Origin of the sequence: Pantoea nemavictus (genome assembly GCF_037479095.1) — a bacterium.
GTDB classification, from domain to species: domain Bacteria; phylum Pseudomonadota; class Gammaproteobacteria; order Enterobacterales; family Enterobacteriaceae; genus Pantoea; species Pantoea nemavictus.
On record NZ_JBBGZW010000001.1, the window covers coordinates 3,569,806 to 3,627,476 of the forward strand.

Here is a 57,671-nt window from a genome sequence, read left to right on the forward strand (position 1 = left end):
CCTACGCTGGAAGGACACAGCATCAGTGAATATTGCGGTGTGGTTGCGGGCGAAGCGATTCTGGGCGCCAACATCTTCCGCGACTTCTTCGCCGGTATCCGCGATATCGTTGGTGGCCGTTCTGGTGCGTACGAAAAAGAGTTACGCAAAGCGCGGCAGATCGCCTTTAAAGAGCTGGAAGAGCAGGCCAAAGCTCTGGGTGCCAATGCGGTGGTGGGGATCGATATCGATTACGAAACCGTGGGCAAAGAGGGCAGCATGTTGATGGTGAGCGTCACCGGCACCGCGGTGATTATTCGCTAATGCGCGTGGTTTTCCTGCTGGCGATGGCGTTGCTGCTGAGCGCCTGTCAGTCATCGATTGAAGCGCGTCACGGCTATTGGGTGGATACCGCGCATCCGGCGCAGGGCGCGCGGCCACGCATCAAAGTGGTGGTGATTCACTATACCGCCGAGGATTTTTCCAGTTCCCTGGCAACGCTGACCGATCGTGAAGTGAGCGCGCATTATTTAATTCCCCGTCATCCGCCGCAGAAAAACGCGCAGAGCATCATTTGGCAGCTGGTGCCGGAAAGCCAGCTAGCGTGGCATGCTGGCCCCAGCTTCTGGCGCGGTGCAACGCGCATCAATGATACCTCGATTGGCATTGAGATGGTTAATAGCGGTTACCGTCGAACATTGACGGGCTTACAGTGGCAGCCCTTTACTCCAGCACAGATCGATGCGCTGAAGGCGCTAGTAGAAGACATTACGCAGCGCTACGGCATTTCGCCGGAAAATGTGGTGGGGCATAGCGATATCGCGCCGCAGCGCAAGCAAGATCCGGGTCCGCTGTTCCCCTGGCAGCAGCTGGCTGCGCAAGGTGTAGGTGCATGGCCTGAGCAGGCTACGGTGCAGCGCTATCTCAACGGACGCGCTGCGGATGAAGCGGTGGATCAAGAGGTGTTGCTGGAGGCGTTGCAGCGCTACGGTTATGACGTTGCCGCAGCAACCACACCACAGATGCAGCGCAAGCTGATTGCGGCGTTTCAGATGCACTTCCGTCCAGCTGATTATCGCGGGATCGCCGATGCGGAAACCCAGGCAATTGCCCGCGCGCTGCTGGCGAAATACGGTGCGGCGCAGTGATGTAGCGCATGAGTCGCCATTATTGGCGACCCGACGAAGCATTGCGCGTACCAGGATTTACTGCTGCAGAAATGCCTGCCAGTGCGCCACCAGCCGTTGCAAATCCTGACGGCTGACATCCAGATGCGTCACGATGCGCGTTACTGGCCCGACGCTGACTAGCACGTCGCCCGATTGCATCCAGCTTTTCAGCGCTTCAACTTTCTCTGGCGCTACTTTCACAAACAACATATTGGTGTGCTGATTCAGCACCTCAACGCCGATGGCGCTCAGCTGCTCGCCTAACCACGCCGCGTTGTCGTGATCCTCTTTAAGGCGTGCCACATTGTGTTGCAATGCATACAAGCCAGCCGCTGCCAGAATGCCCGCCTGACGCATGCCGCCGCCGGTCATTTTGCGCCAGCGCCGCGCCTGCTCGATATACGCCTCATCGCCACACAGCAGCGAACCGACCGGCGTGCCGAGGCCTTTTGACAGGCAGATGGTCAAGGTGTCGCAGTAACGCGCAATCGCTTCCAGCTCTACATTCTGCGCCACCACGGCATTAAATATACGCGCGCCATCAATATGCAGCGCCAGCTTACGTTCACGAGTAAATTTCCACGCTTGTTCGAGGTAGCTCAACGGCAGCACCTTACCGTGATGGGTGTTTTCCAGGCTAAGCAAACGCGTGCGAGCGAAGTGGAAATCATCGGGTTTGATAGCGGCAGCAATGTCGGCCAGCGGCAGAGAACCATCTTCGGCATGCAGAATCGGCTGTGGCTGAATACTGCCCAGCACCGCTGCGCCACCAGCTTCGTATTTGTAGTTGTGCGCCTGTTGACCAACGATATATTCATCACCGCGCTGGCAGTGACACAGCAGCGCCACCAGATTTGCCTGGGTGCCGGTGGGGAAAAACAGCGCAGCGGCTTTGCCACTCAAGCGGGCCGCTTCAACTTCCAGTGCCTGTACGGTTGGGTCATCGCGGTAGACATCATCGCCAGTTTCCGCCGCCATCATGGCATCGAGCATGGCAGCACTGGGGCGGGTTACGGTATCACTGCGTAAATCGATCACGTCGCTCTCCTGAAATAAAAAAGCGGGCAAAGTGCCCGCATTATCATCATGTCTGGCCTGAATTGTTTTACCTCAGCCAGTTGGTTTTCGCCAGTTCCACGATCTCATCACCGCGTCCATTCAGAATGGCGCGCATCATATACAGGCTGAAACCTTTGGCCTGCTCCGCTTTGATCTGCGGCGGCATCGACAACTCTTCTTTGGCGGTAATCGCATCAATCAGTACCGGACCATCGTGCGCGAAGGCTTCCTGCAGCACGCCGTTCAGCTCGGAGGCTTTCTCCACGCGCATACCTTTGATGCCGCAGGCGGCGGCAATCGCGGCGAAATCCGGGTTCTCGAGATCGGTACCATCGGTCAGATAACCGCCGGCTTTCATCTCCATCGCGACGAAGCCCAGCACGCTGTTGTTGAAGATCACCAGTTTCACCGGCAACTTCAGCTGCGCCACCGAAATGAAATCGCCCATCAACATGCTAAAGCCGCCATCACCGCACAGCGCCACCACCTGACGCTGTTTGTCCAGCGACTGTGCGCCCAGCGCCTGTGGCATGGCGTTGGCCATCGACCCGTGATTAAACGAGCCGATGAGTCGACGTTTGCCGTTCATCTTCAGATAGCGTGCCGCCCATACCGTTGGTGTGCCCACGTCGCAGGTGAAAATGGCGTCGTCATCGGCGTATTCACTGATTTGCTGGGCGAGATATTGCGGATGAATCGGCAGCTTGTCGTTAGCCGTTGCCAGTTCATCAAGGCCTTTACGCGCATCGACATAATGTTCCAACGCCTTGTCCAGATGCTGGCGATCGGTTTTACTGGTGAGCTGCGGTTGCAGCGCATGCAAGGTGGTTTTAATATCACCGACCAGCGCCATATCGACATGGCTATGTGAGCCGAGACTGCCGGGATTGATATCGATCTGAATGATTTTGGCATCTGCCGGATAGAAAGCGCGATAGGGGAATTGTGTGCCGAGCAGCACCAGGGTGTCGGCGTTCATCATCGCGTGGAAACCAGATGAGAAACCAATTAACCCGGTCATACCGACGTCGTAAGGATTATCGTATTCGATGTGCTCCTTCCCGCGCATGGCGTGTACCACCGGTGCTTTCAGCGTTTCCGCCAGTTTGACCACTTCCGCATGCGCGCCAGCGCAACCGCTGCCGCAAAGCAGCGTGATATTTTTCGCGCCGTTCAACGTCTCGGCTAACCGAGCCACTTCGCTGGCGGATGGCACCACATGCGGCAGCTGCGGTGGATACCATTCACTACGCGCGCTTTCCGGGGCGGGCTGCAGTGCCACATCGCCGGGAATCACAATCACCGAGACGCCGCGATTAAGAATCGCTTTGCGCATCGCGATGCCCAGCACTTGCGGCAACTGTTCGGGATTGGAAACCAGCTCACAGTAATGGCTGCACTCACGGAACAGCTCCTGCGGATGGGTTTCCTGGAAGTAGCCACTGCCGATTTCGCTGGAAGGAATGTGGGCCGCGATGGCTAATACCGGAACATGGTTCCGGTGACAATCAAACAAGCCATTGATTAAGTGCAAGTTTCCTGGGCCACAGGATCCAGCGCAGACTGCCAGTTCGCCGCTGATTTGTGCTTCGGCTCCAGCCGCGAAGGCCGCGACTTCTTCATGGCGCGTGGGCATCCATTCGATAGTGCCCATACGATTTAGGCTATCGCTCAGCCCGTTGAGTGAGTCGCCGGTGACGCCCCAAATGCGCTTCACACCGGCGTTTTCGAGGGTTTTTGCCAGCAGTGCCGCCACAGTTTGCTTCATCGTTTGCTCCTTTCTGGTGTTGAGCCATCCATGCCGATGGCGAAAACGTGTCAGTCAGAAAGCGTAGACGATGAAGCAGGCGCGCAGCCGTGAAAAAATGCGCTGCGCAGATTACGCCGAGAACAGCGCAATAAGGATCGGCGCCAGCAAGCTCATAATAAAACCGTGCACAATAGCGGCAGGCACGATTTCCATGCCGCCGGTGCGTTGCAGGATCGGCAGGGTGAAATCCATTGAGGTGGCGCCGCTTAAGCCCAGCGTCATACTGCGCTGACGGGTAATTAACAGCGGGATCAGCATGATGGTGATCAGTTCGCGCAGCAGATCGTTGAAGAAGGCGGCGCTGCCAATCACCGGGCCGAACGATTCGCTCATCAGAATGCCGGAAAGTGAATACCAGCCGAAACCGCTGGCTAACGCCAGACCGGTTTTGATCGGCAGACCCAGCAGCAGCGCTGCAATCATGCCGCCGACCAGCGCGCTACACAGAGAGACCAGCGCCACCAGCATGCCGCGCCGATTAATGGTGATCTGACGCAGTGTCATGCCACTGCTGCGCAGCTGAATGCCGACCAGCAATAGCATCAGCATTAAGGCGTATTCGCTAATGGTCGATGCATGGCGTAGCGGCGCCCATTGGCTCAGTCCCAGCAGAAAACCCGCCAGCACCGATCCGCACAGCTTGAGCGACTCCAGCGCCATATGCAGACGTGACGGTAGCGCTTGGGGTTTGTGCTGATGTCGCCACGGCCAACGCCGCTCGAGCAGCCAAAATGCCAGCAGCGAGCAGGCCAGAATGCTCAGCATGCTCACCAACGCAATGTGGAAAATGGCGAGCAGATTACTGCTTAGGTTATCGAGAAATGCCAGGCTGGTGCCCATAAAGAACAGAATGATATAAACCAGCGCGCTCAGCGTGCGGCCAACAGCGTGCAAAAGGGTGGTGTGTCGCAGCGGCAGCAGATAGCCGAGAATCAGCGGCAACAGGATGATGATCAATCCGTACATGTTGGGTTTCTATCCATGTTTGAAGGGCTGCAACGCTAGCGAAAAACGTTTGAAGTGTAAACCTTTTCTCCCGTGGCTGACTTGACCAACGCAGCGTGGCAGACCATGCTCAGGCAAAGTAGCAGATGGATTGTATGATGATTCTGGAACATATCGATATTCATGGTTTTCGCGGCATTAATCGGCTGTCATTGCCGCTGACTGATACCAATCTGTTGATTGGCGAAAATGCCTGGGGTAAATCGAGCCTGCTGGATGCATTGACGCTGTCGCTGGCGCCCGCAGCGGAACCCTATCAATTCACGGAACACGATTTTCACTTTCCTCCCGGCGATCTCGATGCCCGCATGCGTCAGCTGCAACTGGTATTCCGTTTTCGCAGCCAGAAAGACGATGACAACGCGCTGTTCGCGCCTTTTTGGCAGCACGATGAAAAGGGACGCTTTGTCCGTTTCAGCACGCGGGCAAAACGTCAAGAGCAAGGGGTAAAAACCACCTGGCGGTTTATCGATCAACGCGGCGATGTGTTACCGATGGCGGGCACCGACGCGGCACTGGCACATTTGCGCGCTTACTATCCGGTGTTGCGTTTACGCGATGCCCGTTTTGGTCGTCGCGCCCGGCACGTAGACAACGATACGGAACGGCGCGCCACAACCTTGACGGCATTAGCACAGGAAGTGGAAAAGCTGACGCGTGATTTGGTGGTGCGTCCACAAACCTTGAGTGATGATCTGCTACGGCAGGGTTTGCATACCATGCAGCAACTGCTGGAGCACTATTTTTTGGTGCAACAGTCGGGCAGCAGTGCCGCGCGGGTTGCGCCGGAACTGCGTGATGGCAGCCAAGGCTGGCGCTCGCTGGATAAGCTCAACATCTGATAGCCGGAACCGAATCACGCAGTCGTCAGGTGATTCTGTTGCGGATGTTCTCGTTGTTAATTCAGGCACACGGCAATGAAGCGTTGCCCGCAGGCGCACATCCGTTGCTGCTGGTGGAGGATCCGGAAACGCGTTTGCATCCCATTATGCTCTCCGTGGCCTGGAATCTACTGGAGCTGATGCCGCTGCAAAAAATCGCCACCACCAATTCGGGCGAACTGCTGTCGCAGGTACCGCTGGAGAATATTTGTCGTCTGGTGCGTGAACCGGCGCGCGTGGCGGCCTGGCGTATTGGCCCGGAAGGGTTGAGTGCCGAAGAGAGTCGCCGCATCGGTTTTCACATCCGCGTTAATCGACCTTCAGCGTTGTTTGCCCGCTGCTGGCTGTTGGTAGAGGGTGAAACCGAAGTGTGGATTATCAATGAACTGGCGCGACAGCGTGGCTATCACTTTGCGGCGGAGGGGGTAAAAGTGATTGAGTTTGCGCAGTCCGGTCTTAAGCCGCTGCTGAAGTATGCCCAGCGCATGGGGATTGCCTGGCATGTGCTCACTGATGGCGACCAGGCCGGCAGTAAATATGCGGCTACCGCACGCAGCCAACTGCCGTCGCACGGTGTGGAAGCGGACCATCTCACTCAATTTCCTGCGCCAGATATTGAACATTTTCTCTATAAGCAGGGCTTTAGCGATGTTTATCATCATACGGCGCACCTGCCGTTAAACGCGCCGATGAATACGCGGCGTATTATTAGTAAAGCCATACAGCATAGCTCGAAACCTGAGCTGGCGATTGCCATCGCGATGGCTGCGGCTGAACGCGGGCCACAGGCGATTCCGCCGCTGTTAGATCAGCTGTTTGCGCGCGTGATGTGGCTGGCACGCGGTCGGGCGGATTGAGGAAAGAGGAACGTCGCCAAATAAAAATGCCAGCGTCTGCGGCTGGCATTTTTTTTGGGAGTGGTCAGAATGAGTGAAGTAGCCTGCGCGTCACGCGACCGCAGCTTGCGTAGCTTCACAGGGCACGATCAGGCTGGCATGATTGCCTTTTGGTCCCTCATGGACATCAAACTGAACCTGCTGGCCAGCTTTCAGCGTTCTGTATCCCTCCATCTGGATCGTGGAGTAGTGTGCGAAGATATCGTCGCCGCCGCTAATCGGACAGATAAACCCGAAGCCTTTGGCGTTGTTGAACCATTTTACTGTACCCGTCTCCATGCTTTTACTTCCCTCGCAAGACATTTTGATAAGTAGGTGAGGTCATTGAAGCTGTGAGTCGAGCTTGTTTAAAACTCAATCAGCTTGTGTTAGTAGAATGTAGAGAAACGGACCTTATCGTCAAGCAAACGGCCCTGGCGGACGGGGATAAATTCATCAAAATTTGAGGCAGTTAACGCTATTGCAAATTTTGTGATACAGGTCGCGCATGTGCTTTTAGGGCCAGTTTTTATCAAGTGAAAACCGGCTTGACAGGCATGTTAAACTTTAAGAATGGGCGCAGAAATGTGCACAACCGTAACGCAGAATTTCGATGGAAGATTATGGCAAACACAAACGACTGGCTTAATTTTGAACATCTAGCCGAAGATAAAGTACGCGAAGGGTTAAAGCCGCCTTCAATGTATAAAGTCATTCTGAACAATGACGATTATACACCTATGGAATTTGTTATTGACGTTCTGCAAAAGTTCTTTTCTTATGATATTGAACGTGCAACGCAGCTGATGTTGAAAGTCCACTACCATGGCAAAGCAATCTGTGGTGTATTCACTGCAGAAGTCGCGGAAACCAAGGTAGCCCAGGTGAACAATTATGCACGCGATAATGAACATCCGTTGCTGTGTACGCTAGAAAAAGCCTGAAGCCATCTCCATATAGGAGATAGGTTGTCAGAGCGATAATTGGGGGAGGTGCCAAATGCTCAATCAAGAACTGGAACTCAGTTTAAACATGGCTTTCGCCAGAGCGCGCGAGCACCGTCATGAGTTTATGACCGTCGAGCATCTGTTGCTGGCATTGCTCAGTAACCCGTCGGCCAGAGAGGCGCTGGAAGCCTGCTCGGTAGATATCGTGGCTCTGCGTCAGGAACTCGAAGCCTTCATCGAACAAACCACACCGGTGTTGCCGGCCAGTGAAGAGGAGCGTGATACCCAACCTACGCTCAGCTTCCAGCGCGTGTTGCAACGTGCGGTGTTCCACGTCCAGTCATCCGGTCGCAGCGAAGTCGCAGGTGCGAACGTGCTGGTCGCTATCTTCAGCGAGCAGGAGTCGCAAGCGGCTTACCTGTTACGCAAGCATGAAGTGAGCCGTCTCGATGTGGTGAACTTCATCTCCCATGGTACGCGTAAAGACGAACCCGGCCAGCCGCAGAACAATGCGGAGAATCCGGTTAACGAAGAGCAAGCAGGCGGGGAGGATCGTATGGAAAACTTCACCACCAATCTTAATCAGCTTGCTCGCGTCGGCGGAATTGATCCGCTGATCGGCCGCGATAAAGAGCTGGAACGTGCTGTTCAGGTGTTGTGCCGTCGTCGCAAAAACAACCCGCTGTTGGTGGGCGAATCTGGCGTCGGTAAAACTGCGATTGCTGAAGGACTTGCCTGGCGCATTGTGCAGGGCGACGTACCTGAGGTGATGAAAGAGTGCACCATTTACTCTCTCGACATCGGTTCGCTGCTCGCGGGTACCAAGTACCGCGGTGATTTTGAGAAACGTTTCAAAGCGCTGCTGAAACAGCTGGAACAGGACAGCAACAGCATCCTGTTTATTGATGAAATCCACACCATCATTGGTGCCGGTGCGGCATCGGGCGGCCAGGTGGATGCGGCAAACCTAATTAAGCCGCTGCTCTCCAGCGGGAAAATCCGCGTGATGGGTTCAACCACCTATCAGGAGTTCAGCAACATCTTTGAGAAGGATCGTGCGCTGGCGCGTCGTTTCCAGAAGATCGATATTACCGAACCTTCTGTGGAAGAAACCGTGCAAATTCTCAATGGTCTGAAGCCGAAGTACGAAGCGCACCATGACGTGCGTTACACCGCGAAAGCGGTGCGTGCGGCGGTGGAGCTGGCGGTGAAATACATCAACGATCGCCACCTGCCTGACAAGGCAATTGACGTGATTGATGAAGCTGGCGCGCGCGCGCGTCTGGTCCCCGTCAGCAAGCGTAAGAAAACGGTTAATGTGTCCGATATCGAAACGGTGGTTGCACGTATTGCGCGTATTCCAGAGCAGAGCGTGTCACAAACCGATCGCGATACGCTGAAAAATCTCGGCGATCGTCTGAAGATGCTGGTGTTTGGTCAGGACAATGCGATTGAAGCTCTGACTGAAGCGATCAAAATGAGCCGCGCTGGTTTGGGTCAGGATCGCAAACCGGTCGGTTCCTTCCTGTTTGCCGGCCCAACGGGTGTGGGCAAAACGGAAGTGACGGTTCAGTTAGCTAAAGCGCTGGGCATCGAGTTACTGCGTTTTGATATGTCCGAGTATATGGAGCGTCACACGGTCAGCCGTTTGATTGGTGCGCCTCCGGGTTACGTCGGTTTTGATCAGGGCGGTTTGCTGACAGATGCGGTGATCAAGCATCCACATGCTGTGGTGTTGCTGGATGAGATCGAGAAAGCGCACCCGGATGTCTTCAACCTGCTGCTGCAGGTGATGGACAACGGTATGCTGACCGATAACAACGGCCGTAAAGCCGACTTCCGCAACGTGGTGCTGGTAATGACCACCAATGCCGGCGTACGTGAGACTGAACGTAAGTCGATTGGCCTAATTCATCAGGACAACAGTACGGATGCGATGGAAGAGATCAAAAAGATCTTTACTCCAGAGTTCCGTAACCGTCTGGACAACATTATCTGGTTCCGTCACCTGTCTCAGGAGGTGATTCATCAGGTGGTGGATAAATTTATCGTCGAGTTGCAGGCACAGTTAGATGCTAAGGGCGTGTCGCTGGAAGTGAGCGATGATGCGCGCGATTGGCTGGCTGATAAAGGTTATGACAAAGCGATGGGTGCGCGTCCGATGGCACGTGCGGTACAGGAAAACCTGAAGAAACCGTTGGCGAATGAACTGCTGTTTGGTTCGCTGGTTGATGGTGGATCGGTATCAGTAGCGCTGGATAAAGATAAAAACCAGCTTACTTACCACTTCCTGAGCGCGGAAAAACGTAAAACCGAAGGTACTGTGCACTAAGCGTGTTGCAGATATGAAAAAGGCCGGATGCAAATCCGGCCTTTTTTTCGCGCTAAATAAGTGTAACCAACGCGAGGGGTGAACAGTTACTTAGCGACTACGGAAGACAATGCGGCCTTTGCTCAGGTCGTACGGGGTCAACTCGACAGTCACTTTGTCGCCCGTCAGGATGCGGATGTAGTTTTTGCGCATTTTACCGGAGATATGAGCGGTAACCACGTGCCCGTTTTCAAGCTCTACGCGGAACATGGTGTTCGGTAACGTATCCAATACGGTACCTTGCATTTCAATATTGTCTTCTTTGGCCATCGAATCCTCTGGGTGTACTACCAAACTGTTGAACCGGCAAGATAATGCCGAATTCCATGATTTATGTAAAGAACCGTTGATGATTTTGCCAACGCTTCGCCGTGCGTCGCGCCGTTGCGCGTGCAGTACGGATAAATTAGGGTGTTTTTTGACGTCTGCGGGGGATTAGCGGGCTAAGAATCTGTAGCAATCGGCATCAGGTGCACAATCAAAACAGCTTCGGGAAATGTGTGAGATTCCCAACCTGGCAATTCCGGCTCGCCACAGCGAAGCGCGGACGACATACCAAACTCGCTTATTGTATCACTTTTGTCGGGAATTGTGTGCAAAACATCTGAGAGCAATGTCAAAAAAGGGTCTGCGTTTGCCAACAACTCTCTGAAACCGGCTGCCAGGCCAGTGTTTGCACATACTGTAAATAGTCGACGCGAGGAATTTCAACCGCCCCGAGCGAGGCGGTATGCGGGTTTAGTACCTGGCAATCAATCAGTCGGCCTTGATGGGCAAGAAAGTGTTGTGAAAAGACCCAGAGTGCGGTTTTGGAGGCGTTTTCCTGCCGGCTAAACATCGATTCGCCGCAAAAGATTTGTCCCAGCGCCAATCCATACATGCCGCCCACCAGTTGCTGACCGCACCACACTTCTATCGAATGCGCATGGCCCAATTCATAAAGGCGCAACCAAGCGCGTTTAACTTCAAAGGTAATCCATGTACCTTCCTGGCGGCCGCTGGCACACCCTTCCAGCACTTGTGGAAAGGCATGATTCATGGTGACACGAAAAGGTGAACGCTTATGGAAGCGCGCCATGCTGCGGCTAAGATGGAAGGATTCCGGCAGCATCACCGCGCGAGGATCCGGCGACCACCAAAGAATGGGGTCACCGGGTGAGAACCACGGGAAAATCCCGCGCTGGTAAGCATTCATCAGGCGGGCAGGGGAAAGATCGCCGCCCATCGCCAATAATCCATTGGGCTCGCGCAGCGCCATTTCCGGTGGTGGGAAATTTAATGAATCCCGTGAAAGCTGTATCAGTCTCATTGCGTTAATCACACTCAGGGCTGTTGGCTAAGACTATAGCGTAAAGCGCTGATGGAAACGCCAGTAGCGGCCTGCTTTTGAGATTAATTCGGCGTGCGTGCCGGATTCAATAATTTGCCCGCCATCCATAACACAAATGCGGTCCATGGCTTCTAAGCCGCTTAAGCGATGCGTCACCATAATCAACGTTTTGCCACGGCTCACTTGCTGCAATAGCGAAAGAATCTGCTGTTCGGTGCTGGCGTCCAGGCCTTCGGTGGGTTCGTCCAGCAGCCATAAATCGCCATCGTGCAGCAGCGCGCGCGCTATCGCCAGACGACGCAATTCGCCGCCAGACAGGGGGCGACCGCCGTCGCCCATCCACGCATTGAGGCCCTCATCATTTTCGGTAAGATGCGCCAGGCCCACCTGGTCTAACGCGGCGATCAACTGCTCGTCGCTGGCGCTGGGTTGGGCGAGCAACAGGTTGTCACGCAGCGTTTGGCTAAACAAATGTACACGCTGCGTCACGACGCTAATGCGGCTGCGCAGTGAAGCTTCATCCCAACTGGCGAGGTCGATTTCATTCAGGGCAATCGAACCTTGCTGCGCTTCCCAGCCACGGGTAATCAGCGTTAACAGACTGGATTTACCGCAGCCGGTTGGGCCGAGCAGCGCCAGATGTTCGCCTGCGCGCAATGATAACGAAAAATGCTGCAGTACGGGTTCCGGACGTTGTGGGTAGCTAAAACTAATGTTTTCCAGTTTTAGACTAAGACCGGCAACGCTCTCGATTTTCATGCTGGGAAAATGAATTGCGGCGGGTTGGTCGATGATCTCTTGCACGCGCTGAGCCGCGCTAGTGACTTGAGCAAGAGGTAAAAACGCGCCAGCCACGGGGGCCAGCGATTCGAATGCAGCCAGTCCGCAGAACACAAACAACGCGATGAAAGCGCCTGGGGCGCTGTTTTCACCCACACCCTGAGCAGAAATCCATAATAGGAGCGTCACGGTCACTCCGCTGATCAGCAGCAGCAGGCTTTGTGCCAGCGCCTGTAAACGGTGTTGTTTGCGTTGTGCCTGCTGCCAGTTGAACTCTTCCGTATCCAACTGACTGCGCCACGAAGGCGCTGCGCCATAAATTTTCAGCTCAGATAAACCGGTGAGCCAAAGTGTTAATTGCAGACGCCAATGGGCTTGATGCTGTGCGATCTGCTGTCCGGCTGAAGCACCCAGTCGCCAGAACAGCGGCGGCATCAGCATCAGCGTAAGCAGCATGATGCCGCCGAGCAGCAGCGCTAGCGGCACATCCAGCAAGGCTAAACCGCAGGTAACCACTACAATCACTACCGCAGCGCCGATCAAAGGTGAAATGACACGCAGGTAAAGATGGTCGAGCGTATCGACATCACTGACGAAGCGGTTGAGTAATTCGCCCTGACGAAAACGGGCCAGCTGCTCAGGAGCCAACGCGATAAGTTTGCTAAAAGTGAATACACGCAAATGTTGCAGCACGCGGAAAGTGGCATCGTGACTGACTAAACGCTCAAAATAGCGCGCTGCGGTGCGGGTTATCGCTGCGCCTCGTACACCTGCAGCGGGCAACATGTAGTTAAAGGTAAAGAGCCCTGCGACACCCGCCAGCGAAGAGGCCGCGAGAAACCAGCCGGATAACGTTAGCAGGCCAATACTGGCAAGCAGGGTGACAATCGCCAGCACAATGCCAAGGCCAAGGCGCCACGGATGACGACGAAACAGCTGCAGGAAAGGCAATAAATCTTTCATCATGCGATCTCCTTCTGACGATGCTGTGCCATATCACGCAGCGGTCCATCTTGCAGAATCAGTTGCTGCCAATGGCCTTGCTGCACCAACTGCCCAGCTTGCATAACCCACACTTCATCCCAGTTCGCGAGATCGTGGAGTTGATGGGTGATCATCAGCGTGGTTTGTTGGTTAGCCGCTTGCTGCAGGGCGCTAATGACGTGTTGCTCGCTTTGGCTATCAAGGCCGGATCCCGGTTCATCCAGCAACAGTAATTGTGCCGGTTTAAGCAGTGCGCGTGCGACGGCAACACGCTGCGCCTGTCCGACAGAAAGGCCAATGCCGCCATCGCCTAAAACGGTATCTAATCCTTGCGGCAAGCGGTCTAAGAATTCATCAACGCCCGCGCGTTGCAACACTATCGCGAGCGTAGCGTCATCAACATGGTTGTTCATTAATAAGTTTTCACGCAGCGTCGTTGCAGGCAGATGCGGATTTTGTCCAACCCAGGCGAGATGTTGTTGCCAGCTATCGCGATGGATATCCCGTAATTCAGTCGCGTTTATCAGTAACGAACCTTGATAAGGCAGGAAGCCGAGCAGCACATTCATCAGCGCAGTTTTTCCTGCGCCACTTTGCCCAACCAATGCCACACGTTTACTCGCTTCGAGGGTGAAATTCAGCGGCTGCGATAGCGGCTCACCGCTGGCGGTTGTCACCACCAGATCTTTCGCCTGAATGGTCAGTGTTGCGGTTACGGTAAGCGCAGCCGAACATTGGTCGGCTGCCAGATCGGGGCTTTCACGAAGAAATTGATCCAGTGCATCAGCTCCGCCAATCGCCTGCGCTTTAGCATGATAGAAGGTGCCTAAGTCGCGTAATGGCTGGAAAAATTCCGGCGCCAGAATTAATGCCAGGAATCCGGCAAAGAGCGTTACGCCGGTGCCGTAATGTCCAAAGTTCAGTTCGCCCAGATAAGAGAAACCAAAATAGACCGCGACAACGGCGATCGCCAGTGAAGCAAAAAACTCCAGTACGGCGGATGAGAGAAACGCCAGGCGTAAAACTTCCATGGTGCGCTGACGAAAATCAGTGGTGCTAGCAGCGATCGCTTGTTGCTCTGCAGCGGCGCGGTGGAACAGGCGCAACGTCTCGCGGCCACGCAGACGATCATAGAAATCGCCGCTAAGTCGGGCAAGAGCAAGAAAATTGCGCCGGTTAGCATCCGCAGCACCCATACCAACCATCGCCATGAATAATGGAATCAGCGGCGCGGTCACCAACAAAATCAACCCCGCCGCCCAGTTAACCGGGAAAATTGCCAGCAAAATAGCCAGGGGAATAAATGCCGCCAACGGCATCTGGGGCAGATAGCGCGCGTAGTATTCCTGCATCTCTTCGATTTGTTCGAGCAGTAGCGTCGCCCAACTACCAGCGGGCTTTCCCTGAATCCAGGCCGGGCCTAATTCATTGAGCCGGTCCAATACCTGTTGACGCAACGCCCGCCGAATAGCCACTCCAGCGCGATGGCCTGCCATTTCACGGGCATAATGCAGCCCGGCGCGCAGCACGAAGCACAGCAGTAGTAAGAGAAAATCGTTAAGAAGCGCCGAGCGCGGTTGTTGAGCCACAATCAAATTTTGCAGCAGCGAAGCCAGCAACCATGCCTGGGCGATGATCACCAAAGCACCAGCAAAACCCAACAGTGAAGCTGCACGCAAGCTGCTTGCGCCATGATGACGTTGCTGACGGAGCCAGCGAAGAAGTTCTTGTTGCCGTGATTTGTTCATGCGATGCCGTTTGGTAACTCAAAAGAGATGTCAATCCCGGATGAAAACCCAGCAGTGTAGGGCGCCTGAACTGTAGCACGCAGGTAATAAAAAAGGCGACCAAAACTGGCCGCCTTGAGGAGATTATGATCAGGTTATTAACAACTTACTTATCGTTTTTAACCAGTCCGTCGAGGAAGCGTTCAGCATCCAACGCGGCCATACAACCGGTACCGGCAGAGGTGATTGCCTGGCGATAGATATGGTCCATGACGTCACCGGCAGCGAATACGCCCGGAATGCTGGTCTGCGTGGCATTGCCGTGCAAGCCAGACTGCACTTTGATGTAGCCGTTTTCTAATTCAAGCTGACCATCAAAGATCGCGGTATTCGGGCTGTGACCGATCGCAATGAATAAACCTGCAACGTCCAGTGATTCTGGTGCTTCGCCATTGGTAGAAAGCAGTTTTAGGCCAGTTACACCCATTTGATCGCCAACCACTTCATCCAGCGTGCGATGAGTATGAAGCACGATGTTGCCACTGCGCACTTTCTCCATCAGACGATCGATGAGGATTTTTTCGGCACGGAAACTGTCTCGGCGGTGAATCAGATGCACTTCAGCGGCAATGTTTGCCAGATAAAGGGCTTCTTCAACTGCGGTGTTACCGCCGCCAATTACCGCAACCTTCTGATTGCGATAGAAGAAACCATCGCAGGTCGCGCAGGCGGACACGCCTTTGCCCTTGAAGGCCTCTTCCGATGGCAAGCCTAGATAACGCGCGGAGGCGCCAGTTGCGATGATCAACGCATCCGCAGTGTATTCGCCGCTGTCACCAACCAAACGGAACGGGCGGTTCTGCAAATCAACCGTATGAATGTGGTCAAAAATGATCTCGGTATTGAACTTCTCGGCGTGCTCTTGCATGCGCTCCATTAGCGCTGGACCGGTCAGATCGTTTGGATCGCCTGGCCAGTTTTCCACTTCAGTCGTGGTGGTGAGCTGACCGCCTTTTTCCAGCCCGGTAATTAAGACCGGATTCAGGTTAGCGCGCGCTGCATACACCGCAGCAGTATAACCGGCTGGACCGGAGCCCAGAATGAGCAGCTTACTGTGTTTGGCCGTACTCATGCGTTCCTCAATTTTTTCTGACAACATAGTTTTTGATTGTAGGGAAATTAACGCCGCAAAAAAAGGCTTCAGCAATTTTGTTAACAATCGCTGTAAGCGGCGTAGACGATGAGTACAGATTCTGCACGTGCGCTGCGCCAAAAGGGGGCAATGCTCGGCAAATAGTGGTGCAGCAGCATAAAAATTCTCATTTAAAAACAGCAACCCAGATCTCTATCTGGCATCTTGTACTGAATTTGGATGTTTTACTTTGACAATCGCCTGCGCTTTTGCGAAAACATTGGGAGAAGCAGAGAATATTTAGCGATTCAAAACAGAATTTCATTTCCGTTTTGGGCTTTTTAGCCGAATAAACTCAGCCTGACATTGGTAATGACGCATGATGTGGACAGACAACATGCGTCATACGGATGGTCGCATTTCTGCACAGGCTTATCGTCTTCACTTCAGTAAGGCCCTGAACAATGAGCGTTTTCAGGGTGTGGCAGGTAAAGGGAAGGAATTAAGAGAGACAATAATAATGGTAGACAATAAGAAACGCCCCGGAAAAGATTTAGATCGTATCGACAGAAATATTCTGAATGAACTGCAGAAAGACGGTCGAATTTCCAATGTCGAGCTTTCCAAACGTGTTGGATTATCGCCAACACCTTGTCTTGAGCGCGTACGTCGCCTTGAGCGTCAAGGTTTCATTCTGGGTTACACCGCGCAACTCAACCCGCATTATCTGGATGCTTCGCTGCTGGTATTCGTTGAGATTACTCTGAATCGTGGTGCGCCAGATGTGTTTGAGCAATTTAACGCCGCTGTGCAAAAACTTGAGGAAACTCAAGAATGTCACCTCGTTTCCGGTGACTTTGACTACCTGTTGAAAACCCGCGTACCGGATATGTCCGCTTATCGTAAGCTGCTGGGTGAAACCTTGCTGCGCCTGCCGGGCGTAAACGACACCCGTACTTACGTGGTGATGGAAGAGGTCAAACAGAGCAATCGTCTGGTGATCAAAACCCGGTAGTGCAGGGCAGGTGCAAAGCTTGCAGGATTTCGGTACACTCCTGTGAATTCATACAGGACCAGCGTCGGGCATGCCCGACGTTGTTGCCTTCTTAATTTACAGGCACCTGGAGAGTTCTCTTGAGCCAGGAATATACAGAAGATAAAGAAGTTTCGTTACAACCGCTGAGCAGTGGACGCCGTCTATTGGAAGCGTTGCTGATTCTCGTGGCCTTGTTCGCCGTCTATTTGATGGTGTCGCTGGTTAGTTTTAACCCTTCAGACCCAAGCTGGTCGCAAACCGCCTGGCACGAGCCTATCCATAATCTGGGTGGTAGCGTAGGTGCATGGCTGGCAGATACGCTATTGTTCATTTTTGGCGTGATGGCCTACGCCATTCCTCCCGTGATCATTGGTCTGTGTTGGATCACCTTCCGCCAGCGCGATCGTCAGGACTACATTGACTACTTTGCCGTGGGCTTGCGCCTGATTGGCGTATTAGCATTAGTCGTGACCACCTGCGGCCTTGCGGCGCTTAATGTTGATGATATCTGGTATTTTGCTTCCGGCGGCGTCATTGGCAGCCTGGTAAGCAATGCGATGGCGCCATGGTTTAGTTCTGCCGGCGGTACGCTGACGCTGCTGTGCGTTTGGGCGGCAGGAATCACGTTGTATACCGGTTGGTCCTGGTTAACCATTGCCGAGAAAATTGGTGGCGTGGTGATGGGCGTTCTAACTTTCGCCAGTAATCGTTCACGTCATGATGAGCCGTGGCAGGAAGATGAAGAATATGACGATGAGGAACACACTGATGATGTTCCGCCTCCGATTCATGCTGCGCAGTCTGTAAATGAAGACGATGACGTACTGTTGGCGAAACCACGCAAGGTAAGTGAATCGGTTACTGAAGAGTTGGGTGATGATCCGCTGTTGGCAAAAGCCAGTGCAGCAACCGCCGCTGCGATTGCTGTTACTACTCAAGCTGCACAACAAGCACCAGCTTTAGCGGCACCCGTCGCCAACGCACCCGCAGAACCTGTCGCAATGCCTCGTTCTGTGGAACCAGCGCCGGTATCGATTCCCGCTCCTCAGCCTGTCGCTGCGGCGCCAGAATCGATTCCACAATCCGCGACTCCGCTTTATCGCTTTGAAGTGCCGAATCAACCCGTGCCTTCACCGTTTTCGCCTGTCGATGATGATGAAGGTCCGAGTATGGGGAATTGGCAAGATGCCGATCCCTCTTCGGCATCATTCAATAGCGTAGCCGCTGCATCTCTGGCAACCGGGGCAGTAAAAGCCGCTGCTTCACCTGCTGCTTACTCGCCTGCTTTCGATATTGTGCCTGAACGTGATTACAACCCGCAGGTAAAACAGGGCATTGGCCCAGAGTTACCGCGGCCAAATAAAGTCAAATTACCAACGCGACGCGAGTTGGCCTCATACGGCATTAAGCTGCCTTCGCAGCGTATGGCCGAAGAGCAAGCTAAAGATGCGGAGCAACAGCAGCCGGAAATGACGGCATCCTTTAGCGCTCCTTCGCATGAGGATGATATTGAACTGCAGGAAGCGCAGTTGCGTGATGCTTTCGCGTCACAGCAGCAGAATCGCTACGGTGAAAGCTGGCAAGATGTTCGCGAGCCTGAAGATGAGGACGCACTGCAGCAGGCGCAACTTGCGCGTCAGTTCGCCGATCAACAGCAACAACGCTATAACGAACCTGAAGTTAAGGAGGCGCCGATATTCAATCTGGATACGACCTCTGCTTTCGACTTCTCACCAATGAAAGATTTGGTCGATGATAGCCCAAGTGAACCGCTGTTTACGCTTTCAGCAACGCCAGAGCCCGAAGAGCCTGAACAGCGGCAGGAACCGGCTGTTCCGCAGCCTTCGCCGCTGCCGTCGTTGAGTGCAGAGTCCAGTCCGTGGTCGTCACCGGAGCAGGAGGCCTATTCGGCGCCGCCGGCACCAGTGAAGCCCGCTGCGCCTGTCCAGGACAGCCTGTTCCACCCGTTCCTGGTTCGTCATGAACAGCCGCTGGAAAAACCTTCTACGCCACTGCCAACGCTGGATCTCCTGACGTCGCCACCGGCAGAAGAAGAACCCGTCGATATGTTTGCTCTTGAGCAAACAGCGCGACTGGTTGAAGCGCGACTGGCGGATTACCGTGTGAAGGCGGAAGTTGTTGGGATTTCACCTGGCCCGGTGATTACCCGTTTTGAACTTGATCTGGCTCCAGGCGTGAAAGCTTCACGTATTTCTAACTTGTCACGTGACCTGGCGCGTTCCTTGTCAGCTGTTGCGGTGCGTGTGGTGGAAGTCATTCCCGGCAAGCCATATGTAGGCCTTGAGCTGCCAAATAAACGCCGTCAAACCGTTTATTTACGCGAAGTGCTGGATTGTCCTAAATTCCGCGAGAATCCTTCTCCGCTTGCCGTAGTGTTGGGCAAAGACATTGCAGGACAGCCGGTTGTCGCTGATTTAGCGAAGATGCCTCACTTGCTGGTTGCCGGTACCACCGGTTCCGGTAAGTCGGTCGGCGTTAACACCATGATCATCAGCATGCTGTATAAAGCTACCCCGGAAGAAGTGCGCTTTATTATGATTGACCCGAAAATGCTCGAGCTGTCAGTGTACGAAGGCATTCCGCACCTGCTGACCGAAGTGGTTACCGACATGAAAGATGCGGCGAATGCGCTGCGCTGGAGTGTGGGTGAAATGGAGCGTCGTTATAAGCTGATGTCGGCACTGGGCGTACGTAACCTTGCGGGCTACAACGAAAAGATTGAGCAAGCTGCAGCGATGGGCCGACCAATCCCCGATCCATTCTGGAAGCCGGGCGATAGCATGGACACTACGCCGCCAGTGCTGGAAAAATTGCCGTATATTGTGGTGCTGGTCGACGAATTTGCCGACCTTATGATGGCGGTGGGTAAGAAAGTCGAAGAGTTGATTGCACGTCTGGCGCAGAAAGCGCGAGCTGCGGGCATTCACTTAGTGCTGGCAACGCAACGTCCGTCGGTAGATGTCATTACGGGCCTGATTAAAGCTAACATCCCGACGCGTATCGCTTTCACCGTTTCCAGTAAGATCGATTCGCGTACTATTCTCGATCAGGGTGGCGCAGAATCGTTGCTGGGAATGGGCGACATGCTTTACATGCCGCCTAACTCCTCTATGCCAGTGCGTGTGCACGGTGCGTTTGTGCGCGATCAGGAAGTGCATGCGGTGGTCCAGGACTGGAAAGCGCGTGGTCGCCCACAATATATCGAAAGCATTACCGCGGGTGAAGAGAGCGACAGTGCTGCTGGCGGTATGATGGGTGATGAAGAGTTGGATCCGCTGTTCGATCAGGCGGTCTCTTTCGTGGTGGAAAAACGCCGCGCTTCCATCTCTGGGGTTCAGCGCCAATTCCGTATTGGCTATAACCGTGCTGCACGCATCATCGAACAGATGGAAGCGCAGGGTATCGTTTCTGAACCCGGACATAATGGTAACCGCGAAGTACTATCGCCGCCGCCACACGAGATGTAGCTTAATACGTGCAATTGTTCTCTTATGGGCCAGTTAATACTGGCCCATTGTTTATCTGTTGGTTGATCCCCATATTTTCGGGAGCTTTCGGCTTTTTCTCCTGTCGAAGAGACAGGGCGGCAACTACGTTTAATGTGGTAAGTGTCGGGAAACAATGAATAAGGAATTGAATCAGATGAAATTACACGTTATTGCCTGCGGCCTAATGGCCAGTTTAGTTTCCGCATCAGTTTTGGCGGATGCGTCCAGCGATCTGCAACAACGTCTCAATAAAGTGAACAGCTTCCATGCCAGCTTCAGTCAGAAAGTGACTGACGGCGGCGGTGCCAATGTACAGGACGGCGAAGGAGAGCTTTGGGTAAAGCGTCCAAGCTTGTTTAATTGGCACATGACAGCACCGGATGAAAGCGTGATTATTTCTGATGGTAAGAATCTGTGGTTCTACAATCCATTTGTTGAACAAGCAAGTGTTAGCCTGCTGCAAAATGCCGCCAGCAACACGCCGTTTATGTTGATTGCTCGCAACCAGCCAAGTGATTGGAAGCAATACAACATCAAGCAGCAGGGTGATAACTTCGAGCTGACCCCGAAAAGCAGTGATGGCAATCTCAAGCAATTCACCATTAATGTGACGTCAGCAGGCACCATCAATAAGTTCAGCGCGATTGAGCAAGATGGACAGCACAGCGATTACCAGTTGAAAAGCCAGAACAACGGCGCCATTAGCCCAGATAAATTCACCTTTACGCCGCCAAAAGGAGTAACGGTGGACGATCAACGTCAGTGAGGCCACAGTGAGTAATCTGTCTCTGGATTTCGCCCCGTCGAATGAGTTTCAGCCGCTGGCCGCGCGTATGCGGCCGGCTACGCTGCAACACTATATTGGGCAGCAACATTTGCTGGCGCCAGGTAAGCCCTTACCGCGTGCCATTGAGGCTGGGCATCTGCATTCGATGATTTTATGGGGACCGCCGGGGACGGGGAAAACAACGCTGGCTGAAATCATTGGCCATTATGGTAAAGCCGATGTTGAGCGCATATCTGCGGTGACTTCTGGTGTTAAAGAGATTCGTGAAGCCATCGAACGTGCGCGTCAAAATCGTCAGGTGGGTCGTCGCACCATCTTGTTTGTAGATGAGGTGCATCGCTTCAACAAAAGCCAGCAAGATGCGTTTTTGCCACACATTGAAGATGGCACGATAACTTTTATTGGCGCCACCACCGAAAATCCCTCGTTTGAACTCAACTCGGCGTTACTATCGCGAGCACGTGTTTATTTGCTTAAGTCGCTCACCATCGCTGATATTGAGCAGGTACTGCTGCAGGCGATGGAGGATGAAGAACGCGGCTATGGCAAGAGTGATATTGTGCTGCCGGATAATACGCGTCGCATGATTGCTGAACTGGTCAATGGTGACGCACGTCGTGCTTTGAATACGCTGGAAATGATGGCGGATATGGCAGAAAGCAACGCTGAGGGCCAGCGTGAATTAACGCCACAGTTACTCAATGAAGTGTCGGGTGAAAGGGCAGCGCGTTTTGATAATAAAGGCGACCGCTTCTACGATCTGATTTCCGCCTTGCACAAATCTGTGCGTGGCTCAGCACCTGATGCGGCGCTCTATTGGTATGCAAGAATCATCACCGCTGGCGGAGATCCATTGTATGTCGCTCGACGTTTACTGGCGATTGCCTCAGAGGACGTCGGAAACGCCGATCCACGCGGTATGCAGGTCGCATTGGCCGCCTGGGATTGCTTTACCCGCGTCGGTCCAGCTGAGGGTGAGCGAGCCATTGCTCAGGCGATTGTTTACCTTGCCAGTGCGCCAAAAAGTAATGCAGTTTATACCGCTTTCAAAGCCGCGATGCGCGATGCGCGCGAGTTTCCTGATTACGACGTGCCGGAGCATTTACGCAATGCGCCCACTAAGTTAATGAAGGAAATGGGATTGGGTAAAGAGTATCGCTACGCGCACGATGAAACTCACGCATATGCGGCTGGGGAAGTCTATTTCCCGCCGGAAATGGCGCAGACTCGCTACTATCAGCCGACGAATCGCGGGCTTGAAGGGAAAATTGGCGAAAAACTCGTCTGGCTGGCTGAGCAGGATCAAAATAGCCCGATAAAACGCTACCGCTGATAAACACCTTACGGTAAGGTGAGCAAGGATTTCATTGCATTCCATAGGGATGCGTCCCGCCATTCGTTCAATCAACCTTTTATTACACAGGATTAGCATGCTCGATCCCAACCTGCTGCGTAACGAGCCAGACGCAGTCGCAGAAAAACTGGCACGCCGAGGATTTAAACTGGATGTGGAAACGTTACGTTCGCTCGAAGAGCGTCGTAAAGTCTTGCAGGTAGAAACTGAAAATCTACAGGCTGAGCGTAATTCCCGATCCAAATCCATCGGTCAGGCCAAAGCACGTGGGGAAGATATCGAGCCACTGCGTCAGGAAGTGAACGCACTGGGCGAACGCCTGGATGCGGCTAAAGCAGAACTGGATACGCTGCAAAATGAGATCCGTGATTTTGCCCTCGCGCTGCCTAACCTGCCGGTTGATGAAGTGCCGTTGGGTAAAGATGACAGCGAGAATCAGGAAGTCAGCCGCTGGGGCCAGCCGCGCCAGTTTGATTTTCCGGTAAAAGACCACGTTGAGTTGGGTGAAGCCGCCAAAGGCCTCGATTTTGCAGCCGCCGTAAAACTGACTGGTTCACGTTTTATCGTGATGCAAGGTCAGATCGCGCGCCTGCATCGTGCCTTAAGCCAGTTTATGCTTGATCTGCACACGCAACAGCACGGTTATCTCGAAACCTATGTTCCCTATCTGGTCAACCAGGAAACATTGTACGGTACCGGACAATTGCCGAAATTTGGTGAAGACCTGTTCCATACCAAACCGTTGGGCGAAGAAGCGGGTAGCAGCAACTATGCGCTGATCCCAACAGCAGAAGTGCCGTTGACCAACTTAGTGCGTGATGAGATCGTTGAAGAAGAAGCGTTGCCGATTAAACTTACCGCGCATACGCCATGCTTCCGTTCAGAAGCCGGTTCATATGGACGCGATACGCGCGGCTTAATTCGTATGCATCAGTTCGACAAAGTTGAGATGGTGCAGATTGTCGCACCTGAATCTTCCATGGATGCGTTAGAAGAGTTGGTCGGCCACGCTGAGAAGGTGCTGCAACTGCTCAATCTGCCATATCGTAAAGTTCTGCTTTGCACCGGCGATATGGGCTTTGGTTCAGCCAAAACCTACGATCTGGAAGTTTGGTTGCCCGCGCAAGATACCTATCGCGAGATTTCATCTTGTTCCAACATGGGTGATTTCCAGGCGCGTCGTATGCAGGCGCGTTGCCGTAGCAAAACCGATAAGAAGCCCCGTTTGCTGCATACGCTGAATGGTTCTGGTTTGGCGGTAGGCCGTACTCTGGTTGCGGTGCTTGAAAACTATCAGCTGGCCGACGGTCGTATTGAAGTTCCTGAAGTATTGCGTCCTTATATGGGCGGTCTGGAATTTGTTGGCTAATCAACGCTCAATTATATCAACCCGGCAATGCCGGGTTTTTTGTTTCTTAAGCTGTAACATAATTATTTTTTAGTTGGAATTAATCAGAAATAAACGTTATCGACAGCAAATGGCTATAAAGCATTAAAAATCGCTAATTCAAGTAGATAGCTATCCATATTAATTGCTCCTGCACCCTTCTAACCTGCTGAAGATAAGAAAAATAAATTGTTCATCAGCAAATCGTGCTGCGGTGATTTTTTGCACATTGACTTTAAAATGGTGAATGGCAAACTGCGCGCAATTATCATCATCTCTTTTGGTTTCTTCACTATGTCAACCTGGTCCCGCCCCGTCGTTTTGCTGCTCTGCGGCTTAATGCTTATGACGGTGTCTATTGCTGTGCTTAATACGTTGGTACCGCTGTGGCTTACTCATGATCAATTGCCAACCTGGCAAGTGGGTATGGCCAGCTCATCGTATTACACCGGTAATTTGTTAGGCACCTTACTGGCGGGCTGGTTGATCAATCGTTATGGTTTTAACCGCTGTTTCTATTTGGCTAGCGTACTTTTCGCCGTGGCGACCATGGGCATGGTTATGCTGGATGGATTTTACAGCTGGACGATGCTGCGTTTCACTGCAGGCATCGGATGCGCCTTGATTTGGGTTGTGGTTGAGAGCGCTTTGCTCTGCAGCGGTACCGTGCGTAATCGTGGCCAGTTACTGGCTGCTTACATGATTATCTATTATCTCGGGACGGTAGCAGGCCAGCTGTTGGTAAGCCGCCTTTCGACAGAATTGCTGCACGTGATTCCATGGGTGACCACACTGATTATCTGTGCGGTATTGCCGGTAGTTTTTGTGCAGGTAAAAGCGACTGTAGCAACGGAAGAGGCCTCAACGGGCCATATCTGGATTATGTTGCGCCGTCGCAGTTCTCGCCTTGGTATCAATGGCTGCATTATTTCCGGTATCGTTCTCGGTTCCCTTTATGGCTTGATGCCACTGTATCTTTCTCATCAGGGCATGAGCGATGCAACCGTCGGTTACTGGATGGCATTATTAGTAAGTTCAGGCATTGTCGGTCAGTGGCCAGTAGGGCGCCTGGCCGATCGTTTTGGCCGTTTGATGGTGCTGCGTGTACAAGTGTTCGTGGTGATTTTAGGTGCTATCGCTATGCTTGGTGATGCAGCGATGGCACCGGCGTTGTTTGTGCTGGGACTTGCTGGTTTTACACTCTATCCGGTGGCCATGTCGTGGGCGTGTGAAACCGTGGCGCACCACGAATTAGTGGCGATGAATCAGGCATTACTGTTTAGTTATACCGTAGGCAGTCTGGTGGGGCCGGGAATGACGGCGATGTTAATGCAGAACTACTCTGATCGACTGCTGTTTGTGATGATTGCGGCGGTGGCGCTGGTTTATCTGGTAATGTTACTGCGTAAAGTCGATCATCAGGCAACGCCAGTTGCACACGCATAATACAGAAATATGAATCACTAAAAAGGGAGCCAGCGGCTCCCTTTTTGTTTGCGATTAGTACATCACTTCATGCCCGTAGCTGGCGAGAATACTCTTTACTCGCTCCATGGTTTCCTTACTCGGCGGCTTAACACCATCCAGCTTGTACTCTTCCCCCATGGCAATCCACTTGTGTTTGCCTAACTCGTGGTAGGGCAATAGCTCAATCTTCTCGATATTATCCATATCTTTAGTGAACTCGCCTAAGCGATGAACAGAGTCGTCATCATCGGAGTAGCCTGGCACTACCACAAACCGAATCCAGGTGCGTTTACCTTTCTTCTGCAAATAGCGTGCAAAATCCAGCGTGCGATGATTAGACACACCCACCAGAATCTGATGCACATCATCGTTAATCTGCTTGAGATCGAGCATCACCAAGTCAGTGGCTTCCAGCAGTTCATCGATCACTGGATCGTAGCGGCGAACAAAGCCATTAGTGTCGAGGCAGGTATGGATACCTTCAGCCTGGCAGGCTCGGAACCAGTCACGGACAAATTCGGCTTGTAAAATCGCTTCTCCGCCGGATGCTGTAACGCCGCCGCCAGATGCATTCATGAAGTGACGATATGACAGTACATCCTTCATCAACTCTTCTACAGTTACCTCTTTCCCGCCGTGTGTATCCCAGGTATCGCGATTGTGGCAATACAGGCAGCGCATCAGGCAACCCTGGAAAAAGGTGATAAAGCGTATGCCCGGGCCATCAACGGTGCCGCAGGATTCAAAGGAGTGGATACGACCGATGGTTGACATTGCGATGAGTTCTCCAGGTGAGCCTGAACATCAGGCAGCACAATCTCTGTTGTGCTCTAAGTGAAAGTCGGTTTTGCCAGGGTGCCTGCATTAGCAAACTGGCAAAACGGACTTTGGAGAAAAGGCTCCCGAAGGAGCCTTTTAATCTTAGTAAGGTGCGATTACAACGACTGGGTGAAAGTACGTGTAATTACATCTTTCTGCTGCTCTTTAGTGAGCGAGTTGAAGCGTACAGCATAGCCAGAAACGCGGATGGTCAGCTGCGGATATTTCTCAGGATGTTCCATGGCATCCAACAGCATCTCGCGATTCATTACGTTGACGTTCAGATGTTGACCACCTTCAATGTTGGCTTCGTGATGGAAATATCCATCCATCAGGCCTGCAAGGTTAGTTTTACGCACGTTATCATCTTTGCCCAGCGCATTCGGCACGATGGAGAAGGTATAAGAGATACCGTCTTTAGCGTAGGCGAACGGCAGTTTCGCGACTGAGGTCAATGAAGCAACGGCACCTTTCTGGTCACGACCATGCATTGGGTTAGCGCCCGGTCCAAACGGCGCACCTGCACGACGGCCATCTGGGGTATTACCGGTTTTCTTACCGTAAACTACGTTAGAGGTGATGGTCAGTACTGATTGCGTTGGTACCGCGTTGCGGTAGGTTTGCAGTTTCTGAATTTTCTTCATGAAACGTTCAACTAAATCGCACGCCATATCATCAACGCGAGAGTCGTTATTACCAAACTGTGGATATTCACCTTCAATTTCGAAATCTACTGCTAAGCCATCTTCATCACGGATGGTTTTTACTTTCGCATATTTGATCGCAGAGAGTGAGTCAGCTGCGACAGACAGGCCAGCGATACCACACGCCATGGTGCGATAAACGTCACGATCGTGCAGCGCCATTAATGAAGCTTCGTAGCTGTACTTATCATGCATGTAATGAATGATATTCAGGGAGGTGACATACTGCTTAGCCAGCCAATCCATGAAGTGATCCAGACGTTCCATCACAGTATCGAAGTCGAGAATTTCGTCAGTAATTGGCGCTTCTTTTGGGCCAACCTGCATTTTCAGCTTCTCATCTACGCCACCGTTAATTGCATACAGCAGAGTTTTAGCCAGGTTGGCACGTGCTCCGAAGAATTGCATCTGTTTGCCGACAATCATTGGGCTTACGCAGCAAGCGATAGCATAGTCATCGTTATCGAAGTCAGGACGCATCAGGTCATCATTCTCATACTGCAATGAAGACGTATCGATCGAGACTTTCGCTGCGTATTTTTTGAAATTAACCGGTAATTTTTCAGACCACAGAATGGTCATGTTGGGTTCCGGTGATGGGCCCATGGTGTAAAGCGTGTTCAGGAAGCGGAAGGTGCTTTTGGTCACCAGAGTACGGCCATCAACACCCATACCGGCGAGTGATTCAGTTGCCCAGATTGGATCACCTGAGAACAGCTCATCATATTCAGGGGTACGCAGGAAGCGCACCATACGAAGTTTCATGACCAGATGGTCAATCAGTTCCTGTGCTTCTTCTTCATTCAGTTTGCCTGCCTGAATATCACGATCGATATATACATCCAGGAAGGTTGATACGCGTCCAAAGGACATCGCCGCACCGTTCTGCGATTTCACCGCAGCGAGGTAGCCGTAGTAAGTCCACTGTACTGCTTCTTGTGCATTAGTGGCCGGCAGTGAAATGTCTGAGCCATATTTCGCAGCCATCTCTTTAATCTGACCAAGCGCACGATGCTGTTCAGAGATCTCTTCACGCAGGCGGATGGTGGCTTCCAGATCAACGCCGTTTTCCATATCGCTCTGTAATGAATTGAACTGCGCGACTTTGTCTTTCATCAGATAGTCGATGCCGTACAGCGCAACGCGACGGTAGTCACCGATGATACGTCCGCGACCATAAGCATCTGGCAGGCCAGTCAGTACGCCTGATTTACGACAGCGCATAATGTCTGGGGTATAAACATCGAATACACCCTGGTTGTGGGTTTTACGATACTCGGTGAAAACTTTTTTTAGCGCAGGGTCGAGTTCGCGGCCATAAACTTTGCATGAACCCTCAACCATTTTTATGCCGCCAAAAGGAATGATGGCTCGTTTCAATGGCGCTTCAGTTTGTAGGCCAACAATTTTTTCCAGCGACTTGCTGATATAACCTGCATCGTGAGAGGTAATGGTTGAAGCCAAATCGGTATCAAAATCAACCGGAGCGTGAGTACGGTTCTCGATTTTGATGCCTTCAAGCACGCTATCCCACAGCTTAGTTGTGGCCGGAGTTGCACCGGCCAGGAAGGATTCGTCGCCTTCATACGGTGTATAGTTTTTCTGGATAAAGTCACGGACGTTGACGCTGTTCTGCCATTCGCCGGCGCTAAATCCTTCCCAGGCTGACGCCATTTTTTCATTCAGTTCGGACATGATATACCTGCCTTATTTAGGGAGACTTTGACGTATGGCGTGCTGAGTCAGCACGCCCGTACCAATTCATTAATGCACCGGCTCGTTGCCACGCAGATAGATTACCCAGTAGGTCAAACCTACTAACAATCCGCCGCCAATAATGTTGCCGATGGTCACGGGAATAAGATTGTTAAGAATGAAATCGCTAACGCTAAGTGAAGGAAATTGAGCTGCGCTTGCACCGGCCATTTGCCAGAATTCTGGGCTGGCGAAATCGCGAATAACGATGGCCATTGGGATCAGGAACATGTTGGCGATGCTATGTTCGAAGCCGCAGGCAACAAACATCGCCACCGGTAAAATCATCGCGAACATCTTATCCATCAAACTGCGGCCGGAATAACTCATCCACACAGCGAGGCAAACCATGAGGTTGGCGAGCGTGCCGAGACTGACTGCTTCAATAAAGGTGTGATGCATTTTATGGTCAGCAGTTTGCAGAACGTTCAAACCCCATGCACCATTCGCCACCATGTGTTCACCAGCTAACCAGATGAGTGCTACAAAGAATAGTGCACCGAACAGATTGCCGATATAGACGGTCAGCCAGTGTCGGCCCAGTTGCAACCAGGTAATTCGTCCGCTGGCTTTCGCTACAACTATCAATACGGTTGAGGTGAACAGGTCAGCACCGCAAACCACTACTAACATCAAACCGAGTGAGAAACAGATGCCGCCTATCAATTTTGCTATGCCATAAGGCATCGCTCCACTTCCGGTAGTCGCAGTGATATAGAAGACAAATGCAATTGAGATAAATACGCCAGCAGTAATGGCAAGGAAGAATGTGGTTAAAGGATGTTTGGTTGCTTTATATATGCCGGCTTCTTCTGCAACTTTTGCCATTGCCGCCGGTAATAATGAATTAAAAGGGTTGTCAGCTTTCACACTAACGCTCTCCAAAAATTGCCTGTAAAGATACTAACAAAGGAGTATAGGTCAGAAATTGACGTGGATCATATTTGACCGGAAGGTAGGCGCTAAGCGAAGCGACCAGTAAGGTAGTTTTCAATTAAAGTATTGAAATTAATAAAATAAATAATTTTTAATTTATGCAAAATAAGTTGAAGTGAGCTGTGATGCAGGCTTGACTTTGTTAAATATCATTAACGATTAAAGCTGAATTGTTATTTAATATTAAGTTTTATGCTTCTTTAATTTTTTGATTAAAAAAATGGCACTGATCTTACTCAGTGCCATTTACGTTACGTGAATTATCCAACTAAAAAATTAGAGAGGGATGATTATTTTTGTGACCAGTAACGACGTTTAGCTGCCTGTAATTTTTCATAAGCGGCTAACAGTGATTGATGGGCAGGGAAGGCTTTAAGGTCCAGATCGACGGCTTGTAATCCATAGAATGGCGCTTCACCACTGATCGCGGCTGAAGCAGCATCTACGGCTGCTTCACCATACATACGTGTGAAAGCACGATGGTATTGAAGCGGGTCACGCTCTTCTTCCATCGCCAGTAACAGCAAAGTTTGCAGGCAGCGATAGTAGTTAGCGCGTTCTTCGCTAAAGATCGACTGGTTGAATTCCATCGTCCATTCAGTCCAGATCAACGCCTGATCCAAATCACCGCCAGCGAGTGCCAGCATTGTTTTTAGCTCGCCAATACGCAGCGTATACCAGCCATTGTCTTTGCCCGACGCCAGACCCAGCAGTTCGCGCACGCGAGTAAAGTCATCGTGACCTTCTTCGTCTAACTGAACAATAAGATCGAGATAGGCTTCCGGTTCCCACTGACTCTCTGGCAACGCGAGCAGCGTCTCGCGCAGCGGTGCACCCATACTGTTGTTTGCCAGCAGTAGATCTTCTGCCGGATAGATGTCGGACATGCCAGGCACGATGATGCGGCAGGCGTAAACACTCAGATGTTCGTAATCGGCAATGTAAACTTCTTTATCTTCTGCACGGAAGATGGCCATCAACGTATCAAACTCTTCGTGAGTCGTACCCGCAAAGCTCCAGTCGACGAATGGATAATCGGCATCTTCTTTAAACATATCCCATGAGATCAGGCCGCTAGAGTCGATGAAGTGAGTTTCCAGGTTAGCGTGTTCAGCTACTTCTTCATCATCAAATGTAGGTGGCGTGAACACGTCGAGATCTTTCAGACCGCGGCCCTGCAACAGCTCGGTTACCGTCCGCTCCAGCGCAACGCCAAAGTCCGGATGTGCGCCGAACGAGGCAAAGCAGGTGCCGTTCGCCGGGTTGAACAACACGACGCAGATAACCGGATATTTGCCGCCCAGCGAAGCATCATAAGAGAAGATAGGGAAACCTTCTGCTTCCAGACGCTCAATCGCTTCTATCACTCCCGGATAACGCTGCATTACTGCTTCAGGAATTTCTGGCAGGCTGATGGACTCGGCGATGATGCGGTTCTTGATATGACGCTCAAACACTTCAGATAAGCCTTGTACACGCGCTTCGTTTGCGGTGTTACCAGCTGACATGCCATTTGAGACATACAGGTTACCGATGATGTTCATCGGGATATAAACCGTTTGCTGATCAGATTGACGGGTAAATGGCAGGCCGCAAATTCCGCGCTCGCTATTTCCAGATTGCAGATCAATCAACTCAGAGGCACTCAGGCTCTCCTCAGGATCGTAGAATTTGCGCAGGCGCGCATCCAGAATGCCTTCCGGCAGGCTGTCATCCTCTGTGAGCGGGAACCACTTTTCATTCGGATAGTGTACAAAATCGCCATTGGCGATGGATTTGCCCAACCAAAAATCAGCAAAGAAATAGTTGGTTGAGAGACGCTCGAAATACTCGCCCAGCGCTGAGGCTAATGCCGCTTTTTTGCTGGCACCTTTACCGTTAGTAAAGCAGAGCGGGCAGTCGCGATCGCGAATGTGCACTGACCAGACGTGTGGTACCGGATTCAGCCAGGAAGCTTCTTCAATATTGAAACCAAGGTCTTGCAGTTTCTGCTGGAAGCGTGCAATGGAATCTTCCAGTGCGGCATCTTTACCGGGGATAAACGTTTGCGTCATGGTGGCGCTCTCTCAAGTCAATGGGGTGGGCGTAAAGCGCGCAATAATACGGGTTTTGCACGTGCTTCGCTATTCAGTCCGCCAAATTTATCTGAGTCTGGTAACGGCATTTACTCCCTTTAACACCTGGGTTCTTTTTTCATAAGCCACCTCACAAAATTCCGCAGCTTAATGCATTTATGACATAAGCTGCGGTGGGGCTGGCTCTGGAAATGTGATCGCTGCCGGATTAATGATTGCAGCCATCTGGAGGCAATGATAAAACCGATGGGGTATTCATAACCGTTCGATATGACAGTGGTGAGGGGAAATGACGCAGGTTTATAATTTTAGCTCTGGCCCGGCTATGCTGCCGGTAGAAGTGCTCCGTCGCGCAGAACAAGAACTGACAAACTGGCACGGGTTAGGCACCTCGGTGATGGAGATCAGTCACCGCAGCAAAGAGTTTATTGCGGTTGCGGAAGCGGCAGAACAAGATTTTCGCGATCTGCTGAAGATCCCAGCCAACTACAAAGTTTTGTTCTGCCACGGCGGTGCCCGCGCGCAGTTCGCTGCTATTCCCGGTAACTTATTGGGTGAGGCTAAAACGGCAGATTATATAGATGGTGGTTACTGGGCTCATAGCGCCATCAAGGAAGCCGAAAAATTCTGCTCACCTAAGACCATTGATGTAAAAACCACGCGTGATGGTAAGCGTGCTTTATTACCTATGCGTGAATGGCAGTTGAGCGACGATGCAGCTTATGTCCACTTCTGTCCGAATGAAACTATTGACGGTATTGCCATTGATGAAGAGCCGGATTTTGGCAATAAGGTTGTGGTTGCGGATCTCTCCTCTACTATTTTGTCGCGTCCAATTGATATCAATCGCTATGGCGTAATCTATGCTGGCGCGCAAAAAAATATTGGACCAGCGGGTTTAACGCTGGTGGTTGTGCGTGAAGATTTGCTGGGTAAAGCGCAGCGTTATGTGCCATCGATTCTTGATTACAAAGTGTTGGCAGAAAATGAGTCGATGTTTAACACCCCGCCGACTTTCGCCTGGTATCTCTCTGGTCTGGTATTCAAATGGCTGAAAGAGAAGGGCGGCGTTGCTGAGATGGATAAGCTGAATCAGGCCAAAGCCGATTTGTTGTACGGTGTGATTGATAACAGCGCGTTTTATCGTAACGATGTAGCGACCGAAAACCGTTCTCGTATGAATGTGCCATTCCAGTTGGCGGATTCAGCGTTGGATAAAGTGTTCCTTGATGAGTCCCTCAACGCGGGCCTGCACGCACTGAAAGGCCACCGCGTGGTTGGCGGTATGCGTGCATCAATCTACAATGCGATGCCGCTGGAAGGCGTCAAAACACTAACTGAATTTATGGTTGATTTCGAACGTCGCCACGGTTAACGACTTTTTTCATGCCAGCCTGTCTGGTATCAGACCCCGTCATATGATGGGGTTTCGTATTTTCTGGAGATTTAGTTTCACATGCAGGACTCCCTGACTCTACAACCGATTGCCCACGTTGACGGCACGGTAAACCTACCGGGTTCAAAAAGCGTCTCGAACCGCGCACTATTGCTGGCCGCGCTGGCAAACGGCACTACGCGTTTAACTAACTTACTTGATAGCGATGACGTTAAACACATGCTGAACGCGCTAAAAGCGCTGGGTGTCAGCTTCACGCTCTCTGCCGATCGCACTGTATGCGAAGTGGTGGGTAACGCGGGGCCTTTGCGTGCTGAACAACCCCTCGAATTATTCCTTGGTAATGCTGGTACAGCGATGCGCCCATTGGCTGCTGCGCTCTGTTTGGGCCAACAATCAATCGTCCTGACGGGCGAGCCGCGCATGAAAGAACGCCCAATCGGTCATCTGGTTGATGCACTGCGTCAAGGCGGAGCCAACATCGATTATTTGGAACAGACTGATTATCCGCCAGTGCGTCTCAATGGTGGCTTTGTGGGTGGTGAAGTTAGCGTAGATGGCAGCGTTTCGAGTCAGTTTCTCACTGCATTGCTGATGACCGCGCCGCTGGCTCAGCAAGATACAGTTATTACTATTAAGGGCGACCTGGTTTCCAAGCCTTATATTGATATCACGCTGCACCTGATGCGTAGCTTCGGCGTCGAAGTTGATAACCAGAATTACCAGCGATTTGTGGTAAAAGGACAGCAACAGTACCAGTCTCCGGGTGATTATCTGGTGGAAGGTGATGCGTCCTCCGCCTCGTACTTCCTCGCTGCGGCAGCCATCAAAGGTGGTACGGTGCGCGTAACCGGTATTGGTCGCAACAGCGTTCAGGGCGACATCCATTTTGCTGATGTGTTGGAAAAGATGGGTGCGGTGATTGAGTGGGGCGATGACTACATTTCTTGTACGCGTGGTTCGCTTACTGCCATTGATATGGATATGAATCATATTCCCGATGCGGCGATGACGATTGCCACGACAGCGCTGTTTGCACAAGGCACTACGCTGATGCGTAACATCTATAACTGGCGCGTAAAAGAGACCGATCGTCTTGCCGCCATGGCGACTGAATTGCGCAAAGTTGGTGCTGAAGTTGAAGAAGGGCATGATTTTATTCGTGTCACACCACCGGCGAAACTGCAACACGCAGATATTGGCACCTACAACGATCACCGCATGGCGATGTGTTTTGCGCTGGTGGCGCTTTCCGATACGCCAGTAACGATCCTTGACCCCGGCTGTACCGCGAAAACCTTCCCAAGCTACTTCGAGCAATTGGCGAAAATTAGCCGCACGTCCTGATCTTCTAACCCGGTGCGCTGCGCCGGGTTTCTTTGCTAACTTTTGGCCTTATCAGGCGGAAATTCTTCTGAATCTGTCTATATTTCTAGCGCTGTCTACGCTAAAGGGTAACCAACCTGATGCGGGCAGCGTATAATGCCGCGCATTCCAGGCGGCCTGGAAGGGCTGAAAATAAGCACGCAGCAACAGGAGAGAACAATGACGGCAATCGCCCCGGTTATTACCATTGATGGGCCAAGTGGCGCGGGTAAAGGGACTTTATGTAAAGCGATGGCGGAGTCGTTGCAGTGGCACTTACTGGATTCTGGCGCTATTTATCGCGTTTTAGCATTGGCCGCACTTCATCATCAGGTGGATATTGAATCCGAAGAAGCATTAGTGCCGATGGCGGCACACCTCGATGTGCGTTTTTTGTCGGTTGAGGGTGAAATGCAGGTGGTACTGGAAGGTGAAGACGTTACCGGTGAAATCCGCACGCAAGAAGTGAGCAACACCGCATCACGCGTTGCTGCTTTTCCGCGAGTGCGCGAGGCATTACTGCGACGCCAGCGCGCCTTCCGCGAAGAACCCGGTTTAATCGCCGATGGACGTGACATGGGGACAGTAGTTTTCCCTGACGCGCCAGTAAAAATTTTCCTCGACGCTAGCTCGGAAGAGCGGGCGCATCGCCGTATGCTACAGTTGCAGGAGAAGGGCTTTAATGTTAACTTTGATCGCCTTTTATCCGAGATAAAGGAACGTGATGACCGCGATCGTAATCGTGCCATTGCACCTTTAGTGCCTGCCACTGATGCTCTGGTACTGGACTCAACCAGTATGTCTATTGAGCAAGTGATTGAAAAGGCGCTTGATTATGCCAGGCAAAAGCTGGGCATTTAATCTTTCGGCAATCGAATTGTTGTAACCTTGTACCAAGGACCCGGTGCTGGGCATGTGAAACAACCCCATCCGACAATGACGTCAGGTGGACGTTAAATTGAAGAATCCTAAGATTATCAATATGACTGAATCTTTTGCTCAACTCTTTGAAGAGTCCCTGAAAGAAATCGAAACCCGTCCGGGTTCCATCGTTCGTGGCGTTGTTGTCTCTATCGACAAAGACGTAGTCCTGGTTGATGCGGGTCTGAAATCTGAATCTGCAATTCCTGCAGAGCAGTTCAAGAACGCAGCCGGCGAACTGGAAATCCAGGTAGGCGACGAAGTTGACGTTGCGCTGGACGCAGTAGAAGACGGCTTCGGTGAAACCCTGCTGTCCCGTGAGAAAGCTAAACGTCATGAAGCTTGGATCACGCTGGAAAAAGCTTACGAAGACGCTGAAACTGTTACCGGTGTTATTAACGGCAAAGTTAAAGGTGGCTTCACAGTTGAGCTGAACGGTATTCGTGCGTTCCTGCCAGGTTCACTGGTAGACGTTCGTCCGGTTCGCGATACTCTGCACCTGGAAGGCAAAGAGCTTGAATTCAAAGTAATCAAGCTTGATCAGAAACGTAACAACGTCGTGGTTTCACGTCGTGCAGTTATCGAATCTGAGAACAGCGCTGAACGCGATCAGCTGCTGGAAAACCTGCAGGAAGGCATGGAAGTTAAAGGTATCGTTAAGAACCTCACTGACTACGGTGCATTCGTGGATCTGGGCGGCGTTGACGGCCTGCTGCACATTACCGATATGGCTTGGAAACGCGTTAAGCATCCGAGCGAAATCGTCAACGTGGGCGACGAAATCACTGTTAAAGTGCTGAAGTTCGACCGCGAGCGTACCCGTGTATCTCTGGGCCTGAAACAACTGGGCGAAGATCCGTGGGTAGCTATCGCTAAACGCTATCCGGAAGGCACCAAGCTGACCGGTCGTGTAACCAACCTGACTGATTACGGCTGCTTCGTAGAAATCGAAGAAGGCGTTGAAGGTCTGGTACACGTTTCTGAAATGGACTGGACCAACAAAAACATCCATCCGTCTAAAGTTGTTAACGTAGGCGACGTGGTTGAAGTAATGGTTCTGGACATCGACGAAGAGCGTCGTCGTATCTCCCTGGGTCTGAAGCAGTGCAAATCTAACCCATGGCAGCTGTTCGCAGAGACCCACAACAAAGGCGATCGCGTTGAAGGTAAAATCAAGTCAATCACTGACTTCGGTATCTTCATCGGCCTGGACGGTGGCATCGACGGTCTGGTTCACCTGTCTGACATCTCCTGGAACGCGACTGGCGAAGAAGCCGTTCGTGAGTACAAGAAAGGCGACGAAATCGCTGCCGTTGTACTTCAGGTTGATGCAGAGCGCGAGCGCATCTCTCTGGGTGTGAAGCAGTTGGCTGAAGATCCATTCAACAACTACATCACCCTGAACAAGAAAGGCGCTATCGTGACTGGTAAAGTCACTGCAGTTGACGCGAAAGGTGCTACAGTAGAATTAGCTGACGGCGTAGAGGGTTACCTGCGCGCTTCTGAAGCTTCTCTGGACCGCATCGAAGACGCAACTCTGGTTCTGAGCGTTGGTGACGACGTTGAAGCTAAATTCACCGGCGTTGACCGTAAGAACCGCGTTGTGAGCCTGTCTGTTCGTGCTAAAGACCAGGCTGATGAGAAAGAAGCTATCAACACTGTTAACACCAAACAGGATGAAGGCAGCAACTTCTCTAGCGCAATGGCTGAAGCGTTCAAAGCGGCTAAAGGCGAGTAATCGACCTAAGGCACCGGACGATGCAAGTCGTCCGGTTTCGGTAAAAGCTGTCATACCTTTCCAAATAAGGATTAACCGGAGGTTACATGACCAAGTCAGAACTGATTGAAAGACTTGCTGGACAGCATACTCATATTCCGGCGAAAGTCGTTGAGGATGCGGTCAAAGAGATGCTTGAGCACATGGCCACTACGTTGGCACAGGGCGAGCGCATTGAAATCCGGGGATTCGGCAGCTTTTCTTTGCATTACCGCGCACCACGAACGGGTCGTAACCCGAAAACGGGTGATAAAGTGGATCTGGAAGGTAAATACGTTCCCCACTTTAAGCCGGGCAAAGAATTGCGTGACCGTGCGAATATTTACGGCTAAGCCGTTACCGAACGATAAAAACGACACTCTTGAGTGTCGTTTTTTTTTGCTTAAATCTTCAGTATTGAGAGTCGGCCCTCAAAGCATTGCTACTTTAGCTGTAATACCGTTATAAATTTCTGAATTCACCTCTGTATCCTGATTTTCCCGAGGAGCAATCTCTTCCTGTTAACCGCACAATCTTTCCCACTAAGGGAGAGTACCAATGCGAATAAGTTGGATTGTGCTGGCCAGAATGATGATTGTGTCAGCATTACCATTAGGCGTCCTGCCGCAAATACCCGAAACCAGCGTGATTGTGGCTATAGCAGGTTTTGCATTGCTATTAGGAGTAACGCCACATGGCTTGCTGCGCATGATGGGTGTGGGTCTATTACTATTATCCTGGGCGATGGTAGAGGCGCGGCACATGGTCAATACAATCGAGTTATTGGCTGCCGCTCCCATAGAGGCGACTGTCCGTATTACAGAGGTTCGTGAAGAAAAGCAGCAACTGACGGCACAAATTCTGCGTGTTGGTGATCGTTATCAATTCCCTCCCGTATTTGTCACGCTCAACAACGCAGCGTTAATTCAGTCATTCTGTTCCGGTCAACGCTGGAAAATGAAACTTAAGTTGCGGCCTGTCCATGGAAGATTAAATGAAGGTGAGTTCGATATTCAGCGCTTTGCTATGTCTAATCATATGCCGCTGCAAGGGCGCATCATCGGCCAGCATTCAGAATCGTTATCTTGTAGTTGGCGGACAGCCTTGATCAATTACCATTGGCCCGCATTTGCAACGCTTCAGCATCCCGCGATTATTCAGGCACTGGCGTTTGGTATACGCACCAACATGACCGAAGAGCAGCGACAACTGCTGCGAGAAACGGGTACTGCTCACTTAATGGCGATCTCAGGTATGCATATTGCGCTGGCCGCGAGCGTTGGGTGGCTACTGGCACGTGTTATTCAGGTAATTTTACCCGCCCATCTAATTGGTTATCTATTTCCGCTCATGGTGAGCGTGATCACTGCGGCGACTTACACTTGGGTGTCAGGCAGTCATGCTCCGGCTCAGCGGGCGATAGTTGCGCTGATTCTATGGATCGGGATTCGCGCGGCCGGCTGGCAATTAACTGGCTGGCAAGTATGGACATTATGTATAGGCGGATTACTGGCGCTTGATCCGCTAACTGTATTATCCGAGAGTTTTTGGTTATCGGCACTTGCAGTCGCTATGTTGATCGTCTGGTATCAATGGTTTGCTTTACCGCCTCGTTTTCGCACGCAGCGTCGATGGCTGTTGCTCCAATTGCTGCATTTACAGCTCGGCATGATGATTCTGATGGCACCGTTACAAATTTTCCTGTTCCAGGGCTTAAGCCTGAGTGCGTTAGTGGCCAATTTGATGGCGGTACCGGTGGTGTCATTCATCACCGTACCACTGATATTACTGGCAATGCTGCTGCCTGCGCCGGTTATATCAAGTGGATTATGGAGCCTGGCTGATCTTTCGATTACTACAGTGATGAGTGGGCTGCAGTCGTTACCTGCAGGCTGGTGGGCATGGAGCGATACGCTCCCCGCTATTGTGCTGCTTTGGGTGGGAATGCTGCTTTGGCGTAGCGGGCTGGCAGATCGCAGCGTAATGCCTTGCTTGAGTCTGGTCATCGCGATCATCGTCTGGCGCAATAATGCGCAACGTGATGATTGGCAGATAGACATGATTGATGTAGGACATGGTTTAGCCATTGCTATTACACAGGGTAAAGAAGTGGTGTTGTATGACGTCGGCCCAGCCTGGAAGCAGGATGATGCCGGTGCGCGCGTGCTTCTGCCATGGCTGCAATATCAAGGACGGAAGCTTCATTCACTGATACTGAGCCATAAACATCTTGATCACCGTGGTGGACTACACTCAGTGCTCAATGCGAATCCAACAATAAAAGTTCGCAGTGCCTTGGGGGAAGAGGGGCACTTGCCCTGCCATCGTGGTCAAAAGTGGCAGTGGGGAAAATTGCAATTTACGGCGTTGTGGCCGCCGGCAAATCAAACGCAAGGGCAAAATAACGATTCATGTGTTATTCACGTCGATGACGGTAAAATTAGTCTGCTGCTGACCGGTGATATTGAGTTAGAAGCGGAGAGAAAAATCGTCGCACTCGAACATGATGCGCTGAAGGCAACATTTTTACAGGTCCCACATCACGGCAGTCGCACCTCTTCAGGTTCATTACTGTTACGTAATGTTGCAGGTCAGGCTGCACTTGCTTCACTGGCACGTTATAACGCCTGGCGTATGCCGGCACCCGCGGTGGTAGAACGTTATCGTCAACAGGGTTACAGGTGGTACGACACGGGGCAATCAGGGCAGATTCATATCGCTATCAGACAGGGGCATTGGCAAATTAAGGGCTTACGAGAGCAAATAATGCCCCGCTGGTATCATCAGTGGTTTGGCGTCAAACGCGAATCCAGGTAGAATGAGCGGCTATTTCAAACAGCGTGAATAAATAATGCATCAAGATAAAGATCTCTCAACGTGGCAGACATTCCGTCGACTCTGGCCGATGATTGCACCCCACAAAGCTGGCCTGTATGTGTCAGCGATAGCGCTGATTATCAATGCGGCAGGCGACACCCTGATGCTCTCTCTGTTGAAACCTTTACTGGATGATGGCTTCGGTAAAGCTGACAGATCCGTAATGCTGTGGATGCCACTGGTCGTTATCGGCCTGATGCTGGTACGCGGCGTGACCAGTTATATTTCCAGTTATTGCATCTCATGGGTTTCCGGCAACGTGGTCATGAACATGCGTCGCCGTTTATTCGGTCATATGATGGGCATGCCAGTCACCTTCTTTGATCAGCAATCTACCGGTACGCTTTTATCACGTATTACCTATGATTCTGAGCAGGTTGCCTCTTCCTCTTCAAGTGCACTGGTTACCGTGGTGCGTGAAGGCGCTTCGATCATTGGCCTGTTTATCATGATGTTCTATTACAGCTGGCAGTTGTCACTGATTCTCATCGTGCTGGCTCCCATCGTTTCTTTTGCAATTCGCACCGTCTCAAAGCGTTTCCGCAGCATCAGTAAAAATATGCAAAACACCATGGGTCAGGTCACCACTAGTGCTGAACAGATGCTGAAAGGGCATAAAGAGGTGCTGATCTTTGGTGGGCAAGATGTAGAAGCGAAGCGTTTTTCTCAGGTCAGCAACAGAATGCGTCAGCAAGGCATGAAGTTGGTGTCGGCTTCCTCCATCTCTGATCCGATTATTCAGCTAATCGCATCGCTGGCATTGGCTTTCGTACTTTATGCCGCCAGCTTCCCAAGCGTAATGGAGACGTTAACTGCCGGTACCATCACTGTCGTGTTCTCTTCCATGATCGCTTTGATGCGTCCACTGAAGTCACTAACCAACGTCAATGCGCAGTTCCAGCGTGGTATGGCTGCTTGTCAGACGCTGTTCTCAATTCTTGACAGCGAGCAGGAAGTTGACAATGGCAAGCGTGAATTGGAACGCGCAAAAGGTGATGTTGAATTCCGCAATGTGACATTTACCTATCCTGGTCGTGATATTCCCGCGCTGCGTGATATCAATCTGTCGCTGCCTGCAGGTAAAACCGTAGCATTGGTAGGACGCTCAGGCTCCGGTAAATCTACAATGGCCAGCTTGTTAACGCGCTTTTATGACATTGATAGCGGTGAGATTCTGCTGGATGGACATGATTTGCGTGAATACACGTTACGTTCGTTGCGAAATCAGGTGGCATTGGTTTCTCAAAACGTGCACCTTTTCAACGACACCATTGCTAATAACATCGCCTATGCTCGTAACGGCCAATATACGCGTGAGCAAATCGAGCAGGCTGCAACCATGGCGCACGCAATGGACTTTATCCAGAAAATGGATAATGGCCTCGATACGATTATTGGTGAGAACGGCGTACTGCTTTCTGGTGGACAGCGTCAACGTATTGCGATTGCGCGTGCGCTTCTTCGTGACTGCCCAATTTTGATTCTTGATGAAGCGACTTCAGCGCTGGATACCGAATCAGAACGTGCCATTCAGGCTGCGCTGGATGAGTTGCAGAAAAACCGCACCTCATTGGTTATTGCGCACCGCCTGTCGACCATTGAAAAGGCCGATGAGATTGTTGTGGTTGAAGATGGGCGCATTGTAGAGCGCGGCACTCACACGGTTCTGCTGGAACAGAAGGGCGCGTATGCGCAACTTCATAAGATGCAGTTTGGTCAATGATTGAACGCATCTGGAGCGGGCGATCGCCGTTATGGCTGCTGCTTTGGCCGCTAAGTTTGCTGTATGGGGCGATCACCTGGCTGATTCGCCTCAGCTTTATACGCGGATGGCGTAAAAGCTGGCGTGCACCTTGTCCGGTAGTTGTAGTGGGTAACCTTACCGCCGGCGGCAATGGTAAAACGCCAGTGGTGATTTGGCTGGTGCAGGCCCTGCAACAACGTGGATTACGTGTTGGCGTGGTATCGCGTGGTTACGGCGGTAAAGCCGAACGTTATCCCCTGCTCGTCACCGCTGAGACAGCAACGTCGCAAGCAGGCGATGAACCGGTGTTAATCGCACAGCGTACTCAGGTGCCGGTTGCGGTTGCGCCGCAGCGCCGTCTGGCGGTCGAAGGCTTACTTGCTGTGCACGACCTTGATGTGATCATCACTGACGATGGCCTGCAGCATTATGCATTACAGCGCGACCGCGAAATTGTGGTGGTGGATGGCATACGCCGTTTTGGCAATGGCTGGTGGTTACCGGCTGGACCGATGCGCGAGCGCGCTTCCCGTTTGCGTGAGGTCAACGCGGTAATCGTCAATGGCGGTGATACGCAAAGCAACGAAATTGCCATGACATTACAACCCGGGCTGGCTGTTAATCTGATTAGCGGCGCCACCGCCTCGCTGGAACAGCTGCCAGAAATTGTGGCGATGGCTGGTATTGGACATCCACCGCGCTTCTTCAATACCCTTAAACAGCAAGGCGTTAAGCCGGTGGCAGAAATTGCTTTCGCCGATCACCATGCTTATAGCGAAGACGAATTGCGTCGTTTGACTCAGGCAGAACAGTGCTTGCTGATGACGGAAAAAGATGCAGTGAAGTGCCGCAGCTTTGCTCGCCCCAATTGGTGGTATCTGCCAGTCGATGCGCATCTGCAAGGAGCGAGTGTGGCAACCCTGTTAGACGATATCACCCAACTCGGCCTCACCGCACGCGAAGCCCGTTCGCGCTAAACATCTGAAAGGGAATTAAGCCATGAACCTTTCCGCTTCCCTCTCGCTGCAAACTGCTCGTCATCTCCATTTGGCCGCTCAGGGACTGCTGCGTCCTTTGGGCCGCCGCGCGCGCTTTGCCGATATTCACGCGACCGTGCGTCAGATGTCGCTGCTGCAAATTGACACCATTAATGTTGTCGCGCGGAGCCCTTATCTGGTGCTGTTCAGCCGGCTTGGTAACTATCCCGCCAACTGGCTGGAAGAGGCGCTGGCGTCAGGGGCGTTGTTTGAATATTGGGCGCATGAAGCCTGTTTTATTCCCTTCGAAGATTATCCTTTGCTGCGCCATCGTATGCTGCAGCCACAGCGACTTGGCTGGAAATACAGCGCCGATTGGGTGGCAAAGCATCAGCAGGAAATTGCTGTTCTGTTAGAGCACATTGCCACCAACGGGCCAGTTCGTGCTGCCGATTTCAGTAACGACAAACAGACTAAACCTGGCTGGTGGGCATGGAAGCCGCATAAACGTCATCTGGAAAACTTGTTCAGTGCAGGTGAATTGATGGTAGTCGAGCGGCGCAACTTCCAAAGGGTTTATGATCTGCATAGCCGTGTCATGCCAGACTGGATTGACGAACAGCATGCGCTGAGTGAAGCAGAGGCTGTTATGCAAATGTTGAATCACAGTGCACGCAGTCTCGGGATTTTCCGCGGCATTTGGTTAGCGGATTACTATCGCCTCAAGCATGCACCGCTCAAGTTGTGGCTAGCCGATGCCGCAGCACGCGGCGAGATTGTCCGTGTTGAGGTGGAGCAGCTGGGCGAAATGTGGTTACACCACACATTATTGCCAATGCTGGAAAAGCCGCTTTCTGCTACACATACGGCTCTGCTATCACCCTTTGATCCTGTGGTTTGGGATCGGCGGCGCGCGCTGGAGCTGTTTAATTTTGATTACCGCATTGAGTGCTATACGCCAGCAGAGAAGCGCAAATATGGTTATTTTGTCCTGCCAGTTTTGCATCGCGGGGCACTAAAAGCGCGTATTGACGCCAAAATGGATCGTCAGGCACAGCAATTAGTGATTCGTACATTCTGGCTGGAACAGGGCACGCGCGTTAGTAATGCTTTTCTCAATGATGTACAAAAAGCCATTAATCGCTTTGCTCATTGGCAAGGCGCCAATGAAGTGATGATCGAAAATGCGCCTGCAGAACTTCTGGCGGCTTGGTCAAATCGCTGGTCGATCAGCGAATAAATCCGCAAAGAGTCTAGCTTTAGTGCGTCATTAACGCGCACGCTATTATGATATGCTAACCGCCTGAAGCGGTCCTGAAAGGAGAATATTATGGATCACCGTTTACTCGAGATCGTTGCCTGCCCGGTTTGCAACGGAAAACTGTATTTCAACAAAGAGCAGCAAGAGCTGATCTGTAAACCCGACGGCCTGGCCTATCCAGTACGCGATGGTATTCCGGTGTTACTGGAAGTGGAAGCGCGTACGCTGTCTGTTGAAGAGATTCATCCATGAGTTTTGTGGCCATTATTCCCGCGCGTTACGCTTCAACGCGTCTGCCAGGCAAGCCGCTGGTGGATATTCAGGGCAAACCGATGGTGCTGCACGTGATGGAACGCGCGCGCGAATCGGGCGCCGATCGTGTGATTGTCGCCACCGATCATCCGGATGTCGCTGCGGCGGTGACGGCGGCGGGCGGAGAAGTATGCATGACGCGCGTCGATCATCAATCAGGCACTGAACGCCTGGCAGAAGTAATCGAGAAATACCAGTTTGCTGACGATACTATTATCGTCAACGTGCAGGGCGATGAGCCGATGATCCCGGCGGAAATTGTACGCCAGGTGGCGGGTAATCTGGCGCAGTCTGAAGCCGGAATGGCTACGCTGGCGGTGCCAATTACCGATGCTGAAGAGGCCTTTAACCCAAACGCGGTGAAAGTGGTGATGGACGCGAAAGGGTATGCACTGTACTTTTCACGCGCCACCATTCCCTGGGATCGCGAGCGTTATGCTCGTTCGCGTGAGCAGATCGGCGACACGCTACTGCGCCATATTGGTATTTATGCCTACCGCGCCGGTTTTATCCGTCGCTATATCGCGTGGGAGCCCTGCCCGCTGGAGCACATTGAGCTACTCGAACAGTTACGCGTGCTGTGGTACGGTGAAAAAATTCACGTCGCGGTGGCAAAAACTATCCCAAGTGTTGGAGTAGATACGCCGGAAGACCTTGAGCGCGTTCGTCTCGCTATGCAGGGTTAATCTCCGACCGGCCAGCGGCTCTCGCTGGCCTAAAAGTTTGATCTGGCGCTAAGTTTCGCGTCGCCATCACCTCCAGCATATTCTAGCCCTTTGACATCGGAGGATATCGCATGGAACAGCTCCGTTCAGAACTTGCCTTGGTGCTGGGTGAAAGCATCAGCCGTCTCGAAACCATCAGCGAGCAGGCGCAAACGCGGCTGTACGCACTCTATGATGACGCCGGTAAACCGATGCCGCTGGTAGCGAAGTATTTTCGCCATCAGGGACGTGCTGCGCTGGAAGCCAAAAAACTCACCATGCTCGGTCACGATGGTTTGATCGCTGTGCCAGCGGTATTTGGCTTGGTGCTAAGTCAGCAGAAGCCCGCGCATGAGATGTTGCTGATGGCGCGTTTTAATGGCGTGTCGGCAGAAGCTCCAACGCGCAATGCTGCGCGCTGGGAACAACTGTGCGAACAGATTGTGGAAGGTGTGTTGGCATGGCATCGCATCGATAGTCAGGGCTTAGTCGGCAGCGTAGACAGCGTGCAGGAAAACAACTGGCCAGCGTGGTATCGCCAACGGGTTGATGTGTTGTGGTCGACGTTGGGTTATCTGTCGCCACCGTTTTTCACCATGGAAGATCGTCAAATATTGTTCCGCAGTCGCCAGCTGCTTCCACGTTTGTTCAACGGTTTTAACGATGCCTGCGTGTTGATGCACGGTAATTTACGTTTGGCCAGCGTGTTAAAAGATGCGCACAGCGACCAACTGATTGCGATGATGCAGCCGGGAAATATCCTTTGGGCGCCGCGGGAATACGATCTCATGCGGCTGGCAGATAGCGGGGCAGAAGCTTCGCTGCTGCAACACTATTTGCAGCGTGCGCCTGTGGCGGAGGGTTTTCTCTGGCGACGCTGGTTGTATCAGCTGTGGGATTGCGTCGACACGCTGGTCAGCAGCGGACAGTTTGATCGTCCGCGCTTTGATCATGCCCGCGCGCAATTACTCCCCTGGCTGGGTTGAGGTGAGTTCGTCACCGCGCATCTGCTGCCAGATCTGTCCCAGCGATTCATAAACGGCACGTTCACTGTGGGCGAGCCAAACTGGCGATGGAATAACGCGTTCCCACCCGTTTAACGGCGATGTTACTGCCAGCTGATTTGCCGGTGCTGCCAGCGGATTCATGCCTGCGCGCTGGAAAAAGTGCATCGCACGCGGCAAATGGTTAGCAGATGTCACCAGCAAAAACGGATGTTCACCAATCGCCTGTTTTACCGCCCGCGCTTCGCCAAGCGTATCTCGTGGTTGATCCAGCTGAATAATCGCTTCATGAGGAACGCCAAGGCTCTCTGCTACCTCGGCAGCCACGCTAGCACTGCTGCGTGGATTTTTGCCCGCTGCTGCGCCAGTAAAGATCATTTTCGCCTGCGGATAGCGCTTCCATTGCCGAACACCTTCCGTCACGCGCGGCAAGCTGTTGTTAATAAGATTGGAACTCGGCGCCCAATTCGGATTGAAGGTGTAGCCGCCGCCGAGCACCACGATATAATCGACCGGCTCGTTACCGTTCCAGGTGGGATAGTGGTTTTCCAACGGTAATAACAGGCGATCGGCGATCGGCTGCAAACTTAGCAGTAGCAGTAACAACCAGCTACAAGAGATGATAATTTTGCCACTTTTTTGCCAGCGACTGAACCAGAGCAGCAAAAGTCCCGCTGCCATGAGCAATAACAGCAGTGGCAAGGGTAGCAACATCCCGCCGACGACTTTTTTAACAGTGAAAAACATCGAAAATTGCTCCTTTTGTCCGAAAAAACAGCAGCCAGACAGTTACGGTGGCATGAAAGGTTCATTCTTGTTGAGCCTGTGACAAAATAGCACAAGTTGAATGCAGCAAAGCGGAGCCATCATCATGCAGGATCGTAACTTTGACGATCTGGCGGACAAATTCTCACAGAACATTTATGGCACGCGCAAAGGCCAGGTGCGCCAGGCGATCGTCTGGGATGAACTGGAAGCACTGTTACCCACGCTGCCCGCTGGACCGCTCGCGGTGCTGGATGCCGGTGGCGGTGTGGGACAAATCTCAAGCGGCCTGGCTGCACGTGGTCATCAGGTGCTGCTGTGCGATCTCTCTGCCGAGATGCTGAAGCTGGCCGAAGCACATGCGCACAACGCGGGTGTGAGCCACAACATGCAATTCAAACAAATTAGCGCCCAGCAGGTGGGCGAACATTTGGATACGCAGGTTGATCTGGTATTGTTTCACGCGGTGTTGGAATGGGTCGCACAGCCGGAAGAGGTGCTGCAAGCGTTGTGGCACACGTTGAAGCCTGGCGGCGTGCTGTCGCTGATGTTCTACAACGCGCATGGCTTAACTTTCCGCACCCTAACGCTCGGTAATTTCGGCTATATGCGCGCCAATATGAGCAAACGCAAAAAGCGCACGCTGTCGCCGGATTTCCCTCGCGATCCCGATGATGTGACGCGTTGGCTGACAAACTGCGGATTTGAAATTGAACGGCGTGCGGGCATTCGCGTCTTCTGTGATTACATGAAGCCGCAACCCGGCGCAGGGAAGAGCGTTGAGGAAATCATTGAGATGGAACGGCGTTTCTGTCGCCAGGAGCCCTTTTTGAGTTTAGGGCGCTATATCCACGTGACCGCGCGCAAACCCAGTCAGAAGGATCAACTATGAGCGAATTTTCCCAGACGGTCCCCGAATTGGTGGCATGGGCGCGCAAGAACGACTTTTCGCTTGCGTTGCCGGTAGAACGTCTGGCCTTTTTGCTGGCTATCGCCACCTTAAACGGTGAGCGCATGGACGGCGAGATGAGCGAAGGCGAGCTGATTGACGCGTTTCGTCACGTTAGCAAGGCTTTCGAACAAACCCACGAAACCGTGCAGGTGCGTGCCAATAACGCCATTAATGACATGGTGCGCCAGCGCTTGCTCAACCGCTTTACCAGTGAGCTGACGGAAGGCCACGCCATCTATCGTCTGACGCCGCTCGCCATCGGCATTACCGACTACTACATTCGCCAGCGTGAATTCTCCACGTTGCGTCTCTCGATGCAGCTGTCGATTGTGGCGCAGGAGCTTAAACGCGCGGCGGATGCGGCCGAAGAAGATGGTGACGAATTCCACTGGCATCGCAACGTCTTTGCGCCGCTGAAATATTCGGTGGCGGAAATTTTCGATAGCATCGACATGACGCAACGTCTGATGGATGAGCAGCAACAGGCGGTGAAAACCGATATTGCCGATCTGCTTAACAAAGATTGGCGTGCGGCGATCTCCAGCTGTGAAATGTTGTTGTCAGAAACCTCCGGCACCCTACGTGAGCTGCAGGATACGCTAGAAGCGGCGGGCGATAAGCTGCAGGCCAACCTGCTGCGTATTCAGGACGCCACGCTGAGCAGCCCGGATCTCGGCTTTGTCGATAAGCTGGTGTTTGATCTGCAAAACAAGCTGGATCGCATCATCAGCTGGGGCCAGCAGGCTATCGATTTGTGGATCGGCTATGACCGCCACGTACATAAGTTTATTCGTACCGCCATCGACATGGATAAGAACCGCGTTTTTGCGCAGCGTTTACGCCTGTCGGTGCAGAACTATTTCGACCAGCCGTGGGCGCTAACCTACGCCAATGCCGATCGTCTTTATGATATGCGCGATGAAGAGATGACGCTGCGCAATGACGAAGTGATGGGCGAGCTGCCGCCGGAAATGGAATATGAAGAGTTTAATGAGATTCGCGAACAGCTGGCCGCGATGATCGAAGAGGCGCTGCAGATCTACAAACAGGAGCAGAAACCGCTCCATCTGGCGACGGTTATGCGCGACTACCTGTCGCAGTATCCGCGCGCGCGCCACTTTGATTTGGCACGTATCGTCATCGACCAGGCGGTACGACTCGGCGTGGCCGAAGCTGATTTAGCCGGCCTGCCTGCGCAATGGCAGGCCATTAATGATTACGGAGCCAAGGTGCAGGCACATGTCATCGACAAATATTGAACAAGTGATGCCAGTCAAACTGGCATTGGCTCTGGCTAACCCGATTTTCCCGGCGCTCGATAGCCAGTTACGCGCGGGTCGCCACATTGGCATTGAAGAGCTGGATAATCACGCCTTCCTGATGGATTACCAGGAATACCTCGAAGAGTTTTACGCGCGCTACAACGTTGAACTGATCCGCGCGCCGGAAGGCTTTTTCTATCTGCGTCCGCGTTCAACCACATTGATTCCGCGCTCGGTACTGTCCGAGCTGGATATGATGGTGGGCAAAATTCTTTGCTACCTCTATCTCAGTCCGGAACGTCTGGCCAATGAGGGAATTTTTACCCACCAGGAGCTGTACGACGAGCTGCTGTCGCTGGCCGATGAGAGCAAACTGCTGAAGCTGGTGAACCAGCGTTCCACCGGTTCCGATCTCGATCGCGCTAAGCTGCAGGAAAAAATGCGCGCCTCGCTGAGCCGTCTGCGCCGTCTTGGCATGGTGTGGTTTATGGGCAATGACAGCAGCAAATTCCGCATCACCGAATCGGTGTTCCGCTTTGGTGCTGACGTGCGCAGCGGTGACGATGCGCGTGAAGCGCAGCTGCGTCTGATTCGTGACGGTGAAGCGATGACGCTGGAAAGCGCGCCGGCTGCGACAGAGAACGATGAAGCAGATAATGATATTGACGCTGAAAGCGACGCGAGTGATAACGCGGAGGATGAGCAAGCATGATTGAACGCGGTAAATTTCGTTCGCTAACGCTGATCAACTGGAACGGCTTCTTTGCCCGTACTTTTGATCTCGATGAGCTGGTGACCACGCTATCGGGCGGTAACGGTGCCGGTAAATCTACCACCATGGCGGCCTTCGTCACGGCGATGATCCCTGATCTAACGCTGCTGCACTTCCGAAACACCACCGAAGCTGGGGCGACATCGGGTTCGCGCGATAAAGGGCTGCACGGCAAACTGCGCGCCGGCGTCTGTTATTCGGTGCTGGATGTGGTCAACTCACGCCATCAACGTGTGGTGGTTGGGGTGCGTCTGCAGCAGGTGGCCGGGCGCGATAAAAAGGTCGATATCAAGCCATTCAGTATTCACGGTTTACCGACGGATTCGCAGCCAACCGACATGCTGACTGAAATCCTCAACAACCGCCAGGCGCGCGTCTTACCGCTGACGGAAGTGAAGGAGCGCGTTGAAGCGCAGGAAGGCGTGCAGTTCCGCCAGTACAACTCAGTAACGGACTATCATGCGGTGCTGTTCGAGCTCGGCGTAGTGCCGCGTCGTCTGCGTAATGCCAGCGATCGCAGTAAGTTCTATCGCCTGATTGAAGCTTCCTTGTATGGCGGTATCTCTAGCGCCATTACCCGCTCGCTGCGCGACTACCTGCTGCCGGAAAACGGCGGCGTGCGTAAGGCTTTCCAGGATATGGAAGCCGCGCTGCGTGAAAACCGCATGACGCTGGAAGCGATTCGCGTCACCCAGTCCGATCGCGACCTGTTTAAGCATCTGATCTCTGAAGCCACCAGCTATGTTTCTGCCGACTACATGCGCCACGCCAACGAGCGTCGTATTCACCTCGACGGTGCGCTCCAACTGCGTAATGAGTTGTTCACCAGTCGCAATCAGCTGATTTCCGAGCAGTATCGTCACATTGAGATGGCGCGTGAGTTGTCTGAGCACAACGCTGCCGAGAACGACCTGGAAACCGATTATCAGGGTGCCAGCGATCATCTCAATCTGGTGCAAACCGCGATGCGTCAGCAGGAGAAAATCGAGCGATACGATGCCGATTTGGAAGAGTTGACCTATCGTCTGGAAGAGCAGAACGAAGTGGTTGCTGAAGCGCGTGACGTGCAGGAAGAGAATGAAGCGCGCGCCGAAGCGGCTGAAATTGAAGTGGATGAGCTGAAAAGCCAGCTTGCCGATTTTCAGCAGGCACTTGATGTGCAACAGACGCGGGCGATTCAATATCAGCAGGCATTGCAGGCGTTGGAAAAAGCGCGTACGCAGTGTCAGCTGCCCGATTTGAGTATCGATAATGCTGCCGAATGGCAGGAAACCTTCCAGGCGCGGGAAGAAGAAGCCACCGAGCGATTACTGCGTCTGGAGCAGAAGCTGAGCGTCGCCGAAGCGGCACACAGCCAGTTCGAGCAGGCGTTAAGCCTGGTCACCAGCATTGCCGGTGATGACGTCGGCCGTCAGGATGCCTGGCAAGTGGGGCGCGAATTACTGCGCGATGCGGCTAATCAGCGTCATCATGCCGATCAGCTGTCATCGCTGCGTTTGCGTCTCAACGAGCTGGAAACCCGTCTGCGTGAGCAGCATGATGCCGAGCGCCTGCTGGCGGACTTCTGTAAACGTCAGGGCCAGCAATACGATGCGGATGCACTGGACGGTTTGCAGCGTGAACTCGAAGCGCAAATCGAGCAGCTTAACGAAAGCGTCTCGGATGCGGGTGAACGCCGCATGCTGATGCGTCAGGAGCTGGAGCAGCTGCGTGAGCGTATTACCGCATTGACCGCGCGCGCGCCACATTGGCTGGCAGCGCAGGAGATCCTCACCCAACTCAGCGAGCAAACCGGCCAGGAGCTGACCAGCAGCCAGCAAATCACCGAGTTTATGCAGCAACTGCTGGAGCGCGAGCGCGAAACCACCGTTGAGCGCGATGAGCTGGCGGCGCGTAAGCGTGAAGTCGAACAGCAAATTGAACGACTGAGCCAACCGGGCGGAGCGGAAGATGCGCGCCTGACGCAGCTGGCGGAACGCTTTGGCGGCGTGCTGCTGTCTGAAATTTACGACGATGTCACGCTGGATGACGCGCCGTACTTCTCGGCGTTGTATGGTCCATCGCGTCACGCCATCGTGGTGCCAGATTTGTCGCTGGTGCGCGAACTGCTCGACGGTTTAGATGAGTGCCCGGAAGATCTCTACCTGATTGAGGGCGATCCGCAAGCGTTTGACGATAGCGTCTTCAGCGTGGAAGAGCTGGAAAAAGCGGTGGTGGTGAAAGTGGCTGAGCGTCAGTGGCGCTACTCACGCTTCCCGAAAGTGCCGCTATTTGGTCGTGCGGCGCGTGAAAATCAACTTGAGCTGCTCAACAACGAACGTGAACAGCTGGCTGAACGTTACGCCACGCTGTCGTTTGATGTGCAGAAAACGCAACGCCTGCATCAATCCTTCAGCCGCTTTATCGGTAGCCACTTAGCGGTGGCGTTTGATGAAGATCCGGAAGCACTGATTCGCCAGCTCAACAGCCGCCGTGGCGAGCTGGAGCGTGCGTTGGCGCAGCATGAAAACGACAATCAACAGCAGCGCGCACAGTTTGAGCAGGCTAAAGAGGGCGTGAGCCAGCTGAACCGTCTGTTACCGCGCGTTAATCTGCTGCTCGATGATACGCTCGGCGATCGTTGTGAAGAGATTCGCGAGCGCGTGGAAGAGGCGCAGGAAGCCGCGCGTTTCCTGCATCAGCACGGCAGCAAACTCAGCAAACTGGAGCCGTTGATTGCGGTACTGCAAAGCGATCCGCAGCAGCACGATCAGTTGCAGCGCGATTATCAGCAGGCACAGCAACAGCAGCGCGATGCACGTCAGCAGGCCTTTGCCCTGACCGAAGTGGTGCAGCGCCGTGCGCATTTCAACTATGAAAGCTCGGCTGGCATGTTGGGCGGCAATACCGATCTCAATGAACAACTGCGCCAGCGTCTCGAGCAGGCAGAAGGCGAGCGCAGCCGCGCGCGCGAACGTCTGCGCGGGCATCAGGCGCAGCTGACGCAGTATTCACAAGTGTTGGCGTCGCTAAAAAGTTCTTACGATGCCAAGCGCGACATGCTGAAAGAGCTGCAGCAAGAGATGCAGGATATCGGCGTGCAGGCGGATGCCAGCGCGGAAGAGCGGGCGCGCATTCGTCGTGATGAGTTGTACAGCGCGCTTAGCCATAACCGTGCGCGCCGCAATCAGCTGGAAAAACAGATCACCTTCTGTGAAGCCGAGATGGACAGCCTGCAGAAGAAACTGCGCAAGCTGGAGCGCGATTATCACCAGATTCGTGAGCAGGTGGTTACTGCCAAAGCGGGCTGGTGCACGGTGTTGCGTCTGGTTAAAGAGAACGGCGTTGAGCGTCGTTTGCATCGTCGCGAACTGGCGTATCTCAGCGGCGATGAGCTGCGATCCATGTCGGATAAGGCGCTGGGTGCGCTGCGTCTGGCGGTGGCGGATAACGAACATCTGCGCGATGTGCTGCGCATGTCTGAAGATCCGAAACGTCCGGAACGCAAGATTCAGTTCTTTATCGCGGTGTACCAGCATCTGCGTGAACGTATTCGTCAGGACATCATTCGTACCGACGATCCGGTCGAAGCTATCGAACAGATGGAAATTGAGCTGAATCGTCTGACTGAAGAGCTGACCGCGCGCGAGCAAACGCTAGCCATCAGTTCACGCAGTGCGGCGAACATTATTCGCAAAACGATCCAGCGCGAGCAGAACCGTATCCGCCAACTGAACCAGGGCTTGCAGGCCGTAAGCTTTGGTCAGGTGCGCAGCGTTCGCCTGAACGTTAACGTACGTGAAGCGCACTCAACGCTGCTGGATACGCTGTCAGAAGAACATGAGCAGCATCAGGATCTGTTCACCAGTAATCGCCTGACCTTCTCAGAAGCGCTGGCGAAACTTTATCAGCGCCTGAATCCGCAGATCGATATGGGCCAGCGCACGCCGCAAACCATTGGTGAAGAGCTACTCGACTATCGCAACTATCTCGAGATGGAAGTGGAGGTTAACCGTGGTTCTGATGGCTGGCTGCGTGCGGAAAGTGGCGCACTTTCTACCGGTGAAGCGATTGGTACCGGGATGTCGATTCTGGTGATGGTGGTCCAGAGCTGGGAAGAGGAGTCGCGTCGTCTGCGTGGCAAAGATATTTCGCCGTGCCGTCTGCTGTTCCTTGATGAAGCGGCGCGTCTGGATGCACGTTCAATCGCTACGCTGTTTGAGCTGTGCGAACGTCTGGAGATGCAGCTGGTTATTGCAGCACCGGAAAACATCAGCCCGGAAAAAGGGACCACCTACAAGCTGGTGCGTAAGGTGTTTAACAATACTGAGCACGTGCATGTCGTTGGTCTGCGCGGTTTCTCAGCGGACCCATCGCCGGTGAAAAATGAAAATTCCAGGCTCGGTCTGGAAACGGAAAATAGCTAACGCTGAATCTGGTTAAAAAACAGCACTGCGTTTAATCTATAAGCGGCATTTGCACTGAGAGGCAGATGCCGTTTTTTATTCGTATACTCAACATTAAGAGTATGGCTGTACATGGCGATCACAGGGCGCTGTGTCATTAGTGAGAAGGGGGCAGGGATGTTGCTAAACAATAAGAGCAAAATGAGTCGTGCTGCAGTAGCACTCGGTTTGTCATTGGTATTATCGCCGTTGACGGTAAGCTATGCGGCCATCACCTCCACGCTACCCCACTCTACGCACAGTACAATGTCAGTTGCTGCCAGCCAGCAACAAATTCAGCAGGCCTTTAGCGCCACTGAGCAACCTTTCTACTTGCCGGGCTTAGCCGGCATTTACGCATCGCGTGATATGGCACCGCTTTGGCAAGACCCTCAAGCGGTGCAGGCGTTTCAGCAACAGCTGGCGGAAGTGGCGCTTTCAGGCGTGCAGCCACAATTTACCCGCTGGGTGGAGCGGCTGACCAACCCTAATATCAAAGGGCTGGCGCGCGATATCGTGCTGAGTGATGCCATGCTAGGCTATCTGCAATTCGTTGCCAACGTGCCGACGCAAGGCGAAACCTGGCTCTACAGCAATGTGCCGTATAAGCTGACCATGCCAGCGCTAGCGGCGATCAATCAATGGCAGAATGCGGTTAACGCCGGTGGTAGCCGCACGTTCGTGTTGTCATTGCAACCACAGCATCCGCAATACCTGCCGATGCATAACGCACTGAAAGCCCTGCTGACTGATAATAATCCATGGCCGCAACTGCGCGACAGCAGCACCCTGCGCCCGGGCCAGATCAGTAATGATGTGCCGGCGCTGCGTGAGATTCTGCAACGTACAGGCATGCTCACCGCTAGCCACAGCAGCACGCCAACACCTGCAGAAGATGCAGTACCCACAGCGCCGGTTCCCGTAAGCCAGAGTAATCAACCGGTGGCGGTGAGTCCGTCCGCTGCAAACTTTGATGATATTGATGCAGCGCCTGCTCTCGCGGCTTCTCCTGACGTGGCCAATAATAATGTGGCTGCTACTCCGACGGCATCCGGTCCCAATGTCTATGACACTGCGCTGGTCGAGGGGGTCAAGCGCTTCCAGCATTGGCAGGGATTAGCAGATGACGGCGCGATTGGTCCGCGTACGCGTCAATGGTTGAATGTGCCGCCGCAGCTGCGTGCCTCGCTGCTGGCACTGAATATCCAGCGTCTGCGCCTGCTGCCGGATGATATGCATAACGGCATCATGGTGAATATCCCGAACTATTCACTGACCTACTACAACAACGGTGCCACCATTCTGTCATCCCGAGTGATTGTGGGACGTCCTGACCGCAAAACGCCATTGATGCGCAGCGCACTGAATAATGTGGTGCTGAATCCACCGTGGAACGTTCCGACTACTCTGGTACGCCAGGATATTGTGCCAAAAGTGAAGCAGGACCCGACTTACCTGTATAAGCATGGCTACACGCTGCTGTCCGGCTGGAGCGCTGATGCCGAAGTGATTGATCCGTCGATGATTGACTGGCATATGGTGTCGGCAGCGAGTTTCCCATATCGCATTCGCCAAGCGCCAGGCGCGACCAACTCACTTGGGCGTTACAAGTTCAATATGCCAAGTTCGGATGCCATTTATCTGCACGATACGCCCAACCACACGCTGTTCCAGCGTGATATTCGGGCGCTTAGCTCGGGCTGCGTGCGCGTGAATAAAGCGTCAGAGCTGGCCGATCTCTTGCTGCAGGATGTGGGCTGGAACGACGGACGTATTTCGGACACATTGAAAGAGGGCAACACGCGTTATGTGTCGATTCGCAATCGGATTCCGGTCAACCTCTATTATTTAACCGCCTGGGTCGCCGATGATGGGCAACCACAGTATCGTACAGATATTTACAATTATGATAATCCCGCGCGTTCCGGCAGTCAGGTATTGCATAAAGCAGGACAATTACTGCTTTAGTCATTGATTTGACGCTCCTCCTTTTACATTTCATTAACCAAGACCAGTCGCGAAAATTTGATTTTGCGCTGGTTTTGGCCGTCTGCGCCATATTCTGGGTTGACTGAGCTTTTGCCTGCGGTTAATGTTCGGCCTTGTGTACTTTTCGCACATATTTTATCCGCTTTAGATTAGGTAACCCCGTTTCATGGCTAATTTTGATTCTCAACGTCGTCGATTACTCTTGATTGGAGGCGCAGCAGCAGGTTTGGCGATGCTTCCTGGCTCCGCTCTGGCTTCGCTTTCCACTGCCCGCCCACGAGTATTGACGCTTAGTAACCTTCATACCGGTGAAACCCTCAAAACAGAGTTTTTTAACGGTAAGCGTTATGACAAGGATGAGTTAGCACGTTTAAACCACTTCTTCCGTGATTTTCGCGCCAATCAGGTGAAGAATATCGATCCCCATCTTTTTGATCAGCTTTATCGTTTGCAGACATTGCTGGATACGCGTAAACCGGTGCAGCTGATCTCGGGTTACCGTTCTCTGGCAACCAACAATATGTTGCGTGAGTCCGGTCCGGGCGTGGCGAAAAAAAGCTATCACACTAAAGGACAAGCGATGGATTTCCATATTGAGGGAATTTCGTTGAGCAATGTTCGCAAAGCTGCGTTATCTATGCGCGCCGGTGGTGTAGGATATTACCCGCGCAGCAACTTCGTACACATTGATACCGGGCCTGCAAGGCACTGGTCCTGATACCGGCAGCGCTGCGTGTGTCGGTCATGGAGCGCTATGAATTACCAAATTATTCCGGTTACGGCCTTTTCCCAGAACTGTTCAGTTATCTGGGATGATGAAACGCAACAAGCCGCACTGGTCGATCCCGGCGGTGATGCGGAAACTATCAAAGCAATATTGGCTGAACGTGGTTTAACGCCGTCGCAAATATTGCTCACTCATGGTCATCTCGATCATGTTGGGGCCGCTGCAGAATTGGCTGCACACTATCAGGTCCCGATCGTCGGTCCCCATCCGCTTGATGCTTTCTGGTTAGATAATCTGCCGACGCAGAGCCGTATGTTTGGCTTACCGGAATGCGCACCGCTGACGCCGGATCGCTGGCTTGAAGAGGGCGAAACCGTGCAGGTTGGCAATGTCGTACTGGAAGTGCTGCTTTGCCCCGGCCATACGCCAGGCCATATTGTGTTCTTCGACCGTGCGGGACGTCTGCTGATTTCGGGGGATGTGATATTTAACGGGGGCGTTGGACGCACCGATTTCCCGCAGGGCAGCCACAGCGACTTGATTAATGCGATTAAAACCAAGCTGCTGCCATTAGGCGATGATGTG

At 52.6% G+C, this 57,671-nt stretch carries 43 protein-coding genes and 1 pseudogene (2 of these 44 only partly in view); 30 read left to right on the forward strand and 14 right to left on the reverse strand.

Going from position 1 to position 57,671, the window contains the following annotated elements; translation table 11 throughout:
* Positions 1–303, forward strand: the 3' portion of a protein-coding gene (locus tag WH298_RS16400; RefSeq protein ID WP_007887640.1) for a heavy metal-binding domain-containing protein. It extends 18 nt beyond the left edge of the window; the window shows 303 of its 321 coding nt (coding positions 19–321); its start codon lies off the left edge, out of view; it ends in the stop codon at positions 301–303.
* A complete protein-coding gene (locus tag WH298_RS16405; protein ID WP_180823344.1) occupies positions 303–1,127 on the forward strand; it encodes an N-acetylmuramoyl-L-alanine amidase in 825 nt (274 codons plus the stop codon). The genes WH298_RS16400 and WH298_RS16405 overlap by 1 nt, the downstream gene beginning before the upstream one ends.
* A gap of 57 nt (positions 1,128–1,184) precedes the next feature.
* On the opposite strand, the gene ltaE is transcribed toward WH298_RS16405, so the two are convergent.
* The 3 genes from ltaE to WH298_RS16420 form a co-directional block, all read right to left on the reverse strand.
* On the reverse strand, positions 1,185–2,186 hold the full coding sequence (ltaE, locus tag WH298_RS16410; protein ID WP_180823345.1) for a low-specificity L-threonine aldolase: 1,002 nt from the start codon (positions 2,184–2,186) through the stop codon (positions 1,185–1,187).
* A gap of 67 nt (positions 2,187–2,253) precedes the next feature.
* On the reverse strand, positions 2,254–3,975 hold the full coding sequence (poxB, locus tag WH298_RS16415) for a ubiquinone-dependent pyruvate dehydrogenase (protein ID WP_180823346.1): 1,722 nt from the start codon (positions 3,973–3,975) through the stop codon (positions 2,254–2,256).
* A 111-nt stretch (positions 3,976–4,086) separates the two neighbouring features.
* Positions 4,087–4,983 (reverse strand): LysO family transporter, encoded by an 897-nt coding sequence (locus tag WH298_RS16420; protein WP_180823347.1) that lies wholly within the window; start codon positions 4,981–4,983, stop codon positions 4,087–4,089.
* A gap of 137 nt (positions 4,984–5,120) precedes the next feature.
* Between WH298_RS16420 and WH298_RS16425 the strand changes: the two are divergent.
* Positions 5,121–6,760: pseudogene (locus tag WH298_RS16425) on the forward strand (DUF2813 domain-containing protein).
* Positions 6,761–6,850: 90 nt separating this feature from the next.
* On the opposite strand, the gene cspD reads toward WH298_RS16425, so the two are convergent.
* Positions 6,851–7,078, reverse strand: coding sequence for a cold shock-like protein CspD (gene cspD / locus WH298_RS16430; protein WP_007887624.1), 228 nt, complete (start codon positions 7,076–7,078; stop codon positions 6,851–6,853).
* Positions 7,079–7,401: 323 nt separating this feature from the next.
* Between cspD and clpS the strand changes: the two genes are divergently transcribed.
* Together clpS and clpA are read left to right on the forward strand one after the other, a co-directional pair.
* Positions 7,402–7,722 (forward strand): ATP-dependent Clp protease adapter ClpS, encoded by a 321-nt coding sequence (gene clpS, locus WH298_RS16435; protein ID WP_007887621.1) that lies wholly within the window; start codon positions 7,402–7,404, stop codon positions 7,720–7,722.
* Between the two features lie 55 nt (positions 7,723–7,777).
* Entirely contained in the window at positions 7,778–10,057 is a 2,280-nt protein-coding gene (clpA, locus tag WH298_RS16440) for an ATP-dependent Clp protease ATP-binding subunit ClpA (RefSeq protein ID WP_007887619.1), read from the forward strand.
* A 90-nt stretch (positions 10,058–10,147) separates the two neighbouring features.
* Here clpA and infA read toward each other — a convergent pair whose 3' ends face one another.
* The 5 genes from infA to trxB form a co-directional block, all read right to left on the reverse strand.
* Positions 10,148–10,366: a translation initiation factor IF-1 gene (gene infA / locus WH298_RS16445; protein ID WP_002211347.1), complete on the reverse strand. Its 219-nt coding sequence runs from the start codon at positions 10,364–10,366 to the stop codon at positions 10,148–10,150.
* Between the two features lie 346 nt (positions 10,367–10,712).
* Entirely contained in the window at positions 10,713–11,405 is a 693-nt protein-coding gene (gene aat, locus WH298_RS16450) for a leucyl/phenylalanyl-tRNA--protein transferase (RefSeq protein WP_036620486.1), read from the reverse strand.
* A gap of 33 nt (positions 11,406–11,438) precedes the next feature.
* A complete protein-coding gene (gene cydC / locus WH298_RS16455) occupies positions 11,439–13,169 on the reverse strand; it encodes a heme ABC transporter ATP-binding protein/permease CydC (RefSeq protein WP_180823733.1) in 1,731 nt (576 codons plus the stop codon).
* On the reverse strand, positions 13,169–14,938 hold the full coding sequence (gene cydD, locus WH298_RS16460) for a heme ABC transporter permease/ATP-binding protein CydD (RefSeq protein ID WP_180823348.1): 1,770 nt from the start codon (positions 14,936–14,938) through the stop codon (positions 13,169–13,171). The genes cydC and cydD overlap by 1 nt, the downstream gene beginning before the upstream one ends.
* Positions 14,939–15,083: 145 nt before the next feature.
* Positions 15,084–16,049, reverse strand: coding sequence for a thioredoxin-disulfide reductase (gene trxB, locus WH298_RS16465; RefSeq protein WP_007887501.1), 966 nt, complete (start codon positions 16,047–16,049; stop codon positions 15,084–15,086).
* A 520-nt stretch (positions 16,050–16,569) separates the two neighbouring features.
* On the opposite strand from trxB, the gene lrp reads away from it, so the two are divergent.
* From lrp to WH298_RS16495, 6 genes are all read left to right on the forward strand, one after another.
* Positions 16,570–17,064 (forward strand): leucine-responsive transcriptional regulator Lrp, encoded by a 495-nt coding sequence (gene lrp / locus WH298_RS16470; RefSeq protein WP_006118610.1) that lies wholly within the window; start codon positions 16,570–16,572, stop codon positions 17,062–17,064.
* 119 nt (positions 17,065–17,183) lie between these two features.
* Positions 17,184–20,573: a DNA translocase FtsK 4TM domain-containing protein gene (locus tag WH298_RS16475; protein ID WP_180823349.1), complete on the forward strand. Its 3,390-nt coding sequence runs from the start codon at positions 17,184–17,186 to the stop codon at positions 20,571–20,573.
* Between the two features lie 175 nt (positions 20,574–20,748).
* A complete protein-coding gene (lolA, locus tag WH298_RS16480; protein WP_049851011.1) occupies positions 20,749–21,360 on the forward strand; it encodes an outer membrane lipoprotein periplasmic chaperone LolA in 612 nt (203 codons plus the stop codon).
* 7 nt (positions 21,361–21,367) lie between these two features.
* Positions 21,368–22,714 (forward strand): AAA family ATPase, encoded by a 1,347-nt coding sequence (locus tag WH298_RS16485; RefSeq protein ID WP_180823350.1) that lies wholly within the window; start codon positions 21,368–21,370, stop codon positions 22,712–22,714.
* A 97-nt stretch (positions 22,715–22,811) separates the two neighbouring features.
* Entirely contained in the window at positions 22,812–24,104 is a 1,293-nt protein-coding gene (gene serS, locus WH298_RS16490) for a serine--tRNA ligase (RefSeq protein WP_007887492.1), read from the forward strand.
* Positions 24,105–24,416: 312 nt separating this feature from the next.
* Positions 24,417–25,568, forward strand: a complete 1,152-nt coding sequence (locus WH298_RS16495; protein ID WP_036620530.1) for an MFS transporter — start codon at positions 24,417–24,419, stop codon at positions 25,566–25,568.
* Positions 25,569–25,622: 54 nt separating this feature from the next.
* Here WH298_RS16495 and pflA read toward each other — a convergent pair whose 3' ends face one another.
* From pflA to ycaO, 4 genes are all read right to left on the reverse strand, one after another.
* Positions 25,623–26,363: a pyruvate formate lyase 1-activating protein gene (pflA, locus tag WH298_RS16500; RefSeq protein ID WP_180823351.1), complete on the reverse strand. Its 741-nt coding sequence runs from the start codon at positions 26,361–26,363 to the stop codon at positions 25,623–25,625.
* A 161-nt stretch (positions 26,364–26,524) separates the two neighbouring features.
* Positions 26,525–28,807 (reverse strand): formate C-acetyltransferase, encoded by a 2,283-nt coding sequence (gene pflB, locus WH298_RS16505; protein ID WP_007887486.1) that lies wholly within the window; start codon positions 28,805–28,807, stop codon positions 26,525–26,527.
* A gap of 69 nt (positions 28,808–28,876) precedes the next feature.
* On the reverse strand, positions 28,877–29,737 hold the full coding sequence (gene focA / locus WH298_RS16510) for a formate transporter FocA (protein WP_049851013.1): 861 nt from the start codon (positions 29,735–29,737) through the stop codon (positions 28,877–28,879).
* A 356-nt stretch (positions 29,738–30,093) separates the two neighbouring features.
* Positions 30,094–31,857, reverse strand: a complete 1,764-nt coding sequence (gene ycaO, locus WH298_RS16515; protein WP_180823352.1) for a 30S ribosomal protein S12 methylthiotransferase accessory factor YcaO — start codon at positions 31,855–31,857, stop codon at positions 30,094–30,096.
* A gap of 310 nt (positions 31,858–32,167) precedes the next feature.
* Here ycaO and serC point away from each other — a divergent pair, with 310 nt between their 5' ends.
* From serC to WH298_RS16575, 12 genes are all read left to right on the forward strand, one after another.
* Entirely contained in the window at positions 32,168–33,253 is a 1,086-nt protein-coding gene (gene serC / locus WH298_RS16520) for a 3-phosphoserine/phosphohydroxythreonine transaminase (protein WP_180823353.1), read from the forward strand.
* Between the two features lie 81 nt (positions 33,254–33,334).
* On the forward strand, positions 33,335–34,621 hold the full coding sequence (gene aroA / locus WH298_RS16525) for a 3-phosphoshikimate 1-carboxyvinyltransferase (RefSeq protein WP_180823354.1): 1,287 nt from the start codon (positions 33,335–33,337) through the stop codon (positions 34,619–34,621).
* Positions 34,622–34,819: 198 nt separating this feature from the next.
* On the forward strand, positions 34,820–35,500 hold the full coding sequence (gene cmk, locus WH298_RS16530; RefSeq protein WP_007887471.1) for a (d)CMP kinase: 681 nt from the start codon (positions 34,820–34,822) through the stop codon (positions 35,498–35,500).
* Between the two features lie 121 nt (positions 35,501–35,621).
* Complete coding sequence (gene rpsA / locus WH298_RS16535; protein ID WP_049851017.1) at positions 35,622–37,298, forward strand: 30S ribosomal protein S1; 1,677 nt, start codon at positions 35,622–35,624, stop codon at positions 37,296–37,298.
* An 86-nt stretch (positions 37,299–37,384) separates the two neighbouring features.
* Positions 37,385–37,669, forward strand: a complete 285-nt coding sequence (gene ihfB / locus WH298_RS16540; RefSeq protein ID WP_003849360.1) for an integration host factor subunit beta — start codon at positions 37,385–37,387, stop codon at positions 37,667–37,669.
* 205 nt (positions 37,670–37,874) lie between these two features.
* Positions 37,875–40,133: a DNA internalization-related competence protein ComEC/Rec2 gene (locus WH298_RS16545; protein ID WP_180823355.1), complete on the forward strand. Its 2,259-nt coding sequence runs from the start codon at positions 37,875–37,877 to the stop codon at positions 40,131–40,133.
* Positions 40,134–40,167: 34 nt separating this feature from the next.
* A complete protein-coding gene (msbA, locus tag WH298_RS16550) occupies positions 40,168–41,916 on the forward strand; it encodes a lipid A ABC transporter ATP-binding protein/permease MsbA (RefSeq protein WP_007887429.1) in 1,749 nt (582 codons plus the stop codon).
* Positions 41,913–42,914 (forward strand): tetraacyldisaccharide 4'-kinase, encoded by a 1,002-nt coding sequence (lpxK, locus tag WH298_RS16555; RefSeq protein ID WP_180823356.1) that lies wholly within the window; start codon positions 41,913–41,915, stop codon positions 42,912–42,914. The genes msbA and lpxK overlap by 4 nt, the downstream gene beginning before the upstream one ends.
* A 22-nt stretch (positions 42,915–42,936) precedes the next feature.
* Positions 42,937–44,154 carry a winged helix-turn-helix domain-containing protein gene (locus WH298_RS16560; protein WP_180823357.1) on the forward strand — a complete coding sequence of 406 codons (1,218 nt, stop codon included), beginning with the start codon at positions 42,937–42,939 and terminating at the stop codon, positions 44,152–44,154.
* 90 nt (positions 44,155–44,244) lie between these two features.
* Positions 44,245–44,427: a Trm112 family protein gene (locus WH298_RS16565; RefSeq protein WP_007887424.1), complete on the forward strand. Its 183-nt coding sequence runs from the start codon at positions 44,245–44,247 to the stop codon at positions 44,425–44,427.
* On the forward strand, positions 44,424–45,173 hold the full coding sequence (gene kdsB, locus WH298_RS16570; protein WP_049851021.1) for a 3-deoxy-manno-octulosonate cytidylyltransferase: 750 nt from the start codon (positions 44,424–44,426) through the stop codon (positions 45,171–45,173). Before WH298_RS16565 ends, kdsB begins: the two co-directional genes overlap by 4 nt.
* A gap of 110 nt (positions 45,174–45,283) precedes the next feature.
* Positions 45,284–46,177, forward strand: coding sequence for a YcbJ family phosphotransferase (locus WH298_RS16575; protein WP_180823358.1), 894 nt, complete (start codon positions 45,284–45,286; stop codon positions 46,175–46,177).
* Here the strand turns inward: WH298_RS16575 and elyC are convergent.
* Positions 46,157–46,942, reverse strand: coding sequence for an envelope biogenesis factor ElyC (gene elyC, locus WH298_RS16580; RefSeq protein WP_180823359.1), 786 nt, complete (start codon positions 46,940–46,942; stop codon positions 46,157–46,159). The two genes, WH298_RS16575 and elyC, sit on opposite strands and share 21 nt — an antisense overlap.
* A gap of 124 nt (positions 46,943–47,066) precedes the next feature.
* On the opposite strand from elyC, the gene cmoM reads away from it, so the two are divergent.
* The 7 genes from cmoM to WH298_RS16615 all read left to right on the forward strand — a co-directional run.
* Positions 47,067–47,852: a tRNA uridine 5-oxyacetic acid(34) methyltransferase CmoM gene (gene cmoM, locus WH298_RS16585; RefSeq protein ID WP_180823360.1), complete on the forward strand. Its 786-nt coding sequence runs from the start codon at positions 47,067–47,069 to the stop codon at positions 47,850–47,852.
* Positions 47,849–49,171, forward strand: a complete 1,323-nt coding sequence (mukF, locus tag WH298_RS16590) for a chromosome partition protein MukF (protein WP_007887410.1) — start codon at positions 47,849–47,851, stop codon at positions 49,169–49,171. Before cmoM ends, mukF begins: the two co-directional genes overlap by 4 nt.
* Positions 49,152–49,886, forward strand: a complete 735-nt coding sequence (gene mukE / locus WH298_RS16595) for a chromosome partition protein MukE (RefSeq protein ID WP_007887407.1) — start codon at positions 49,152–49,154, stop codon at positions 49,884–49,886. Before mukF ends, mukE begins: the two co-directional genes overlap by 20 nt.
* Positions 49,883–54,352: a chromosome partition protein MukB gene (gene mukB, locus WH298_RS16600; RefSeq protein ID WP_049851024.1), complete on the forward strand. Its 4,470-nt coding sequence runs from the start codon at positions 49,883–49,885 to the stop codon at positions 54,350–54,352. Before mukE ends, mukB begins: the two co-directional genes overlap by 4 nt.
* A gap of 156 nt (positions 54,353–54,508) precedes the next feature.
* Positions 54,509–56,338, forward strand: a complete 1,830-nt coding sequence (ldtD, locus tag WH298_RS16605) for a L,D-transpeptidase (RefSeq protein WP_180823361.1) — start codon at positions 54,509–54,511, stop codon at positions 56,336–56,338.
* Between the two features lie 187 nt (positions 56,339–56,525).
* A complete protein-coding gene (gene mepK, locus WH298_RS16610) occupies positions 56,526–57,077 on the forward strand; it encodes a peptidoglycan L,D-endopeptidase MepK (protein WP_007887399.1) in 552 nt (183 codons plus the stop codon).
* Between the two features lie 36 nt (positions 57,078–57,113).
* Positions 57,114–57,671 carry the 5' portion of an MBL fold metallo-hydrolase gene (locus WH298_RS16615; RefSeq protein WP_049851026.1) on the forward strand. The gene runs 75 nt beyond the window's last position, so the window shows 558 of its 633 coding nt (coding positions 1–558); it begins with the start codon at positions 57,114–57,116; the stop codon falls past the right edge of the window.

Bases quoted from the DNA above. Each gene is read 5' to 3' on its own strand.
- WH298_RS16405 (WP_180823344.1), top strand. From the start codon at position 303: ATGCGCGTGGTTTTCCTGCTGGCGATGGCGTTGCTGCTGAGCGCCTGT.
- poxB (WP_180823346.1), bottom strand. From the start codon at position 3,975: ATGAAGCAAACTGTGGCGGCACTGCTGGCAAAAACCCTCGAAAACGCC.
- WH298_RS16420 (WP_180823347.1), bottom strand. From the start codon at position 4,983: ATGTACGGATTGATCATCATCCTGTTGCCGCTGATTCTCGGCTATCTG.
- cspD (WP_007887624.1), bottom strand. From the start codon at position 7,078: ATGGAGACGGGTACAGTAAAATGGTTCAACAACGCCAAAGGCTTCGGG.
- clpS (WP_007887621.1), top strand. From the start codon at position 7,402: ATGGCAAACACAAACGACTGGCTTAATTTTGAACATCTAGCCGAAGAT.
- clpA (WP_007887619.1), top strand. From the start codon at position 7,778: ATGCTCAATCAAGAACTGGAACTCAGTTTAAACATGGCTTTCGCCAGA.
- infA (WP_002211347.1), bottom strand. From the start codon at position 10,366: ATGGCCAAAGAAGACAATATTGAAATGCAAGGTACCGTATTGGATACG.
- aat (WP_036620486.1), bottom strand. From the start codon at position 11,405: ATGAGACTGATACAGCTTTCACGGGATTCATTAAATTTCCCACCACCG.
- cydC (WP_180823733.1), bottom strand. From the start codon at position 13,169: ATGAAAGATTTATTGCCTTTCCTGCAGCTGTTTCGTCGTCATCCGTGG.
- cydD (WP_180823348.1), bottom strand. From the start codon at position 14,938: ATGAACAAATCACGGCAACAAGAACTTCTTCGCTGGCTCCGTCAGCAA.
- trxB (WP_007887501.1), bottom strand. From the start codon at position 16,049: ATGAGTACGGCCAAACACAGTAAGCTGCTCATTCTGGGCTCCGGTCCA.
- lrp (WP_006118610.1), top strand. From the start codon at position 16,570: ATGGTAGACAATAAGAAACGCCCCGGAAAAGATTTAGATCGTATCGAC.
- lolA (WP_049851011.1), top strand. From the start codon at position 20,749: ATGAAATTACACGTTATTGCCTGCGGCCTAATGGCCAGTTTAGTTTCC.
- serS (WP_007887492.1), top strand. From the start codon at position 22,812: ATGCTCGATCCCAACCTGCTGCGTAACGAGCCAGACGCAGTCGCAGAA.
- WH298_RS16495 (WP_036620530.1), top strand. From the start codon at position 24,417: ATGTCAACCTGGTCCCGCCCCGTCGTTTTGCTGCTCTGCGGCTTAATG.
- pflA (WP_180823351.1), bottom strand. From the start codon at position 26,363: ATGTCAACCATCGGTCGTATCCACTCCTTTGAATCCTGCGGCACCGTT.
- pflB (WP_007887486.1), bottom strand. From the start codon at position 28,807: ATGTCCGAACTGAATGAAAAAATGGCGTCAGCCTGGGAAGGATTTAGC.
- ycaO (WP_180823352.1), bottom strand. From the start codon at position 31,857: ATGACGCAAACGTTTATCCCCGGTAAAGATGCCGCACTGGAAGATTCC.
- serC (WP_180823353.1), top strand. From the start codon at position 32,168: ATGACGCAGGTTTATAATTTTAGCTCTGGCCCGGCTATGCTGCCGGTA.
- aroA (WP_180823354.1), top strand. From the start codon at position 33,335: ATGCAGGACTCCCTGACTCTACAACCGATTGCCCACGTTGACGGCACG.
- cmk (WP_007887471.1), top strand. From the start codon at position 34,820: ATGACGGCAATCGCCCCGGTTATTACCATTGATGGGCCAAGTGGCGCG.
- rpsA (WP_049851017.1), top strand. From the start codon at position 35,622: ATGACTGAATCTTTTGCTCAACTCTTTGAAGAGTCCCTGAAAGAAATC.
- ihfB (WP_003849360.1), top strand. From the start codon at position 37,385: ATGACCAAGTCAGAACTGATTGAAAGACTTGCTGGACAGCATACTCAT.
- WH298_RS16545 (WP_180823355.1), top strand. From the start codon at position 37,875: ATGCGAATAAGTTGGATTGTGCTGGCCAGAATGATGATTGTGTCAGCA.
- msbA (WP_007887429.1), top strand. From the start codon at position 40,168: ATGCATCAAGATAAAGATCTCTCAACGTGGCAGACATTCCGTCGACTC.
- lpxK (WP_180823356.1), top strand. From the start codon at position 41,913: ATGATTGAACGCATCTGGAGCGGGCGATCGCCGTTATGGCTGCTGCTT.
- WH298_RS16560 (WP_180823357.1), top strand. From the start codon at position 42,937: ATGAACCTTTCCGCTTCCCTCTCGCTGCAAACTGCTCGTCATCTCCAT.
- WH298_RS16565 (WP_007887424.1), top strand. From the start codon at position 44,245: ATGGATCACCGTTTACTCGAGATCGTTGCCTGCCCGGTTTGCAACGGA.
- kdsB (WP_049851021.1), top strand. From the start codon at position 44,424: ATGAGTTTTGTGGCCATTATTCCCGCGCGTTACGCTTCAACGCGTCTG.
- WH298_RS16575 (WP_180823358.1), top strand. From the start codon at position 45,284: ATGGAACAGCTCCGTTCAGAACTTGCCTTGGTGCTGGGTGAAAGCATC.
- elyC (WP_180823359.1), bottom strand. From the start codon at position 46,942: ATGTTTTTCACTGTTAAAAAAGTCGTCGGCGGGATGTTGCTACCCTTG.
- cmoM (WP_180823360.1), top strand. From the start codon at position 47,067: ATGCAGGATCGTAACTTTGACGATCTGGCGGACAAATTCTCACAGAAC.
- mukF (WP_007887410.1), top strand. From the start codon at position 47,849: ATGAGCGAATTTTCCCAGACGGTCCCCGAATTGGTGGCATGGGCGCGC.
- mukE (WP_007887407.1), top strand. From the start codon at position 49,152: ATGTCATCGACAAATATTGAACAAGTGATGCCAGTCAAACTGGCATTG.
- mukB (WP_049851024.1), top strand. From the start codon at position 49,883: ATGATTGAACGCGGTAAATTTCGTTCGCTAACGCTGATCAACTGGAAC.
- ldtD (WP_180823361.1), top strand. From the start codon at position 54,509: ATGTTGCTAAACAATAAGAGCAAAATGAGTCGTGCTGCAGTAGCACTC.
- mepK (WP_007887399.1), top strand. From the start codon at position 56,526: ATGGCTAATTTTGATTCTCAACGTCGTCGATTACTCTTGATTGGAGGC.